The sequence below is a fragment of the Amycolatopsis pittospori genome, assembly GCF_013870525.1.
Classification (GTDB): Bacteria; Actinomycetota; Actinomycetes; order Mycobacteriales; family Pseudonocardiaceae; genus Amycolatopsis; species Amycolatopsis pittospori.
Genome location: NZ_JACBXD010000020.1, coordinates 1 through 57,383 on the forward strand (window position 1 = coordinate 1; position 57,383 = coordinate 57,383).

Sequence of the window (57,383 nt, forward strand, 5' to 3'; positions counted from 1 at the left end):
CCAGCACTGGGACGGCCGGACGTGGACGAATATCGAGCGCCCGAAACCGCCCGCGGGCATGGAGGGCTTCACCAGCGACATCGCCGCGTTCTCACCGAAATCGGTGTGGCTGGTCTCCTACGACTTCGACTTCGCCACCGGCAAGGCCGTCCACCATCTCGAACACTGGACCGGGAAGGCCTGGGAGAACGTCGAAATCCCGATGATCGGCGCCCGCCCGCTGCAACCCACCCGGGTCACCGGCACCGGTGACGACGATCTGTGGGTCGGGGCGACCTCCGTGGCGGACGGCGGGAAGGAGACGCCGTACCTGCTGCACTGGAACGGCAAGGGCTGGCGGCAGGTCGAGGTTCCGGTGCCGTCGGACTACCGCACCGGCTGGATCCTCAACCACGTCGTGCCCGACGGCCGCGGCTCCGTCTACGTCGTCGGCCGGGTCAACGAATGGAACTCGACCGGGATCCCGGCCTTCGTCGACCGCTGGGACGGGCAGAAGTGGACTTCGCTGCCCGCCGTCCCGTTCGACGAGATCAACGCCGCCGCGCTCGACGGTTCCGGGAAGCTCTGGACCGCGGGTTGGATGCCCGGTGACGGGCACGTCCTGATGTCGGCCTGGAACGGGACCGAGTGGCGGAAGGACGTCCTTCCGCCGGAGGTGGCGAAGACGGCCGAGGGCAGTTCGATCCTCGGGTTCGCCGCCGTGCCCGGGACCGCGGGCATGCTGACGTCGGGGCTCGGCAGTTCGAGCGGGCTCGGGAGCACTTGGGGCGTTCTCGCCTCGCTCGGCTGGCACTGACCATGTACGTGAAGGCCCCTTCATTGCGCCTAACGCAATGAAGGGGCCTTCACGTACTTCGAGGGCTAACGCTCGGGGTTCGTGCCGCCGTAGCTGTCGGGGTCGGCGAGATAGCGCTCGAACTGGTTGCCCAGCTCCTCCGCGGTCGGCATATGCTCGACCGACTCCGCGAGCAGGCTCTCCTTGCCGGACGCCTCCATGAACGTGTCGTACTGCCGCTCCAGCGCGCGCACGACGTCGGCGACCTTCTCCGACTCGGCGACCTGGCGGTCGATCTCGGCGTCGGCCTCGCGCGAGGCCTCCCGCAGATCCCCGTCCGGCAGGTTCAGCCCGGTCGCCCTGGCGACCGCCTCCAGCAGGTGCAGCGCCGAACTCGGGTACGTCGACTCCGCCAGGTAGTGCGGCACGTGCGCGGCGAATCCGGCGGCGTCGTGCCCCCACTCGCCGAACCGGAACTCCAGGAGTCCGGCGATGCTGCCCGGCACCTGCATCCGGTTGGGCAGGGGCCGGTGCTCGCCGACCAGGTCGTCCCGCGTCGCGTGCGCGGTCACACCGAGCGGGCGGGTATGCGGGGCACCCATCGGGATGCCGTGGAAACCGGTGGTGAGCCGGACGTCCCAGCGTTCGACGAGCCCGCGCACGGCCGCGCAGAACCGCTCCCAGTCGTGGTCCGGCTCCGGGCCGGTGAGCAGCAGGAACGGCACGCCGTCGGCGTCGTGCAACAGGTGGACGACCAGCTCGGGCGCGTCGTAGGCCTCCCAGCGGTCGATGGCGTAGGTCATCGTCGGGCGGCGCGAGCGGTAGTCGATGAGACGGTCGACGTCGAACCGCGCGATCACCCGGTGCTCCGAGGTGTTCAGCAGGTGCTCGGCGACGAGTTTGCCCGCGGAGCCCGCGTCCATGAACCCGTCGAAGTAGTGCAGCAGCACGGCCCCGCCGAGGTCGGGGACGTCCGAGTCCACCTCGTACAGGTCCTCCGGGTCCAGTGCCACCAGATCCTCCAGCTTTCGTGCGTACAACCGGCCATGGGTGGCAACGCCCCGATAGGGGGTATCCATTCCGCCGACGGTGGCATCGATCCTATCGGTCCGTGACAGTCGTCGTGGGCGGTCCGCACCCGGGTGGTGCAGGCTTGTGGGGTGACTGAGGAGACAGCGTCCGTGGAACGGCTCAGCCTGCGCCCGCCCGCCAACCGGGTCAGCCGCCGGGCCATCGGCTACTGGACGGTCTGGGCCGCGGTCGGCTGGGCGGTGCTCATCGGCGTCCAGACGGTGTTCGTGCTCACGAGCGACGACCCGCCCACTTGGCTCACCGTGACGCTGACGATCTCGTGTGTACTCGCGCCGCTGCATCTGCTGGTGATGCCGCAATGGCGCTACCGGATCCACCGCTGGGAGGTCACCGGCGAGGCCGTGTACATCCAGGAAGGCTGGCTCAAGCAGGAGTGGCGGATCGCGCCGATCTCGCGGATCCAGACCGTCGACATCGAGCGCGACCCGGTCGAGCAGCTGTTCCGGCTGGCGACGATCACCGTGACGACGGCGTCGGCCGCGGGACCGGTGAAGATCGCCGGCCTCGACCGCACCGAAGCGCTGGCGCTGGCCGCGGAACTCACGAAGACCACCCAGTCGACCACCGGCGACGCGACATGACCACCGACGTGGCGCTGGAAGCCGAACTGGAGCAATGGCATCGCCTCGACCGCCGGATGCTGCTGATCCGGCCGGTGCTCGACGTCGTCAAATCGCTCCCGGTGCTGATCGGGACGGTGATCCTCGGCCGCGGCAACGGCTGGGAGTGGTTCGGGCTGGGCATCACCGCGCTGACCGTGTTCGTCGGCGTGTCGCACGTCCTCACCTCGCGCTACCGCGTCACCGGCGGCCAGGTCGAATGGACCACGGGTCTGTTGCTGCGCAAGCATCGCGCGATCCCGCTGGACCGCGTCCGCACGGTCGACGTCACCTCCGAGCCGAAGCACCGCCTGTTCTCCCTCAGCGCCGTGCGCATCGGCACCGGACGGCATTCGCACGGCCAGGGCGCGGGCGGCGACCAACTCGTGCTCGACGCCGTCAGCCGGACCGAGGCGCACCGGCTGCGCACGGTCCTCCTGCACCGCAAGGAAGTCGACGTCGCCGAGACCGCGCCGCCGCCGGAACAGGTGGTGGCGGAGGTGGACCGGAAATGGCTGCGGTACGCGCCGTTCACACTGTCCGGGCTCGCCGTGGTGGGCGCGGTGTTCGCCGCCGTCTGGCATTTCGCGCACCAGCTGCACATCGACCCGGTGAGCGTCGGCCCGCTGCGGGATCTCATGGACGACCTCGCGAACACCGCGGTGTGGCTGATCGTCGTCGTCGCGGCGGTCGCGCTGCTGGTGGTCGTCTCGCTGCTTTCCGTCGGCGGATACGTGCTCTCGTTCTGGAACTTCCGGCTCACCCGCGAAACGGAAGGCACCCTGCACGTCCGGCGCGGGCTGATCACCACGCGTTCGGTTTCCATCGAAGAGGACCGGCTTCGCGGCGTCGAGGTGAAGGAACCGCTGCCGCTGCGGATCGCGGGCGGGGCACGGCTCACCGCGATCGCGGGTGGGCTGCGCGAAGGCAAGGGCGGTGACAAGGGCGGCGGTCTCCTGCTGCCGCCCGCGCCCGTCGGCCGGGTCCACGAAGTCGCGGCCGAGGTGCTGCGGGAGAACTTCGACCCGGCCACCGTGCCGCTGAACCGGCATCCGCGGCGAGCGCTGACCCGGCGGCTCACCCGCGCCGTCGGCGGCGTGCTGGTCCTCGCGGCCGCGCTGTTCGGTCTGGCGTGGATCGATTTCCTGCCCTGGTGGATGTGGCAGGTCGCGCTCGGCCTGGTGCCGCTCGCGGCGCTCGTCGGCTGGGACCGCTACCGCAACCTCGGTCACGCGATCGTCGGGCGGTACCTGGTCAGCCGTTCCGGTTCGCTGGCGCGGGCGACGGTGGCGATCCGGCGCGAGGGGCTCACCGGGATCGTCGTCAGCCGCTCGTTCTTCCAGCGCCGCGGCGGGCTGATCACCGTGACCGCCCCGATCGCCGCGGGCAAGGGCGCCTACGCGGTGATCGACGTCGGCGAATCGGACGGGCTGGCGATGGCGGAGCAGGCCGCACCCGGTCTGCTCACACCGTTCCTCCGGCGGACGGCTCAGCGGTAGCCGGTGACGTCCGCCGGCTTGCCCGGATCCTGGACCTCGACGAGATACCGCCAGCAATCGGGACGGCTGCCGTCGAGGTCGGTGAAACCGTAATCCTTCGCCAATTCGCCGCTGGACACCGATTTCCCGTTCCAGCGGGCCACTTCGGGGTCGGCGGCCAGTGCGGCGACCGCACGGCCGACGAACGCCGGGCTTTCAGAAATGGCGAAATGCGGCTGCACCTTCGTCGCGTCCCGCCAATTCTCTTCGGTGACCTGATAGGCGTCGAGCATCGCTTCCGAACGCAGCCATCCCGGCGTGACCGCCACCGCGGTACCGCCATGCGGTTCCAATTCGTGTGCGAGCGCGAAGGCCATCCGGTTCACCGCCGTCTTGGCGAGATCGTAGAAGAACGAAACCCGGTAGTTCTCCGAGTTGTACGCGGTGGTCCCGTCGTTGACCTCGATCACCAGCGCGCCCGGTTTCCCGATCATGAGCGGGAGCGCGAAATGACTGGTGATGGCATGGGTGTCGATCGCCAGGCGCAGCGTCCGCAATCCGGTGTCCAAAGTGGATTCCCAGACCGTCTTGCTCCATTCGATGGGCGCGCCGTAGATGTCGTTGACCAGGATGTCGAGCGCGCCCTGTTCGGCGTCGATCCGGGCCACCAGCTCGCGAACCTCGTCCGCCACCAAGTGATCCACGCCGACCGCGATCCCGTTCCCACCCGCCTCGTCGACGAGTGCCGCGGTCTCCTCGATCGTCTCCGGCCGATTCATTTCCGATCTTTTCGAAGCCGTGCTGCGACCGGTCACGTAAACGGTCGCCCCGGCGGCCCCCAGCCTCACCGCTATTCCACGCCCGGCACCGCGAGTCGCTCCGGAGACCAAGGCGATCTTGCCTGCCAATGGCTTCTCCATGATCCGAACCTAGCAAGAAGTCCGCTTGTTCATGGACCAAAGACCCTGGTCGCTAATTCACACAATGTGCTACTTTCTTGACTCTTCGTGATTGCCCCGGCGAGAGGTCGAGATGACGCCTGCCGCACGATCCCTGGACAGCACCGCTCCCCCGAAACGCACGCCCGGCGCCAGCAGCTCACGCAAAGTACTGCAGCTGCTGCTTTCGTTCTCCGAACGCCGTTCGGACGCGAGCGTCGCCGAACTCGCCGCGATGATCGGCACCCCGGTCGCCACGACGTACCGCTATGTGGCACTGCTGAAGGAACTCCAGCTTCTCGAAGAGGGCAAGACCGGCCGCTACCACGTGACGAGCCAGGTGATGCCGCTCGCGCGGGCCGCGCAGCTGGCCAACGACCTGGCCCGGCTGGCGCGCCCCACGATGGAGGAGGCCGCACGCGACCTCGGCGAGACCGTCCTGCTGTTCCAGCATTTCGGTGACGCCGCGGTCTGCGCGGACCGGGTCGAATGCGAACGCGCGATGCGGTTCACCTTCCAGCCTGGCCATTCCGTCCCGCTCGGCGCGGGCGCGTCCGGCAAGATGCTGCTCGCCATGCTGCCGGAGGGCGAACGCGAAAGGCGGCTTTCGACGATCGTCCAGCATCGCGGGCCGAGCGTGCGGGAAGAGGTCAAACGCGCCGGTATCAACCGGTATTCGGTCAGCTGGGGCGAACTGGACGACGGCGTCTGGTCGTGTTCGGTGCCGATCCCGAGCCCCGGGCACCGGCCCGCGGTCCTGAGCCTGGCCGCCCCGGCGACCCGGATCGGCGACGACGCGAAACGGGCCGCCATCGTGGCGCTGCAGTCGTACGCGGGCAGGATCCACCGGGCCGTTTCGTCGTTTTCCCTCTGACGCGGCGGTAAATCGCGCGCTTTCGCTTCGCTGGCCGGGTAGAACTCGATCCGTGATCCGACCCGCCACCTCAGCAGACCTGCCCCGGCTCCAGGACATCGAGCGCGCGGCGGGCGAACCGTTCCGCGCGCTCGGCATGGCCGCGATCGCCGACGACGACCCGCCTTCGATCGCGGACCTCGCGGCCTACCGGAACGCGGGCCGCGCCTGGGTCTTCGACGACGGCGACGGACCGGTGGCGTACCTGCTCGCCGACGTCGTCGACGGCCACGGCCACGTCGAGCAGGTGTCCGTCCACCCGGACCGCGCCCGGCAGGGCCTCGGCCGCCGGCTGATCGAGCACGCCGCCGAGTGGGCGACGCGCGAAGGCCTCGCGGGGCTGACGCTGACGACGTACGCCGAGGTGCCGTGGAACGCGCCGTACTACGCCCGGCTCGGCTTCGCGACCCTCGGCGAGGAGGAGCTCACCGACGGCCTTCGAACCATCCGAGCCCACGAAATCGCCCGTGGCCTGGACGCTTGGCCGAGGGTGACTATGCGGCGATAACCCTGACGGGGGGTTCGGTTGGCGGCACCTCTCGAACGTGTGTTCTACTGTCGACGCCGGCCCCGGAGGGGGAAGCTCCGCGGGCCGGCACTCGACTTCAGGAGGCACGAATGGCGGTCAAGATCACCCATCTCACCAATGGCCAGCAGGTGCGCTTCGCCAACGCGGACGGCGCCCGGCGCTACGCCGAGATCATCGGTGGCGGCGTCGACAAGTGGCAGTTCACCGTGGTCAGCGGATATGAGTTCCCGGAATTGTCGGGGCGGGTGGTTAATGTGCCGGTATGGCCTCTGACCTCCAGGTGACACCTCGCGGTGCGAAGTTCCCGCACCGCGGCGACCAAGGACCGTCCGCGTGGATCGCCCTCGCGGACCCCGAGGGCGACGCACTCTGCCTCACCTGAGGCGGGCCTACTCGGGCCCGCCGCACTGGGGGTGTCATGAAGGGACCTGGTCCCGTCGGCTGATCCCTTCATGACCGAGTGCGTGGCCTTCGTGCGCGTCACACTCCGCTCCTGCTCACGTCGGACGCGGAGGTGATGACCTGAAGGGGCCTTTCATCGCGGAACTCGCGATGAAAGGCCCCTTCATCGCATTCGGCACCGGGGGCGTGAGGGGCAAGTGACTTTCCTTTGCGGGGAAGGTCGACATGGCGTGTCCGCACGCCTTGGCGCCCGGCCGGCCGCGCAAGGGGTTGCGAAAGCCACTTTCGCAACGTTGAGGGTTGCGAAAGTGGCTTTCGCAACACGACGCACGTCACGAACAGATCGCCGGCTTCCTCGGCGCGACCGGGACCGATACCCGCGGCCTAAGCCAGCTTGTCCAAAGCCCTGGGCAAAGCGGAAGTGAGCAGATCCAGTTCGGCCTCCCCGGCGATCAGCGGCGGCGACACCGCGATCCCCTTGGCCAGGTTCCGCACCAGGACCCCTTCGTCCCGCGCGATCCGCTGCAACCGGTTCGGCGCTCCGGGATCGGCGGCCAGGAAGTCCGCCTTCAGCTCGACGGCGGCCAGGAACCCCAGCCCAGCACGGACTTCCGCGACCAGCGGATGCGAAGTCAGGCCGGAAAGCGCGTCCGCCAACGGTTTCTCCAGTTCGCGGCCGCGCGGGATGAGCCCGTCGCGTTCGTAGATGTCCAGCGTCGCGTTCCCGGCGGCGCACGCGACCGGATGCCCCGCATAGGTCGCGCCGTGCCGTAGCACCGGCGCGCCCGGCTCGCCGGCGAAGAACGGCTCGGCCACGTGGGGCGCGACGATCAGCGCGCCCAGCGGGATCGTCCCGCCGGTGATGCCCTTCGCCGTCGTGATCATGTCCGGTTTCACGGCCCAGCGGTCGATGCCGAACCAGGTCCCGAGCCGTCCGAACGCGGCGATCACGCAGTCCGCGACGAACAGCACGCCGTGTTTGCGGCAGATTTCGGCGACCGTCTCGAGGTAGCCGTCCGGCGGCGGCAGGACACCGCCCGCGCCGATCACCGGCTCGCAGAAGAACGCCGCGACCCGCTCCGGGCCGACGCGCTGGATCTCGGCTTCAAGCGCCTCGGCACTGTCGTACGGGATGTGGGAGACGTCGCCCGGCAGCGGCCCGAAACCCGCCGCGTTCGCCTCGATCCCGCCGACGGCCGTACCGAACCCGTGCGTGCCGTGATACCCCTGCACCCGCCCGATGACGTGCACCTTCTCCGGACGGCCGGTGTGCGCGAAATGCGATCGGGCGATCTTGACCGCGGTGTCGATGACGTCGCCGCCACCCGAACCGAAGAACACCTTCGAGCCCGGTTCCGGAGCCAGCGCGGAGACCCGCTCGGCGAGTTTCAACGCGGGCTCGTTGGCGTTGTAGCCGAACAGGTTGTACGAATCGAGTGTCCGCAGCTGGTCCGCGACGGCCTGCGCGATCTCCTCACGCCCGTGCCCGAAGTTGGCGTACCAGAGCGACGCGGTCGCGTCGAAATACCGCTTCCCCTCGTCGTCCCAGACGTAGGAACCCTCGCCGCGGGTGATGACCAGCCGATCGCCGTCGACCGCTCCCATGTCCGCGAAGGGGTGCCACAGCGGATTGCGCGCGGACGCCGACGACACCATGATCTTCCTCCTCTGCTCGTGTCCCCATCCTCACCCGGATCCGGCCGGGACGCGAACACTCCATCGTGCACAGTTCGTGCCGCCGACCTGTCCAGTCCGTCACGGCAACCTCCGGTGAATTTCCAACACCATCCCATCGGCCCTTGACCCGCCCCGTCCCCTCCTGTTGGTTGATGAGTGAGTTTGTTCAGAGTTGAGCATTCTGGGAGGAACTTATGCGTCGTCTCGCTGGCGCGCTCGCCGCCGCCTGCACGCTCACCACCTTGTTCGCCGTCCCGGCGGCCGCGGCCGAAAATCCACCGGGACCTGCGGAAACACTGGCCGCGACGCCACCGATGGGCTGGAACAGCTGGAACAAGTTCGCCTGTGACATCAACGAACAGCTGATCCGGGAGACCGCCGACGCCATGGTGTCGTCCGGGATGAAGGCGGCCGGCTATCAGTACATCAACCTCGACGACTGCTGGGCGGAGAAGAACCGCACCCCGGAGGGGAAGTACGAACCGCACCGGACGCGGTTCCCCAGCGGTATCAAGGCTTTGGCCGACTACGTGCACGGTAAGGGCCTGAAACTCGGCATCTACACCAGCGCGGGTACGGAAACCTGCGCGCGAACCATGCCCGGTTCGCTCGACCACGAAGAGGTCGACGCGCGAACGTTCGCCGATTGGGGCGTCGATTACCTCAAATACGACAACTGCCACAACCAGGGCCGACCGGCGCTGGAGCGGTACACGAAAATGGGCGACGCGCTGAAGAAGACCGGCCGCCCGATCGTCTACGCCCTCTGCGAATGGGGCGAGAACAAGCCCTGGGAATGGGGTAAGGACGCCGGCGCGCAGTTGTGGCGCACCACCGGCGACATCAGCGACACCTGGTCGAGTATGACCCGCCTGCTCGATCTGCAGGTCGGCCTTGAGGGTTATGCCGGACCCGGCGGCTGGAACGACCCGGACATGCTCGAAGTCGGCAACGGCGGGATGACCGACACCGAATACCGGTCGCATTTCGCGCTCTGGTCGCTGCTCAACGCCCCGCTGCTGGCGGGCAACGACCTTCGCTCGATGTCGGACGCGACCAAGAAGATCCTGCTGAACAAGGACCTTCTCGCGGTGAACCAGGACTGGGGCGGCGAGCAGGGTCGCAAGATCCGCGACGACGGTGACACCGAGGTCTGGGCCAAACCGATGTCCGACGGCTCGAACGTCGTCGTGCTCTTCAACCGCGGCGGCGCGCCCGCGACCTTGTCCGCGACCGCCACGGAGATCGGCGCTCCCGCCTCGCCCGGCTACCGGGTGCGGGATCTGTGGACCGGCGGCGAAACCGAATCCGCCGGCGTGCTGCGCGCCGGGTTGCCGAGCCATGGTTCGGCGACGTTCCGGGTCTGGCCGTCGAAGCAGCCGAAGGCCGTGCCGCATACGACGCTTTCCTTGCAGACGCCCGAATACGCGGCCGTGGACAAGCCGTTCACCACGACACTGCGGGTGTTCAACGACGGCCGGACCCCGGTGACCGCGGGCAATGTGAAACTCACCGTGGGGCCGGGCTGGAAACCGGACGGCCGGACCGAGACGTGGATTCCTTCCGTCGCACCGGGGAAGTCGTGGGAGCAGAGCTGGACCGTGCGGCCCGTTTCTCCCGCCGGGGGCCGTGTCGACGTTTCCGGAACCATCGACTACCGGACGTCCTTCGGTAAGCGATCGTTGTCCACCGGCGGCAGCGCTCCCCTGGTGAAACCCCCGTCGGTGGGTACGACAGCGCTGTCCAAGGCCACGTTCATGACGGCGGAAAACGGCTACGGCCCAGTGGAACGCGGCACCAGCAACGGCGAATCGGGTGCCGGGGACGGCCACGAGATGAGCATCGGCGGAGTGACCTACGACGACGGTTTGGGCGTCCACGCGCCGTCGAAGGTCCGGCTCTACCTCGGCGGCGGATGCACGTCGTTCGGTTCGTCCGTCGGCGTGGACGACGAGAAGGCCGGCGGCAGCGTGGCTTTCGAGGTCCTCGGTGACGGCAAGCGGCTCGCCGGGACCGATGTGCTCAAGCGCGGCCAGGCCGCACAGCGGCTTTCCGTGCCACTGGACGGCGTCCAGGTGCTCGATCTCGTCGTCACCGACGGCGGTGACGGGGTCGACTCCGACCACGCGGACTGGGCCGCCGCCGCGCTGAACTGCTGACGCGCTTTCGGTCGTGAGTGGCGATTCGGGTTAGAACACGAATCGCCACTCACGACCACCCTGACCCGGCACCTCCCGCCGCTGCCCATGCTCACCTGAAGTCCGTGAAGGCCCCTTCGTGTACAGGGGAAGGTGTTGCGAAAGCCACTTTCGCAACCTTCAAAGTTGCGAAAGTGGCTTTCGCAACCCTGTGTCCCTGCGGACCGCACAGGGCCCAGGTGGTCGTGAGTGGCGATTCGGGTTAGAACACGAATCGCCACTCACGACCCGCGGCGATCGTAAGCGGCCAGAAGCTGCTTCTCCGCATCCCGCAGGTATTTCTCCAGTGCCGTCTCCGCGGGCCCGAACCGCCCGCGTTCCAGGTCGCGCAGGATCCGCTCGTGCCGCTCCAGGAACGGCTCGAAGAACGCGCGCGTGTTCTCCGCGAGCACGAAGAAGAGCCGCGTCTCCGCCAGCACTTGCCGCATCGTCGTGCTGACCCGTTCGCTGCCCGCGAGGTCGCCGATCGCTTGGTGGAAAGCGATACTCGCGGTCCCGACGGCCTGCCAGTCACCTTCGCCTGCCGCGGCGCGGCCTTCCAGCACAGCCTGCTCGACGGCGGAAAGATCCACAGTGGACATCTCGGAAGCACGCCGTAGCGCGCCGCATTCGGTGACGCGCCGCATGACGTAGAGGTCCGCGATGTCCTGCGCGGTCAGTTCCCGCACGAATACACCGCGGTTGAGTTCGTGCACCGCCAGCCGTTCGTGCGCGAGCAGCTGAAACGACTCACGAAGGGTGTTGCGCGAGACGCCGAGCGCCGCGCTGATCGACGGTTCGGAGAGTCGCGTCCCCGGCGGGAAGACGCCTTCGGTGATGCGCTGACGCAAGATCTCGGCGACACGCTCCGCCGTCCCGCTCCGTTCGAGCAGGTAACGGTCGCCCGAAAGCGCCTCCTCCGCGGCAGGAGTGGACATGGCGTTACCTGACGCCGAGTTCGAAATCGAGACTGTACCGGTTGCCCGGCATGGCACCGGCCGCCTTCGCGCCGTCGATCGGGAGCGCGACCCCGTTGATGAACCGGGATTCGTCACTCGCCAGGAAGACGACGGCCTTCGCGACCTCCCATGCCTCGCCGACCCGCCCGGCCGGGGTGCTCGCGACCAGTTGGTGTTGCTTGGCTTCGAAGTCCTCCGGTGACGCGAGTGTTCCACGCAGCATGTCGGTGTCGATCGCGCCGGGGTTGACCGTGTTCGCCCGGATGCCCTGGTGCGCGTGCGCGACCGCGAGCGACTTCATCATGCCGACCAGCGCGTGTTTGGTGGCGTTGTACACCGGGTCGCCGGGGCGGCCCATCACACCGCCGTTGGACGACGTCGTGATGATGCTGCCCGCCTTCCGCGCGATCATCTGCGGCAGAACCGCCCGCGTGGCCAGGAAAGCGGCGCGTACGTTCAGGGCGAAGATGTTGTCGAACTCGGCCAGCGTGGTGTCGGCCAGCGGTTTCCCGAGGTGGATGCCGACGTTGTTGAACAGGACGTCGATCCGGCCGGTCCCGGCCAGCACGCCGCGCACGAACTCGTCGACCTGGTCTTCGTCCGTGGCGTCCACAAGGGAGTGTTCGACGCCCTCGACGGTCTCGGTCTGCTCGCGGATGTCGCTGGAGAACACGGTCGCGCCCTCCGCGACGAACTCCTTCACCGTGGCGAGACCGATTCCCCTCGCGCCGCCGAAGACCACCGCGACCTTGCCGGCCAGCCGACCCATGCTCATCTCTTCCCTCTCGACGAAACCGCTGTGTAGTCCTCCGGGAGCCGCACCAGGGCTCCGGGTTCTCCGTGGTAGGTGACCTCGACGCCATACAGTTCGCGCGCGGCCTCCACCGAGACGTAGCCGTCGACGACGTCGGCGAGGACGGCCTCGGGCTCCCGCTCGAACGGGTCGCCGTATCCGCCACCGCCGGGCAGGATCACGTCCACGACGTCGTCCGGCCGCAGACTCACCCGGCTCTTCGACGGCAGGTCGGTTCCCTCGGAGAGCCCGAACCGGCCCGCGGCCCCATCATGCCCCGAGTCCACACCGGACGCCGGTCGAAGCACCCGATCGACGTTCCCGTTGACACTCCACGAAATCTCGCCGCGGGCGGCCATCGCCGTACGCTGGCCGAGACCTCCGCGCCGTCGCCCGGCGCCACCCGAATCCACCCTCAGCACGCGCTCGCGCTGCACCAGCGGCGCCATGGTCTCGATGACCTCGGTCGGCGTCGACCGCAGACCGCTGGGGAAACCGGTGGTGCTGAGACCGTCCTTGGTGGCCCGTGCGCCGATTCCCCCGGTCTGGAAGACGTTGAGCATGAACTCCTCGCCCGCCGCGTCGGCGCCGCGCCAGATCGTCATCCACAACGCGTCCGCGCTCTGCGCCAAAGCAGTGCCGGGTAACGCTTCGTGCAGTGCGGTGATCAGCAAGGAGGGCAGGAAATGCCCGATCAGATGCCGCGACGCGACCGGCGCCGGCGGCCTGCAGTTGAGCACCGAGCCTTCGGGGGCGGTGACGTGCACCGGCCGGAACGAACCCGCGTTGTGCGGCACCTCCGGGGCGATGGCCGCCTTGACCGCGAACGAGGCATAGGCCCGCGTGTAATTGAGGACGACGTTGATCCCGCGACGGCTCTGCGGCGACGAACCGGCGAAGTCGAGGTGGATCTCGTCGCCGTCGATGGTCACGGCGACCTTGAGGACGACCTCTTCGTCATCGAATCCGTCGGTGACCAATTCGCTGGTATAGGTGCCGTCCGGCAGTTTCGCCAGGGCGTCCCGCAGCGCGCGTTCGGACCGGTTCATGATCTCGGCGGCGACGTCGTCGAGCGAAGGGAGTGCGAACTCCTCCAGCAGGCGGACCAGGCTCGCGGCACCGACCTCGTTGCCGGTGACCTGTGCGTACAGGTCACCGATCGTCTCCTCGGGAGTGCGCACGTTCGCGCGGATCAGCAGTTCGAGATCCGCGTTGACCTCGCCCGCGCGGAGGAACTTCATGATCGGCAGGCGCAGCCCCTCTTCGAAGACCTCGTTCGCCTCGGCCGAGACCAGCCGTCCGCCGATGTCCGGTGCGTGGCAACAGGAAGCGAACCACGCGACCAGCCGTCCCCGCAGGAACACCGGCGTGGCCACGGTGATGTCGTTGATCTGCCCGGCGGTCTGCCACGGATCGTTGGTGAGCAGGACGTCACCCGGTTCGAGGGTTTCCGGCGGGTACGCGGCGACGAAGTGGTGCATCCCGGTCGCCATCGCGTTGATGTGGCCGGGAGTCCCGCCGACGGACTGTCCGATCATCTCGCCGCGTGAGTCGAACACCGCGCAGGCGAGGTCGAGCGATTCCCTCACCACGGAGGAGAACGCCGTGTCGACGAGCGCGTTCTGTTGTTCGGCCAAAATCGAGTGCAGCCGGTTTCCCAGTACCCCGACCAGGATCGGGTCGACGCTCATACGGTCACCACCAGACTGGCGTCCTCACCGACGACACACTGAGCGCCCGGCGGAACGACCACGGTGGACTCGCGTTCCTCGACGATGGCCGGTCCCGCGACGCGGTCGCCGGACTTGAGCCGATACCGGTCGTACACCGCCGTGTCGACAAAGCCACCTTCGGCAGGGAAGTACGCCGGGCGACCGCCCTTGCGTGCGTCGCCTTCCGTCACGTCGGCGGCGAGTTTCAAGGTGACCTCGGGGGCCGGGCCACTGGAGACCACCCGCCAGTTGAGCACCTCGATCGCGACGTCCGGTCCGGTCCGGCGGTACAGCGTCCGATAGGTCTCGGTGAAGGCGTCGATCAGCGACCCCGGCCAGTTCCCCGGCTCGACCGGGACCCGGATCTCGTAGCCCTGCCCGGAATAGCGCATCTCGGCGATCCGCCGATGACCGACCGATGAACCGTCCACACCAGACTCTTCGAGCAGTTCCGCGCCCTCGGACTCCATCTCGGCGAACAGCGCGTCGACCTGCTCCCAGGACAGATCGAGCACCGCCGCTCGCGCGGAACGCACGAAATCGAAAGCCAGTGGCGCGGTGAGAAAACCGGCGGCGCTCAGCACGCCGGCCGCGGGCGGCGCGACCACTTCGGGTGCCCCGAGCGCCCGCGCGACGCCGACACCGTGCACCGGTCCGGCGCCGCCGAAGGTGTACATCGGCAGCTTCGCCGGATCCTTGCCGCGTTCGACGGCGTGCACGCGAGCGGCGTTCGCCATGTCCTCGTTGACGCTGGTGTGAATGCCCCAAGCGGCCTCTTCGACGCTGACGCCGAGGGGTTCGGCGATCTTCGACCGGATCGCCTCGCGCGCGCCCTCGGCGTCCAAGGTCATTCCGCCGCCGAGGAAATAGTCCGGATCGAGATAGCCGAGCACGAGGTCGGCGTCGGTCACGGTGGGCTCGGTTCCGCCACGGCCGTAGCAGACCGGACCGGGTTCGGACCCGGCCGAATCGGGGCCGACGGTGAGCAGGCCGAGCGCGTCGATACGGGCGATCGAGCCGCCGCCGACGCCGATCTCGATCATGTCGGTGACCGGGACCTTGACCGGCAGCCCGGATCCGGGGAGCAGGCGGTACTTCCGGTCCACTTCGAACTCATGGGTCACCAGCGGCGCGCCGCCGGAGATCATGCACAGTTTCGCGGTGGTGCCGCCCATGTCGAAGGCCAGCAGGTCTTCCACACCGGCCGCGGATCCGATGGCGGACGCGGCCAGTGCCCCGCCCGCCGGGCCGGATTCGAGGATACGGATCGGATAACGCGCGGCGGTGTCGACGGTCGCGATTCCGCCGTTGGACAGCATGATGTGCGGCGACGGCCGCACTCCGGCGTCGTGCAGACGTCGTTCCAGATCACGCAGATAGCGTTCGGTGAGGTCTTGGACGTAGACGTTCGCTACCGTGGTCGACGTGCGTTCGAACTCACGGATCTCCGGGACGACCTCGCTGGACAGCGCGACCCGCAACCGTGGCGCGACGGCCTTGAGCACCTCGGCGGCGCGCCGTTCGTGCGCCGGATTCGTGAAGGCGTGCAGGAAACAGATCGCCACCGCGTCGATCCCGCGGGCGTCGAGTTCGCGGCCGAGGCGTGCGACGTGGTCCTCGTCCAGTCCGGTGTGGACGGTCCCGTCGGCGAGAATCCGCTCGGGGACGTCGAAGCGCAAGTGACGCGGCACCAGCGGCGTCGGCAGCTCGATGAGCAGGTCGTACAGTTCGTACCGGTGCTCGCGGCGCATCTCCAGCACGTCGCGGAATCCGGCGGTGGCCAGTAGCGCGGTCCGCGAGCCCTTGCGTTCGATCAGCGCGTTCGTGACCAGTGTGGTGCCGTGGACGAACTGCTCGACGTCGGCCGCGTCCAGCCCTGCATCCGCGAGTGTCCTTTTCAGCCCCTCTTCGACCGCGCGAGCGGGCTCGTCGTGCGTCGTCAGCACCTTGCCCACGGCGACGACCCCGGTCCCGTCGAGTACGCAGAGATCGGTGAACGTCCCGCCGATGTCCACGCCGACGCGCAGCCCGGTCACGAAGAGCCCTTGCGGTACCACCGTGGCGAGGTGTTGAGCGGCGGCGCCATCTTCGCCCGGACGACCAGCACGTTCGGCTCGTCGGACTCGACGAACTCCCCGAGCAGCCGCCGGAACGCCCGTCCGAAGCCGGAGACGCGGTCCGCGTGCACGCCGAAGGACCGGGCCAGGCCGACGAAATCGGGGCTGTCCCAGTCGACACCGCGGCGCGGCAACCCGGCGCGGTCCTGGTCGTAACGCAGCATTCCGTAGCCGCCGTCGTCGACGATGATCACGGTGACCGGCAACTGTTCCTGCGCCAGTGTGGCGAGATCCCCGCAGCCGAACAGGAAACCCCCGTCGCCGCTGACACAGATCGCCCGTCCACTACCCGCCGCGCCGGCGCCGAGTGCCGCCGGGAAGCCGTAGCCGAGGGTGCCCCAGCCCATCGGGTAGGCGAGTTTGCGTGGCGCGCGGACGCGGTGGAATCCGCCGATCCAATATCCGGCCACGCACATGTCGGCGACCAGGACGGCGTCCGCCGGCAGCACCTCGTCCAAAGTGGACAGCAGGTCGGCGGCCTGCGGTTCCTCTTCCTTGATCCGCTGCCGGACGCGTGCGGAGACCTTGGCGAGTCTGCCGACGAGCGCCGCGATACCGGGCCGTTCCTCGACCTTCAGTGCCTCGGTGAGCGCACGGGCGTCGCCGACCAGCGTGATGTCCGGTTTGTAGTTCTTCGCCGCGTCGTCCGGGTCGACGTTGATCGCGATGAGCTTCTTCGGCCGCGGCATCAGCCAGTTCTGCGTCATCAGCCCGTCGAAATCGGTGCCGATGGCGAGGACGACGTCGGCCTCGTCCCACAGCGCGCCGACCTCGGGCGCGTGCACCGGGTTCGGGGCGAGACACGGATGGTCGACCGAGAGGAGCCCGCGGGCGCCGAACGTGGTGAGCACCGGCGCGGCCAGCCGTTCGGCGAGTTTGCCGATCGCCTCACCGGCCTCGGCACGCAGCGCGCCGCCACCCGCCCAGATCAGCGGCCGCTGGGCGGTGGCCAGCAGCGCCTCGGCCTCGGAGAGATCCGGGATCTCGGACGGCCGGGCGTGCGACGAGGGCGGACGGCGGCCGGGTGACCGCTCGGACAGGAAGTCGGCGGGGATGCCCACGTAGACCGGCCCGCTCTGGGGCTGGAGGGCGAGTTTGGCGGCGCGGTGGATCGTGCTCGCGACCTGGTCGGCGCTGACGACGGTGAAACCGGCCTTGGTGACCGGCGCGAACATCGCCTGCTGGTCGGAGTTCTCGTGCAGTACGCCGCGGACCACGCCGGGACGCCGCAGCGTCGACGGGATGTCGGTCGCGATGACCAGCATCGGCGCCGCAGACGCCATCGCCTCGCCGACCGCGGCGAGCGTGTTCGCCGCGCCGGGTCCGGTGGTCACCAGCGCGATGCCCAGCTTGCCGGTCGCGCGCGCGTACCCGTCGGCCGCGTACCCGGCCGTCTGCTCGTGCCGGACCCCGATGAGCCGGATGTCCGTATCGGCCAGCGCCTCCCATAAGGGCAGGTTGTGCACCCCGGGGAGACCGAAGACGACTTCGGTCCCCAGAGCGGTCAGCGCGTCGGCCAGATGCTGGGCTCCGGTGGGTGAAGGCACCCCGCCGATAGTGCCAGATCGTTCAACGATCCAGCAACCATCGGACGTGTCAGGTGTAGAGGCCCTGGGCGTAGGCGGGACCGTAATAGGTCTCGAGGTCGGCGAGTGAATCGTCCGGACGTTCGAAGGTCTTGGCGATCACCGCGCGCGACGGCATCGCGTCCGGCGTCCAGGTCTCGGGCGCCCAGAGCCTCGACCGCATGAAGGCCTTCTGGCAGTGGTGGAAGACCTCGTCGATGTCCACCACCAGCGCGAGCTTCGGCCTGCTCCCCTTGACGATCATGTCGTCGAAGAACGGCGCCTCCCGCACCAGCCGCGCCCGTCCGTTGATCCGCAGCGTGTCGCCGCGGCCGGGGATGAGGTAGATCAGCCCGACGTGCGGATTCGACAGCACGTTCCGGAATCCGTCGGCGCGGCGGTTGCCCGGACGTTCCGGGATCGCGATCCGCGTGTCGTCCAGGACCAGCGTGAACCCGGCCGGGTCGCCCTTCGGCGAGACGTCGCAGGTGCCGTCCGCGGCCGACGTCGCGATCAGTACGAACGGCGACTCCGCGAGCCACTGGCGGTCCATCTCGTGCAGCTTCGGCCTCGCCTTGTTCGCCGTCCGCTCCAACGGCGGCGGCAGGATCTCGCGCAGCTCCGCCTCGCTGGTGACCTCGACGATTCCGTCAGACAATGTTGTGCTCCCTCGTCACGGCCCGGTCGCCGGCGAACCGGCGGACGTCGAGCTCGGTGATGTCGATGGCCGGGGCCCGGCCCAGGTACAGGTCCCGCACGATCTCCCCCACGGCCGGGCCCATCTGGAACCCGTGTCCCGAAAACCCGGTCGCGTAGAAGAAGCGCGACAGGTGGACGCTTTCCCCCACGATCTGGTTGCGGTCGGGGGTGACCTCGTACAGCCCGGCCCAGCCGCTGCGGATCCCCGCGCCGAGCACCGCGGGCACCCGCCGCGCGGCGATCTCGGCCAGCTTCGGCAGCCAGTCGCCCGGCTGGTAGCGGGTGTCGAAGCCGGGGTCGCCGTCACCGTCGCAGAAGGACATCGCCAGGCCGAGGCCCTCGCGATGGAAGTAGAACGCCGACGGCATCTCGATGGTCAGCGGCACCGATTCGGGCAGGTCCGGGACCGGGCCGGTGAACACGACCTGGCGCCGGAACGGTCGCACCGGCAGATCGACGCCGGCGAGCTCGCCCACCCGCCCGGACCAGGCGCCCGCCGCGCAGACCACGGACGTCGTCCGCACGAACCCGTCGGTGGTCCGGACGCCGGTGATCTCGTCGCCGTCCCGCTCGATCCCGACGACCTCGACGCCGGTCCGCAGCACCGCGCCGTGGCGGCGGGCGGCCCGCGCGTAGCCCTGGACGGCGGAGTCCGGCGTGGCCTTCGCGTCGTCCGGCGACCACAGCGCCGCGACCACGCCCTCGCTGTCGATCAGCGGGGAGAACCGCCTCGCTTCGGCCGGTTCGACGAGCCGGCTGCGGACGCCGTAGGAGTTCTGCAGCGAGACGCAGCGCTCGAATTCCGGCAGGTCGGCGGGGTCGGTGATCAGATACAGGTAGCCGTCGCGGCGGAAGTCGATCTCGGTGCCGTACGTCTCGGCGAACGAGGCGTACTCGGCCAGCCCGCGCAGCCCGATCTCGATGTTGACCCGGGTGGTGAACGACGACCGGATGCCGCCGGCCGCCTTCGCCGTCGAACCCGCGCCGAGACCGTCCCGTTCGAGCAGGAGCACCGAGGCCCCCGCGGCGGCGAGCCGGTACGCGCAGCTGACCCCGATGATGCCGCCTCCGATGACGACGACGTCGGTCTGTTCAGGAAGTGGCTCCATCCGTGTCCCCGATCCGTTCGTCCTCGGGCGGCGGACCCGGCGGCGTACCGTCGCCGAACGGGCGCCCGCCCAGTTGCTCCCGGTGATGCGGAGCCGTCCAACCGGACAGGTCCGGTCCGAGTGGGACGATCCGCGTGGGGTTCACCTGCTCGTGAACCTGGTGGTAGTGGCGTTTGATGTGGTCGAAATCCACCGTGTCACCGAATCCCGGCGTTTGGAAGAGGTCACGGGTGTAGGCCCACAGCACCGGCATTTCGGTCAGTTTGTGCCGGTTGCACTTGAAATGCCCGTGATACACCGCGTCGAAGCGGACGAGCGTGGTGAACAACCGGATGTCCGCTTCGGTGATCGTGTCGCCGACGAGATAGCGCTGTCTTTCCAGACGCTCGGAAAGCACGTCCAGCATGGTGAAGAGCCGGGTATAGGCGTCGTCGTACGCGGCCTGTTTGCTCGCGAAACCGGCTTGGTAGACGGCGGCGTTGACGTCCGCGAAGACACCGGTGTTGACGTCGTCGATCTCGTCACGCAGCCGCTCGGGATAGAGGTCGGGCGCGCCGGGCCGGTGGAGACTGGTCCATTCGGTGGAAAAGTCGAGGGTGATCTGTGGATAGTCGTTGCTCACCAGCCGCTTGCTCGGAATGTCCACAATGGCCGGAACACTGATCCCGCCCATGTAGTGCGGGTCGGCGGCGTGATAGGCCTCGGCCAGGTACTTGATGCCGAGCACCGGGTCCCGATCATCGGGATCGAGGGTGAACCGCCAGCTCTTGTCGTCCTGGATCGGGTCGGCCACGGCCACGCTCAGCGCGGACTCCAGGCCGAGCAGCCGCCGGACGACCAGCCCCCGGCTCGCCCACGGGCAGGCGCGGCTCACCACCAGCCGGTATCTCCCCGCCTCGACAGGCCACCCTTCGCGGCCGTCGGCGGTGATACGAGCGTCGAAATGGTTGGCGGACCGACGGAACTCACCCGTCTTCGGATCGGTCGGGATCGTCATGTCAGCCACCCTAAAGCGTGAGAAGGTGGTTTCGGTGTGCGTAGACTCTCGCACCCGGCGTGCTCGCACGCCGCCGCGCGGAAGGTGGTCCCACGATGCCGTTCATGCCCGTGACCGACTCGATGTTCCTTCTCGTGGAGACGCGCGAACATCCGATGCACGTCGGCGGATTGCAGTTGTTCAAGAAACCCGAGGACGCCGGGCCGGACTACCTGCGTGACCTTCGCCGGAAACTGCTCGATTCCGACAACATGCGCGACGTGTTCCACCGCCGTCCCGCCCGGCCGGTCAACACGGCGGGTCACATCGCCTGGGCGACCGACAACGATCTCGAGCTCGATTACCACTTCCGGCATTCGGCGCTGCCCCAGCCCGGCCGGATCCGCGAACTGCTGGAACTGACCGGACGCTGGCACAGCACCCTGCTCGACAGGCATCGGCCGCTGTGGGAGATCCACCTGGTGGAGGGCCTGCAGGACGGCCGGTTCGCGATCTACAGCAAGATCCACCACGCGCTGATGGACGGCGTCTCGGCGCTGCGTCACCTGCAGGGGACGCTGTCCGACGACCCCACCGACCTCGACTGCCCGCCCCCGTGGGGACAGCGCCCCAAACCCGACGGCGGCCGCAACGGCAAGGCGGTGCCCTCGGTCTTCCAGACCGTGGGGAAGACGGTCAACCAGCTCGCCGGCATCGCGCCGGCCGCGATGAAGGTGGCGCGGGAAGCGTTCCAGGAGCACACGCTGACGCTGCCGGCGCAGGCGCCGAAGACGATGCTGAACGTCCCGATCGGCGGGGCCCGGCGGTTCGCCGCGCAGTCCTGGTCGCTGGACCGCGTGCGCAAGGTGGCGACCGCGGCCGGGGTGTCGCGCAACGACGTCGTCCTCGCGATGTGCTCGGGCGCGCTGCGGGACTACCTGATCGAACAGAGCGCGCTGCCCGACGCGCCACTGACCGCGATGGTGCCGGTTTCCTTGCGGCGCAAGGACAGTGGCGACGCGGCGGGCAACAACATCGGTGCGCTGCTGTGCAACCTCGCGACCCATCTGACTGATCCGGCCGCGCGGCTCGCGACCATCAACGCGTCCATGCGCAACGGGAAGAAACTGTTCTCGGAGCTGACGCCGCTGCAGACGCTGCTGCTGTCGGGGATCAACGTCGCGCAGCTCGGCGTGTCCCCGATCCCGGGCATCGTGAACAACACGAAACCGCCGTTCAACCTGGTGATCTCGAATGTCCCGGGGCCGCGCAAGCAGATGTACTGGAACGGCGCGTCGCTCGACGGCATCTACCCGGCGTCGGTGCTGCTCGACGGGCAGGCACTGAACATCACGCTGACCAGCAACGGGGACAACCTGGACTTCGGCATCACCGGTTGCCGCCGGAGCGTCCCGCACCTGCAGCGCATCCTCGTCCACCTGGACACCGCGCTCGCCGAACTCGAACACGCGGCTTCGGTCGGTCGCGGCTGACCCCTCCCGCGTTCAGTCCTCTACCTGCGGTGGTTCGACGCTGAACTACCGCATGCAGAGGACTGAACGCGCCGGTCAGCTACCGTCGGAGACGTAGATGGCGCCCGGGGTGATCGTGTAGTGCTGGCCGTCGGGACCGGCGACGGCGTCACGCGTGCGGCCGAGGTCGGTCCAGAGCTTCCCGCCGTTGCCGTTCAGGTCGAGCTTGTAGGTGCCGCCCTTGAGCGACGCCATGTACAGCGAGCCCTTGTAGGTCGAAATCCCGCTCGGCGTCGCCGACGACGTCGGCCACTGCTTGACCGGGTTGGTCATCCCCGCGGTGCCGCAAGAGCCCTCGCAGGTGGGCCAGCCGTAGTTCTTGCCCGGTTCGATCCTGTTCAGCTCGTCGACCTTGCTCGCGCCGATGTCGGAGATGTACAGCTGACCGTTCGCCCAGGTCAGACCCTGGACATTGCGATGGCCGTAGGAGTAGACGCGGCTGTTGAACGGGTTACCCGGCGCGGGCGCGCCGTCGGTGGTCACGCGGAGGACCTTGCCGCCGAGGGAGTTCTTGTCCTGCGCGTTGGCACCGTTCTGGCCGTCGCCGGTACCCGCGTACAGGTAGCCGTCCGGCCCGAACCTGATCCGCCCGCCGTGGTGGTACTGCGCGCCGCGCGGGATTCCGGTGACGATCGGCGTCGGCGTCTGCCCCAGTTTCAGCTTGGCGATGCGGTTGTCGGAACCGGTCGTGTAGTAGATGAAGACCGTCTGGTCGGTGGCGTATTTCGGCGAGACGGCGATGCCGAGCAGCCCCGCCTCGGCGGTGACGCTCACCCCGGGGATGGTCTGGACCGTGGTGACCTTGCCCGCCTTGTCGATCTTGCTGATCGTCTTGGCGTCCTTCTGTGTGAAGAGGCCGGTGCCGTCGGGCAGGAAGTCGATCGACCAGGCCTGGTTGAGGCCGCTCGCGATCTGTTTGATCGCCTGGACGGACGGTCCTTCGGTGGCCGCGGCCGGAACGGCGGCGATCGAAACGGCCGTCGCGGCGGCGAATGTGGCGGCGAGAGTACGACGTAAGGGCATGGGACGCCTCCTTCGGCTACACCCCTGGAGCTCGGATGGCGGCGGTGGACGGGCGGCCGGGGAACACCCGTCGAGTTGGATACAAACACACCACCGGACGAAACGGACACCACTGGACGGGGTAAGGAAAGCGCTTACCTTTAACCGTTGTATGCGCCGAGCGTGACGATCCGGACGGCCCGATCGCCCATAGGTAGGAATCCTTACAAAATCTCCCGGGAAGTTCGCCCTTACGTCTGGTCAGAATCGGCGGGCCGCTTCTAGTGTGCAGGGGCTCGGCCCGGTTCGTTCCGTTGTGGACGTTAGGAGCAGAAATGATCGAAACCATCGAGGTATGGACCACACCCGACTTCGTCGAGTACGAAACCCCCATGGAGGTCACCGCTTACGCGGCCCGCATGGAGGACTGATTTCCATCCCGGTGGTGGGGACCCTTTCCCCACCACCGCGCCGCCGTCCCGATCAGCGAGCCGTTGGAGGCAGCACGGTGCCCCTCATGTCGTCGTCGGACTTCATCGCGGCCCTGCGCGGACTTTCGCACCGGTACTGGGGAACACATCCGTTCCACCACCGGATGCACGGCGGCGAGCTGTCCGAGTACGAAATGAAGATCTGGGCCGCGAACCGCTGGTACTACCAGTGCATGCTCCCGCAGAAGGACGCGGCGATCATCAGCAACTGCCCGCTGCCGGAAATACGCCGGGAATGGCTGGATCGCATCGTCTATCACGACGGCGCGAAAGCCGGGGAAGGCGGAATCGAGCGATGGCTCCGATTGTGCACCGCCGTCGGCCTCGACCGCGAAGAGGTTCTCGATCAGCGGCACGTCGCCCCCGGAGTTCGCTTCGCCGTCGACGCCTACGTGAATTTCGCCCGCACGAAACCGTGGCTCGAAGCGATCGCCTCCGGGCTGACCGAGATGTTCGCCGGCCACCTCATGCAACGGCGTGTCGCCGACATGCTCGCGAACTACTCGTGGATCGCACCCGAGGACCTCGCCTATTTCACCAATCGCATCGACAAGGTTTCGGGCGAGGGCACGGAAACCCTCGACATCGTCGTACGGCACGCCGTCACGCGTGAACAACAGGAGAAGGCGATCGCCGCGCTTTCGTTCAAGACGGACGTGCTGTGGTCCATGCTCGACGCCATCGAACGCGCCGCGGCCAAGGGGTAGCGATGGCCACCATCACCACCGGATCCGTGCCACGGCTACGGCGCGGCGTCCGGCTGAGCTACGACCAGACCCGGGAAACGCATGTCCTGCTGTTCCCCGAAGGCGTGCTCGTCCCGAATCCGACGGCCGCCGCCGTGCTCAAGCTCTGCGATGGTGCCGCGGATGTCGCGGCGATCGCTTCGGCCTTGCGTCACCGTTATGCCGGAGTACGCGAGGAAGAGATCTTGGACGTCCTGTCCCGGCTGGGAGATCGGCGGATCGTCGAATGGACCTGAACACCTCCACCGCGGCCCCGCCGCTCGGGATGCTGGCCGAGCTGACGCATCGCTGCCCGCTGCACTGCCCGTACTGCTCGAACCCGGTCGAGCTGGTCACCCGGGACGGTGAACTGTCCACAGAGGAATGGTTTTCCGTGCTGTCGCAAGCACGAGAGCTGGGCGTCCTCCAAGTGCACATGTCCGGCGGCGAACCACTCGCCCGGCCGGATCTGCCACTCCTGGTCGAACACGCGACGAAACTGGGGTGCTACGTCAACCTGGTGACGTCCGGACTCGGGCTGACCGAGTCCAGATTGGACGATCTGATCGAACGCGGTATCGCGCACATCCAGCTGTCCGTCCAAGGCGCGACGGCACAGCGCGCGGACCGGCTGGCCGGTGCGCGGGCACACGACCGGAAACTCGTCGTCGCGGACCTGATCAGGAAGGCCGGCCTGCCGCTTTCGGTGAACGTCGTCCTGCATCGGCAAAACCACGACCAGCTGGCCGGGATCATCGACCTGGCCGAGAAAATGGGCGCGGACCGGCTCGAACTGGCCAATACGCAGTACTACGGCTGGGCCTTGCGGAATCGCGACGCCCTGATGCCGACCCGGGAGCAACTGACCGACGCCGAGCCGATCGTCCGCGCCGCCACCGAACGGCTGCGTGGTCGCATGGAGATCATCTACGTCGTCGCCGACTATTACGAGCCGTACCCGAAGCCGTGCATGTACGGCTGGGGCGCGCGGCAATTGACCGTGGCGCCCGACGGGAACGTGCTGCCGTGTCCGGCGTCGACAGCGATCGAGACACTGGAATTCGACAACGTCCGGGACAAACCGCTGGCCCGGATCTGGTACGAATCCTCGTCCTTCAACGCCTATCGCGGCGAGGACTGGATGTCGGACACCTGCCGCACCTGCGATCGGCGCTCGGTCGACTTCGGCGGCTGCCGCTGCCAGGCGTTCCAGCTCACCGGCGACGCCGCGGCGACGGACCCGGTGTGCTCACGTTCGCCGCAACGCGACGTCGTCGACCTCATCCTCGCCACGCCGCCCCGGACGGACGAACTCGTGATGCGGGCGCCGCGATGAGGGTGATCCTGCTCGGCACCGCCGCGGGAGGTGGCTTCCCGCAATGGAACTGTGCCTGCGCGCTGTGCACTTCGGACGCTCCTCCGCGCACTCAGGACTGCGTCGCGGTAAGCGTCGACGGCGAGAGCTGGTACCTGCTCAACGTCTCCCCTGACATCCGCGCGCAGATCCTGGCCACGCCGGCACTCCGGGCCGGCCCCGGACCGAGGGAGATCCCGCTGCGCGGGGTGCTGCTCACCGACGCCGAGCTCGACCACTCACTCGGCCTGCTCCTGCTGCGCGAGGCCGGCGGGCTCCCGGTGTGGGCTCCGGACGCGGTGCTGCACGCGCTTTCGGAGCAGTTCCCGGCGCGGTCGATCATCGACGGCTACGGCGGCTGGGACTGGCTCCCGGTGTCGGAGATCGAGATCGACGGGCTTCGGGTGAGCACGCTCCCGGTGAGCGACAAGCGGCCGAAGTACGCGCGTTCGTCCACTGAGGACGGTCCCTGGGTGGTGGCCTACCGGATCGAGGACGTCCAGACCGGCGGTGTCCTCGTGTATGCGCCGTGCCTCAAGAGCTGGCCGGCCGGATTCGACTCGTTGACCGAAGGCGCGGATCTGGTCCTCCTGGACGGAACCTTCCACGCGCCGGACGAGATGTCGGGTGCGACGGCGGCCGAGGTCGGGGATGGGGCGCAACTGGCGATGGGACACCTACCGATCACCGGCAGTCTCGCGAAGATCCGGCCTGGCCCGCGTTGGGCCTACACGCATCTGAACAACACGAACCCGGTCGTCGATCCGGCGTCGCCCGAGCACGCCGCCGTACTGGACGGCGGCGCCTGGCTTCCTTTGGACGGAACCGAATTCAAGCTCTAGGCGACGCCTTCGGGGCTGGCGCCGGCAACGGGGACGGCGTCGGCGGTGAGGCTGTCGATCTCGGCGAGGTCGGCCGCGGTCAGGTCGATGTCGGCCGCCGCGAGGCTCGCTTCGATGTTGGCCGCCTTGCGTGCCCCCACGATCGCGACGTCGACGCCCGGCTGCGCGAGCGTCCACGCGATCGCGAGCTGGCTGACGGAGATCCCCTTGTCTCCAGCGAAATCCTTGAGCCTGTCGACGATCGCGAGATTGCGGTGGAAGTTCTCGCCGGTGAACGCCGAAGACCGCGAACGCCAGTCGGTCTTCTCGAACCTCGTCTCGGGTGTGAAGGAACCGGTCAGCAGCCCGCTGCCCAGCGGGCTGTACACGAGCACACCGATGTCGTTCTCCCGCGCGTACGGCAGCGGATCGGTCTCGATGTGCCGCCGGAACAAGTGGTACGGCGGCTGCAGTGTTTCGACCGGGCGGGTCTTGTCGAAGTCGGCGAGCTGGGCGGCACTGTAGTTGGAGACACCGACATGCCTGATCTTCCCGGCGTCGACGAACTCCTGCAGGATCCCCGCGGTCTCCTCGGCCGGCGCGTCGGAATCGGGCCAGTGGATCTGGTAGAGGTCGATGTGGTCGACGTCGAGGAAGCGAAGACTGTCTTCGATCCCGCGCGTCAACCACTCGCGCCGGGAATCGCGAGGCCGGCCGGAACGCGGGTTGATGCCGCCTTTCGTGGAGATGACCAGGTCGTCGCGGTCGCGCTTGAGTTCCTCGCGCAGCGCCTTCCCGAGCATCGCCTCGGACTTGCCGAACCCGTAGGCCTGTGCGGTGTCGAAGAAATCGACCCCGAGCTCACGCGCGTGGTGGATGGCGGCGATCGCCGCGTCCTCGTCGAACGAACCCCAGTCCCCGCCGAGCTGCCAGGTGCCGAAGGCGATCCTCGACACCTCGAGACCGCTCCTGCCCAATGTCGTCGTACGCATACCTCCAGCACAGCACAGACATCGGACCATTGCACCGGATCTCCCGGCCAACGAAACCCCCAAATAACTGTTTGACGGTTGCCGTCCCGGCAGTCGATACTCGGCCGCATGCCCGAATCTCCCGACCTCGACGGACTTCGCGTCCTCGCCCATCCGGTGCGGCTGCGCATTCTGTCTCTTTTGACCGGTGTCGCGATGAGTGCGGCCGAGGCCGCACGCGAACTCGGTGAGACACACGCGAATGTCAGCTATCACCTGCGGCGGCTGCACGAAGCCGGGCTGCTGGACGTCGCCGAAGAGGTCCGGATCCGCGGCGGGATGGCGAAACGGTACCGGCACGATCCGGAGTCCGGGATGCGGTTCAGCTCGAAGAATCCGGGCGAAGAGCAGCTTCTCGTCGCGACGATGGCGGAAGAACTCAAGCGCCGCAGCGAATTCCGCGCCGTCGGCAAACGCGGGTCGACGACCGACGCGGAGATGTGGGTCGACCGCGAGACCTGGGAAAAGGCGCTCGGGCACGCGCGGGAACTGAGCAGAATCCTGCACGAGGCCGCGCGACCACCCCGCACCCGCGGCACGATCCCGGTCAACGCGACCGTCTCGTTGTTCGAGATGACGAAGCCGTGACGACACTGCGCGCACCCCTGCGCCATCACAGTTTCCGCTGGCTCGCGGCCGGCCGGACGTTCGGGGAGTTCGGCAACGCGGTGGCGCCGCTCGCCCTGGCGTTCGCGGTGATCGACCTGACCGGCTCGGCGGTGGACATCGGCATCGTCGTCGGCGCCCGGTCGGTGGCGAGTGTGCTGCTCTTGCTGTTCGGCGGCGTCCTCGCGGACCGCCTGCCGCGTTCGGTGATCCTGCAGGGCACCGAGCTCGCGGCGACGTTGACCCAGGCGACCATCGCGGCGAGCGTCCTCTGTGGATTCGCGTCGATCCCGTTGCTGGTCGGGCTGAGTGTCGTGAACGGCGCGGTGTCCGCGATCTCCCTGCCCGCGGCGGCGTCGATCACCCCGCTGACGGTGCCCGCCACCCTGCTGACACAGGCCAACGCACTCGTCCGGCTACTGTCGAACACCGGCCGGATCGCCGGTGCCGGACTCGGCGGCATCCTCGTGTCCGCCGTCGGCCCCGGCTGGGCACTCGGCGGGAACGCGTTGCTGTTCCTGGGATCCGCCCTGTCCTACCGGCGTATCCGCCTGGACCGCCGGGAACGCGCCACCGCGAGCCGTCCCCTGGCGGAACTGGCCGAAGGCTGGCGCGAGTTCCGTTCGCGGACGTGGGTGTGGGTCGTCGTCGTCCAGTTCATGGTGGTGAACGCCGTTATCGCCGGAGGGATCGCGGTACTGGGCCCCCTCGTAGCCGACGGCACCTTCGGGCGCTCCGGCTGGGGATTCGCCCTCGCGGCGCAGACGATCGGCTCACTGGTCGGCGGCATCCTCGTCGCACGATGGCAACCGCGGCGGGCACTGTTCGTCGGAGTCGCGGTGATCGTGCTCGAAGCGCCTCCGCTGCTCCTCCTCGGCCACGCGCCCTGGCTACCGCTGCTGCTCGCGGCGATGTTCGTCTCCGGCCTGGCGATCGAGCAGTTCGTCGTGGCATGGGACGTGTCGCTGCAGGAGAACGTGCCGGAGGACAAACTCGCGCGCGTCTACTCCTACGACATGCTCGGTTCCTTCATCGCCCTACCGCTCGGGCAGATGGCGGCGGGACCGCTCGCCCAGCACTTCGGCACCAGCGCCACCTTGACCGCGTGCGCCGTGCTGGTCGTGGCGACCACCTTGCTCGCGCTGTGCAGCCGTGAGGTGCGGGGCCTGGTCCGCAAGACCCACGCCGCCGCACCAACCGCCTGACCCGAAAGTGATAGCAAAGGTCCCTTGCTATCTTTCCGCAGGTCACGGCCAGGGACGGACCTCTTCGAGGAGCTTGGCGACGGCGAGGACCAGGTCGTCGGAGTGCCTGGGGCCGACGATCTGCAGGCCGACCGGGAGCCCGCTGGACGTGCGCCCCGCCGGGATGCTGATGGCCGGCTGCTGGGTCATGTTGAACGGGTAGGTGAACGGCGTCCAGTCCGGCCAGCCGCTCAGCCCGCTGCCCGGCGGCACTTCGTGCCCGGCTTCGAAGGCCGGGATCGGGATGGTCGGCGTGATCAGCACGTCGTAGCGCGTGTGGAACTCGCCCATCAGGATGCCCAGCGCGGCGCGTTCGGCGTTCGCGCCGAGGTAGTCGCTCGCGGAGAAGGTCTTTCCGAACTCCCACACCTTCCGCAGCCCGGGGTCGACCAGCTCGTCCGAACCGGCGGGGAAGGTGTCCAGCCACTTGGCCGCGCCCGTCGACCAGAGCACGTCGAAGGCGGCCTTGGGGTCGGCGAATCCGGGGTCCGTCTCTTCGATGTGCAGGCCCGCGTCGCCGAGCGACTGGACCGCGGACTTGACGATCGCCGCGACCTCCGGGTCGACGTCGACGTAGCCGAGCGTCGGCGAGTAGGCGGCGATGAGGCCGCGTACGTCGCGACGGACGGCTTCGCGGTAGGTCGCGACAGGCGGAGCGAGCGCGGCGGGGTCGCGGTAGTCGGGCATCGCGAGAACGTCGAGGAGCAGCGCGGTGTCGTCCACCGAACGCGCCATCGGGCCGGCGTGCGACAGCGGCCCGAACGGGCTCGCCGGGAACAGGGGGATCCGGCCGTGCGTCGGCTTGAGCCCGACGATTCCACAGAACGAAGCCGGAATCCGGATCGAACCGCCACCGTCGGTGCCGACGGACAGTTCACCCATCCCGGCCGCGACGGCCGCCGCGCTACCGCCGCTGGAACCGCCCGCCGTCGTCGACAGATCGTGCGGATTGCGGGTGATCCCGGTCAGCGTGTTGTCGGTGACGCCCTTCCAGGCGAGCTCCGGCGTCGTGGTCTTTCCCAACAGCACCAGGCCGTTTTCCCGCAGCCGAGCGGTGACCGGGCTGTCGACCTCCCACGGCTGCGAGGGGTCGATACAGCGCGAACCGCGCAACGTCGGCCAGCCCTGGGTGAGGAACATGTCCTTGATCGAAGCCGGGACACCGTCGAGCCAGCCGATCGGATTGCCGTCCCGCCAACGGATTTCCGACGCCTTCGCCTGCTCCATCGCGCGATCGGCGTCGACCAGGCAGTAGGCGTTGACATCGCCGTCGCGTTCCTCGATGGCACGCAACGCGTTCTGGGTGGCCTCGACCGGTGACAACTCCCCGGTGGCATACGCGGCGACCAGCTCGCTGGCGGTCAACTTGGTGTCGTTCATCCGGCCCCTAACCTTGGCGAAGCGTCTCCGACGGCACGTACCCGAGCTGCTTGTCCACGACGTTGCGCAGCGGCTCCCCCGCGCGCCAGCGACGGAAGTTGTCCGCGAACACCTCTACCAGAGTATTACGCCAGCCGATGAAGTCGCCCGACATATGCGGAGAGATCAGCACGTTCTCCATCGTCCACAAAGGACTATCCGTCGGCAGGGGCTCGGTGTCGAAGACGTCGAGCGCCGCACCGCCGACCGGCCCGTCCCGCAGCGCCGCGACGAGGTCGGAGGTCACCACGAGTTCGCCGCGGCCGACGTTGACGAACCGCGAGCCTGGCTTCATCGCGGCGAAGGTCTCGGCGTCGAACATGCCCTTTGTCTGCTCGGTCAGCGGCGCGACCGCGACGACGTAGTCCGCTTCGGGAAGATGCCGAGCCAGGTCCGAGGAGGCGTACACGTCCCCGAAGTCGGGATCGTCCTCGCGGGAACGGCGCCCGACACCGGCCACCGACATCCCGGCGGCCCGCAGCATCCGCGCGATCGACCGGCCGATCGGCCCGGTGCCGACCACGAGCACCCGGCGACCGGCGATCCGTTCACTCTCCCGATGCTTCCACTGCTTCTGCCGCTGCAGGTCCCACGAACGGACGAAATCCTTGGCGAACGTGAGGACGACACCGAGCACGTACTCGGCGATCGCGCCGTCGAACACCCCACGCGAGTTGGTGAGCACGACGTCGCTGTTCTGGAGTCCGGGGAAGAGCACGGGGTCGACACCCGCGCTGGCGATGTGCAGCCAACGCAGCCGATCAGCCGCGTGCCAGGCACCCGGAACGGCGGTGGAGAGGAAGTCGTAGACGAAGAGCGCGTCGGCACCGGATAACGCATCGGCCAACCCCGCCTCGTCGGTGTAACGAACCACCGCTCCGGCTTCGATAGCGCGCATATCCGGTGGGCGTGCGTCTCCGCAGAGCACCGCCAGCACAGGGGTCTCCGAGGCGATCACGTTGACACCGTAAAAGTGGCTCGTATGATTGTCAACAATCCGAGGAACGACCCCCGGAGCACCGGACTGTGGCAGCAGAAGTTTTCCGGAGGCTGAGACTTGGATTTCGACTTACTGGAGTTCGAAGGGCCGTTGGCGCAGCGCGGCATCGGCGTCATCGCTCCGTTCGACCTCGCCCTGGAACGCGAGCTCTGGCGATGGGTGCCGATGGAGGTCTCCCTCCATCTGGCACGGACGCCGTACGAACCCGTACCCGTCAGCATGGAGATGGCCCAGCTCGTCAGCGACAGCAGACACCTCGCCACCGCCACGAGGGACGTACTCCACGTGGAGCCCGAAGTCGTCGCCTACCTGTGCACCTCCGGCAGTTTCGTCAACGGGGTGGACTACGAACGCTCCTTGACCAAGGCGATCTGCGACGCGGGCGCGCCGGACGCCGTCACCACCTCCGGCGCCCTGGCCGAGGTCCTGCACCAGCTCGACCTCCACCGGGTCTCGGTGCTGACGCCCTACGACGCCGACCTGACCGGGAAGCTGCACGAATTCCTGACCGAACTCGGCGTCCACACCGTGTCGAGCGACCACCTCGGGCTGGGCGGCGGCATCTGGAAGGTCAGCTACCGGACCATCGCCGAACGCATCCTCGCCGCCGACCACGCCGACGCGGAGGCCATCTTCGTCAGCTGCACCAACCTCCCCACCTACGATCTGATCGAGCCGCTCGAAACGGCGCTCGGCAAACCCGTCCTCACCGCGAACCAGCTCACGATGTGGGCCTGCCTGCGGCGGATGAACCTCCCGATCGTCGGCCCCGGCAAGTGGCTCCGCGAGGTCGCTTGACCCCCTCCCCTACGATTGTCGACAATCTGCCTCCGGAGGTCCCGTGTCCATCTCGCTCACCCCGCCCGAGCCGCCGTCCGAGACGACCACGATCGGGTTCATCTACCCCGACCACGCCGCCGAGGACGACTACCCGCTCGCGGAGCAGCTCCTCGGCGGGGACCTGGCCGGGATCAAGCTGCCGGTCGAGCACATCTACGGCACCGACCTGCACGCCGTGCCCGAACTCCTGGACCTGGGCAGTGAAGCCCGGCTCGCCGACGGCGCCGCGCTGCTGGCCAAGCACGAACCGGACGCGGTGGTGTGGGCGTGCACCAGCGGCAGCTTCGTCTACGGCTGGGAAGGCGCCCGCCACCAGGCCGACCGGCTGGCCGCCGTCGCCGGCGTCCCCGCTTCGAGCACCTCCTTCGCCTTCGTCAACGCCGCGCAGGCGCTCGGCGTCCGGCGGGTCGCGGTCGCCGCCAGCTACCCGGACGACGTCGCCCGCCTGTTCGTCGAGTTCCTCGGCGCGGGCGGGATCGAAGTGGTCTCGATGGGCAGCGCGGACATCGACACCGCCGCCGAGGTCGGCGAACTCAGCCCGGAGGCCGTCATCGCGCTCGCGGTGAGCCGCGACCACGCCGATGCCGACGCGCTGCTCGTCCCGGACACCGCCATGCGGACGCTCGGCGAGATCAACACGCTCGAGACCCGTCTGGGCAAACCGGTGCTGACCGCCAACCAGGTCACCGTCTGGGAGGGCCTGCGACTCACCGGGAAATCCCCGCTCGTCCGCACCCTGGGCGCGCTGTTCGGGCAGAGAGGCAACTGAACCATGTCCTTGCCGGATATCGAGCCGGTCAGCCGGGAGTCGACCGCCGGGATCATCGCGCGCCAGTTGCGCGACGCGATCATGACCGGCGCTCTTCCTCCCGGCACCCAGCTCGGTGAAACCGACCTGGCGTCCCGGTTCCAAGTCTCGCGGGGGCCTCTGCGAGAGGCGATGCAGCACCTCGTCTCCGAAGGGCTCCTTCGCAGCGAACGCCACCGCGGCCTGTTCGTGATCGACCTCGAACCCGGCGACGTCTACGACATCTATTCGGCGCGCTCGGCCATCGAGCGTGCCGCGATGCTGCGAGCGCTGCGCGGTGACCGGGAGAAGGTCGCCGCCGTCCTCGAAGAGGCCGTTGGCGCCATGGCCGTCGCCGCCGACGACGACGATCCGACCGCGCTCTCCTGGGCGGACCTCCGGTTCCACGAAGCGCTGATCGCCGCCTCCGGCAGCAAACGCCTCGTGCGCATGGCACGGACCCTGCTCATCGAGACCCGCATGTGCCTCACCGCGCTGCAGGGGACCTACCAGCGGGTCGAAGAGCGGGTCACCGAACACACCAGGATCATCGAGGCCCTGCGGGAGGGTGACGAGGAAACCGCGCTTTCGCTGCTGGAAGCCCATATGGAGGACGCCGTCCAGCGACTGGCCCCGGGGACCAGCCTGCGAGAGGGCGAAGCTCCCGCCGTGCCTTAGGGAGTCAGCCACGGATCCGCGCTCCCAGCACCGGCTGCCCGCCGGTTCCGCCGCGGAATTCCCTGTCCCACGGCCAATTCCCGTGCTCGTCCTCGTAGACCAGTTGCAGGGCACGGAAATCTTCGCCGTACATGAGGACCGCGGTGAGCAGATGCGCCGACGGCGCACCGAGCGGGACGACCTCGAGCGCGGGCCACCCCACCGCCGCCGGCAGCACCTCACCCGGTCGCGGCTCTCCCGACCGGACCACCTGTTGAGCGAAGAAATTCAGCAACTGCCCGGATCTTCGCTCCCGGAGACCGGTGACGACCAGTTCCGGCATACCCGCATCGGTGAGCCCGACCGTGTAGGCGAAGGCGGGATGGGCGCCTTCGGCCTCGACGGTCTGCACCATCCAGCCGTGTTGCCGGATCAGCGGGCGGACCTCCTCGACGAGGTAGTCGTCGCAGGTCTTCCCAGGGTTGTCGCAATGCCAGCACATCGGTGCTCCTCCAGTCGTCGACTCCGATGATCGACACTGTGCACCGAGGCACCGACAAGAAAGTCCGCCGTCCGCTCAAGGACCGGATCTTCTCCTTTGAGGGCAAGAAAAATTCGTTTTCACGAGCACGTTCCGCGAGGGCTCGCGAGTGGCGATTCGGACTGTATCGACGAGTAGTCGATGAAAGCCTCCTTGCCTACTCTGAAGGTAGCGAAGGGGCCTTCATGTACTTCGGCAAGGCCTTCACCTTGCCTACCTATCGCCACTCGATGACCCACGCACCACGATGCGTTCCCATGGGCAAGCGGCGTTGCGAAGGGAGCTTTCGCAACACGCACGGCTGATAAGGCCAGGCGGGCGTGAGTGTTTCAGGTCGTTCTGACGACCTGAAACACTCACGGCCTTCGCCGAAGTCATGAATGGACCATTCATGACATCACGGACTTGACACACCTCTGGGCCGATGGTTCATGATAGAGCGGCGACCACCGCGGACCCGAGTTCGGCGGTGGTGGACTTACCGCCGAGATCCGGGGTCAGCACCGCCCCTTCCGCGAGAACCCTTTCCACCGCAGCGTGAACACTTTGTGCCGCAACGGTTTCTCCCAGATGGTCGAGCATCATCGCACCCGCCAGGATCTGCGCCACCGGATTCGCGATGCCCTGCCCGGCGATGTCGGGAGCACTGCCGTGCACCGCCTCGAACATCGAAGGGAATTCACCAGGAGGATTGATATTGCCCGAAGGCGCCATTCCGAGCCCGCCCGTCACGGCCGCCGCCAGGTCGCTCAGGATGTCACCGAAGAGATTCGACCCGACCACGACGTCGAGCCGGTCCGGCGCCTGGACCATCCGCGCGGCGAGCGCGTCGACGTGGCACTGTTCGGCCTGCACGTCCGGATAGTCCGCGGCGATTTCGAAGAAGATCTCGTCCCAGAACGGCATCGAGTGGATGAGCCCATTGGACTTCGTCGCCGAGCAGACCCGTCCCGTCCGTGTCTCCGCCAGGTCGAAGGCATAACGGATGATCCGCTCGACCCCGACTCGTGTGAACACGGATTCCTGTAAGACGAACTCGTTCTTATGGCCACGATTGTGACGGCCGCCGATCTCCGAGTACTCGCCCTCGGAGTTCTCGCGGACGATCACCATCTCCAGTTCTTCGGCGCTCCGGCCGGCCAGCGCCGAGGTGGTCCCCGGCAGCAGCCGGACCGGCCGAAGGTTGACGTACTGAGAGAACGCGCGCCGCACCGGGATGAGGAGGCCCCACAGCGAGACATGGTCCGGCACACCGGGAAAGCCGACGGCACCGAGGAAGATCCCGTCGAAACGGGACAGCTGCTCGATCCCGTCGTCCGGCATCATCGAGCCGGTCTTGGTGTACCGCTCACAGCTCCAGTCGAACTCCGTCCAGGACAAGGAGAAGCCATGCGACGCCGCCGCCCGGTCGAGGACCTTGCGGGCCTCGACCGTGACGTCGACACCGATCCCGTCACCGGGGATGGAGGCGATCCGATACGAACTCACAGAGCCACCGCGATGTACTTGGTCTCGAGGAACTCGTCGATGCCGACGGTGCCGCCTTCACGACCGAGGCCGGACTGCTTGATCCCGCCGAACGGTGCCGCCGGGTTCGAGACCAGTCCCTGGTTGAGGCCGATCATGCCGGCTTCCAGCCGTTCCGAAACCCGTAGCGCCCGCTTGAGATCGGAGGTGTACACATAGGACACGAGCCCGAATTCGGTGTCGTTCGCCGCCGCGATGGCCTCGTCCTCGGTGTCGAACGCGGTGATCGGGGCGACCGGCCCGAAGATCTCTTCCGACGCGAGCCTGGCTTCCTTCGGGACGTCGGTGAGCACCGTGGCCTGATAGAAGTTGCCCGGACCGTCCACGGTCGACCCTCCGGTGAGGACGCGCGCTCCTCGCTCGGTGGCGTCGGCGACCAGGCCGCTGACCTTCTCCACCGCGGCTTCGTCGATGAGTGGGCCGACGACGACCCCCTCCTCGGTGCCTCGCCCCATCGGCAGGGCCTCCATGCGCTGGGTCAGGCGACGGGAGAACTCGTCGACGATGCCTCGCTGGACGTAGAAGCGGTTGGCGGCCGTACATGCCTCGCCGATGTTGCGCATCTTCGCGGTCATCGCGCCTTCGACGGCGGCGTCGAGGTCGGCGTCTTCGAAGACCAGGAAGGGAGCGTTGCCGCCGAGCTCCATCGAGGTACGGAGCACCTTGTCCGCGCACTGCTCCAGCAGCTTCCGTCCGACACCGGTGGAGCCCGTGAAGGAGAGCTTGCGGGCACGGCCGTCACGGATGAGGGGTTCCATCACACCGCCGGAGTCCGACGTCGTGAGCACGTTCAGCACACCTTCCGGCAGTCCCGCTTCGGCGAGGATCGCCGCGAGGGCCAGCATCGAAAGGGGAGTCTGGGCAGCGGGTTTGATGACCATCGTGCAGCCGGCCGCGACCGCGGGACCGATCTTGCGGGTGCCCATCGCCATGGGGAAGTTCCACGGCGTGATGAGCAGGCACGGCCCGACGGGCTGCTTCGTCACCAGGAACCGGCCGGTGCCGTTGGGCGCGACGGCGAAGCCGCCGTCGATCCGGACGGCTTCCTCCGCGAACCAGCGGAAGAACTCGGCCGCATAGGTGATCTCGCCTTTCGACTCGGCGAGAGGCTTGCCCATTTCGAGGGTCATCAGCAACGCCAGTTCGTCGGCGCGCTTGATGAGCAGCTCGTAGGCGCGGCGCAGGATCTCGCCGCGTTCGCGTGGGGCGACGGTCGCCCAGTCGGCCTGTGCGGCCACAGCGGCGTCCAGCGCGCTGACGCCGTCCGCCGGTGACGCGTCGGCCACCTCGCACAGGGCTTCACCCGTCGAGGGGTCGAGAACGGGGAAGGTCTTCCCGTTCGCGGCGGGCACCCACTTGCCGCCGATGAACAGTTCCTTGTCGACCGCCGCGACTACGCCGGCCTCACTGATCGAGCTCATCCCAACGCTCCTCCATGTTGTCCCGAACGCCATGCTATGGATATTGTCAACAATCGACAACAGCTCAGCCGACCTAGGAGCGCAGCCCATGGCCCAGCTATCACCGCTGCTCAAGCAGGCAACGCCGGTCGTGGTCGACCACGGTGAAGGGGTTTACCTCTACGACACCGATGGCAAACGTCACCTGGATTTCACCGCCGGGATCGGCGTGACCAGCACCGGGCACTGTCACCCGCACGTGGTGAGCGCCGCGCGGGAGCAGATCGGCAAGCTCATCCACGGGCAGTACACGACGGTCATGCACAAGCCGATGCTGGAGCTGACCGAGAAGCTGGGCGGCGTCCTGCCGGAAGGTCTGGATTCCCTCTTCTACTCGAACTCGGGCAGCGAGGCCGTCGAGGCGGCGCTCCGGCTGTCCCGTCAGGCGACCAAGCGGCCCAACGTGATCGTCTTCCAGGGCGGGTTCCACGGCCGGACCGTCGCGGCGGCGACCATGACGACTTCGGGCACCCGGTTCAGTGCCGGGATCTCGCCGCTCATGTCCGGCGTGCACGTCGCGCCGTTCCCATACGCCTTCCACTACGGCTGGGACCAGGAGACCGCGACGAAGTTCGCCCTGCGGGAGCTCGACTACCTGTTCGCGACGGTCTGCGCGCCGAACGAGACGGCCGCGTTCTTCATCGAACCGGTGCTCGGTGAGGGCGGGTACGTCCCGGCGAACCCGGAGTTCCTCGCCGGACTTCGGGAACGCGCGGACAAGCACGGGATCCTGCTGGTGATGGACGAGATCCAGACCGGCTTCGGCCGGACGGGCAAGTTCTGGGGGCACGACCACTTCGGGGTGCGCCCGGACATCGTGCTCATCGCGAAGGGCCTCGCCAGCGGGTTCCCGATCTCGGGCATCGCCGCGTCGGAGGAACTGATGGCGAAGGCGCTCCCCGGTTCCCAGGGCGGGACCTACGGCGGCAACGCGGTGGCCTGTGCGGCGGCCGTCGCCACGCTGGAGGTGATCCAGCAGGAGGGCCTGGTCGAGAACGCCGCCGAACGCGGACGCCAGTTGCTCGAAGGCGTGCGGGTGATCGCGGACAAGTCGCCGTCGATCGGCGACGTCCGCGGGCTGGGGCTGCTGGTCGGCTCCGAGTTCACCACCCCGGACGGCGAGCCGGACACGGCGAAGGCCCAGGCGGCGCAGAAGGCCGCGTCCGCCAACGGGTTGCTGCTGCTGACCTGCGGGGCGTACATGAACGTGGTCCGGATGGTTCCGCCGCTGATCGTCAACACCGAACAGGTCGACGAAGCGCTCCGGATCTGGGGTGACATCGTGGCGGAGGTCGAGTGATGGCCCGCTACATCACGATCACCCTCGACAAACGCGGGGTGTCCTGCCGGGCCAGGCTGCTCGACGCCGAAGCCCCGCGGACCTGCCGCGCGGTGTGGGACGCGTTGCCGCAGAGCGGTTCCGCCTATCACGCGAAGTACGCCCGCAACGAGGTCTACACCCTCGTGCCGCCCTTCGCCGAACCGAAGCCGGGCCGCGAAAACCCCACGGTGACCCCGATTCCGGGTGATGTCGTGTACTTCGGCTTCGAGGCGTGGGAGATCGGCAACCCGGCGTACGGCTACGACGACGACAGTGAGGCGCACAGCGATCAGGGCGCGACCGATCTCGCGATCTTCTACGGCCGCAACAACCTGCTGATCAACGGCGACGCGGGCTGGGTGCCCGGCAACGTGTTCGCGACGATCGAAGAGGGACTGGCCGAAATGGCGGAAGCCGCGCAGGACCTCTGGCTGCGAGGGGTCGAGGGCGAGACGCTTTCGTTCGCACGCGCGTGAAAAGCCCGTGGGCTGTGAGGGTTCCCCACCCTCACAGCCCACGAGCCCGGCACCCCTCCGTGGCTTACTGCCGCTCGGCGGCCAGACGGTATTCGACGCCGCCGACCTCTTCGCCGCGCTGATCGACCTGGGTCACGTTGACGGTGTACTGCCCGCCGGCCGCCTCGGCACCGGCGGTGAAGCTCAGCTGGGCGGGCACCTGCTCGCCCGCCTTGAACGTCAGCCCGCTGATCCGGGCCCGCTGCGGATCCACGATGGCCAGTTCGGTCTCACCGACCCGTTCGATGCCCTCACCCTTCGCGCCGCCTGCCCGCCAGCGTGCGGCGAGGTCGGCACCGAGGTCGATGGTGATCCGGCCCGGGCCGGTGAACGGCTTGCCCGGCTGGGTGAAGACGATGTCGCCGATCGTCGTGGGGTCGGGGCCGTGCCAGCCGAACACGATCGGCCGGATCACCGGGACCTTGATCTTGAACGGGACCGCGTTCACGTTGTGCCAGGCGATGTTGTTGTTGTTCCGCGTGTTGGCGGAGGTGCTGACGCCTTCCGTCGGCAGGTCGGTCGGCGAGAGCCACCGGGCCAGCAGGCAGAAGTGCGAGCCGATCGGGACCTTCCACGGGATGACGACCCGTTTGGTGCCGTAGGGGACGCTCACGTTGGTGGCCGAACCGATGTAGTTCCATTGGCTCGTCCACTGCGCCACAGTGCCCTGCTTCGTGTAGTAGACCTGCAGCGTTCCCTTCTCGAGTCCGTCCCCGTACGGGCCCGGGTTGTTCAGGGTGACGTGGATGTAGGCGTTGCCGCCCTGGACGATCGGATCGTCGGTGGCGCACAGGATCGTCGCCGAGAAGCACACGCGGATGTCGGGACTGGAGTAGAGCGAGCCGGACGAAGGCTCGAACCCGACGTCGGACGTGTTGTCCCGGATGAAGACGTCGCTGCGTCCCTCCGGCGCGGCCTGAACCGCCGGTGCGACACCCGCGAACAAGGTCGCGACGGCCAGCGCCGCCGCCGCGATCAAGGTTCTCCGGCGCCGCGGATTTCTGGTGATCATGTACCCCTCCTTGGGCGGAACAATCGACCTACCGACCGTCGATCACTCCGGTTGTGGCGCGGTTGTCGGGATCGTGTGCCCCTGATCGGCCGATTTCGGAGGGTCTTCGCCCGGATACGCTCACCGAGGTCACGAGCCGGAGGGAGCAGGGTGCCCGGGCCAGGGGAACTACGGGTGCTGGGCCCGGTCGAAGCGATCGGCCCCACCGGGCGGGCGGAGTTCCACGGCGCCCGCCAGCGAGCCGTGCTCGGCGTTCTCGCCCTGCACGCGGGCACGGTCGTGCCGATCCCCCGGCTGGTCGACGTGCTCTGGGGTGAGGATCCGCCTCGTACGGCGGTGAAAACCCTGCACAGCCACGTCGCGAGGATCCGGCAGGCGCTCGAGGATTGCGGCTTCCCTCCGGTGTTGCTGACCCGCAAACCCGGCTACGTCCTCACGGTCGCACCGTCCTCTGTCGACGCGCTCCGCTTCGAAGAGGAGCTACGTGCCGCTCAGCGGGACACTCCGGGGCAAGCGGTGACGGCCTTGCGTGAGGCGTTGCGGCTCTGGCGCGGCGAAGCGTTCGCGGACGCCGAACTGGACGGTTGGGGGCGCCGAGAGGTCGAACGTCTCCAGGAACTGCGACTGTCGGCTTGGGAAGAACTCTGGGACGCCGAGCTACGGCTCGGTGATCACGACCAGGTCGTCCGGGAACTGCCTCGGCTGCGAGCCGAGCATCCCTACCGTGAACGGCTCGCCGCATTGCACATGCTCGCGCTGCATCGCTGCGGAAGGCACGCCGAAGCACTCGAAACCTTCCAGTCCGTGCGGCGGGGTCTGGCCGACGAGTTCGGTGTCGACCCCGGTCCGGAACTGGTCGCGTTGCATACGTCGATCCTGCGTCGCGCGCCCGAACTGGACGCGCCGACGACGGGCACGGCACCCGCGCAACTTCCCGCCCGCGTCGGGCATTTCACCGGACGGCAGCAGGAACTCGCGTCCCTGGACCGGCTTCTCGACGAACCGGAGCGGCCGGTCGTCGTGATCTCCGGCGCGGCGGGCATGGGGAAATCCGCGCTGGCCGTGCAGTGGGCACATCGCATCGCCGACCACTTTCCCGACGGCCAGCTGTTCCTCGACCTCGCCGGGCACGACCCGCATGAGGCACTGTCGCCGGGTGACGCGCTCGCCCACCTGCTGCGCGGTCTGGGGTTGCCCGACGATCGGCTGCCCGACGCGACGGCCGAACGTGCCGCGCTCTTCCGGTCGCTCCTGCACGGCAAACGGTGTGTGGTCGTCGCGGACAACGCCGGCGGCGTCGACCAGATCCTGCCGCTCGTCCCCGGCACGGCGAAGACGATGCTGATCGTGACCAGCAGGCAGACCCTGGCCGCGCTCGGCAGCAGGCACGCCGTCCACGTGCTCGCGCTCGACGCGCTGGCCGATCCGGAGTCGATGACCCTGCTCACCCGCGTACTGGGCACCGAACGGGTCGCCCGCGAACCCGCGCAGGCCGCGCGACTGGCCAGGCTGTGCGACGGGATGCCGCTGGCACTGCGGATCGCCGCCGCGCGCCTGACCGGGGAGCCGGGACGGCCGATCGCGGAGCTCACCCGCGAGCTGACCGGCGCCGGACGGTTGGAAACCCTTGCCGTACAAGGTGATTCACGAACCGTCCGGACCGTGCTCGCGAGCGCCTACCTCCCGTTGGACCCCGCGTCCGCACAGCTGTTCCGACTGTCCGGGCTGACCCCGGGAGCGTCGTTCAGCTCGGCTCTCGGCGCCGCGTTGTGCGGGGTGCCGCCGGAAGCGGGCCGCGCCGCCGTCGCCGCGCTGTCCGCCGCGCATCTGATCACCCCGGCCGGCGCGGATCGCCATCGCTTCCACGACCTGATCCGTGAATTCGCCGTCGCGTGTGCTCGTGCGGACGAAACGACGGCGAGCCGCGCAGAGGCGGCGGACCGGCTCGTCGACTGGTACCTGTACGTGGCCGCCGAGGCGAACCGGATCATCGACCCGAACCGCGATCTGGTCACCCCGGCGTTGCGCCACCCCGCGCCCGAACGGCCGTTCCCGGCGGAAAGGCGTGCGGCACTGGCGTTCCTGAGCGCCGAACGCGCGAATCTGCTGCCCGTGGTGCGGTTCGCTCGCGAGCACGGGCGCAACACCGCCGCCTGGCAGCTCACCTATCTGCTCACCAGTTTCTACGACACCATGGGCGGCTGGAACGAGCGGATCGGGTTGTGCCGCGAGGGCGCAGCGGCCGCCGCCGAACTCGCCGACCCCTTGGCGGAGGCGGAAATGCTGCGTGCGCTGGGCGCCGCGTACTTCATGACCCGCAGGCTTACGGACGCCCTCGAAACCAATGCCCGCGCGCTGAAGGCCGCTCGCGCGGCGGGTGATCTCGAAGGCGAGGGCCATATCTACAACAACACCGCGAACGCCTACGCCGCCCTGCGCCGGTTCGACGAGGCGATCACCGCGTACCGGCTGGCGGTGGAACGGTGTACCTCGGCGGGCAACCGGCTCGGCCGGGCGCTGTCGCAGCGGAACCTCGGTCATGCCTACGTCCGCCGCGGTCAGGCGATGGACGGACTCGGCCCGCTGACCGCGGCACTGGCGACGTTCCGCGAGCTCGGCAACGCCCGGCTGGAGGCCGCCACCTTGGACACCCTCGGCGAGGCCTACGAGGAACTCGGCGATCACGACGTCGCGCTGGAGCATCTAGGCAAGGCGCTGGCCGCGTCACGGGCGATCGGCGATCGGTGGCAGGAATGGGAATCCCTGCTGCACGCCGGCCAGGTCCATCTTTCCCGGCGCGATTTCCCGGCCGCGCGCACCGATTTCGACCAGGCGTTGCTGATCAGCCGGGACGTGGGGAACCGGCACAGCGAAGCCGCCGCGCTCGATCGGCTCGGCCGCGCCTGCCTGGGACTCGGCGACCTGGCCGCGGCGCGGGAGAACCTCGAACGCGGTCTCGCGGTCCGGGCCGGGGTCCCGGATCCCTACGAGGAGGCTCACCTGCGCCGCGACCTCGGCGACCTCGAGGCGCGCTGTGGTGACACGGCCGCCGCGGCCGCCCACTGGGCCAGAGCCGTGGAGCTCTACCGGCGGGCGAACGCGACGGCCGACGCCGATCTGGTCACCGGCCGGGGCTGATCACCACATTCGAGGTCGCGTGGACGAGTCGCCCCTGCGACGGCTGGAAGAACTCGATCCGCGCCTTCCCCGCCTCACCGGAGAGCGGCGTGAATTCGGCGTATCCCCGCGTCTCACCGCGCGGGATGGTGACGACCCCGTCCTTCACGGGCACGTGGCCGGAGCCTTCGGTGCGGTAGCGGATGGTGAGCGGTCCCGTCCAAGGCCGGGAGAGGACGACCGGCACCTTGCAGGACGTGCCCTGCGCGTAGCCGAGCGGCATCGACCAGCAGATCTCGCCCTCCTGAGTGGTGATCGCCGGTGAGGTCTTGACCGCGTCGTCGTCGGCCACCCAGGCGACGCCGACACTGTGACCGATCCGGACGCCCTTCTCGCCGTACAGCTGGAGGGAGAACATCTCGTCGTTCTCGACGAGGGAATCGGCGCGGACCTTGACCGGGACGGTCTGCGTGTCCGACCTGCCTGCCCAGGTCAGCGTGCCGGTGGCCGGCGCGTAATCGGGGCCTTCCTTGGCCACGAACGCCGGATCGACGGGCGAACCGTTCCCGTCGATCGTCCGGTACTCGACCGAGCCCTGGGGCGCGCAACCGCCGTCGGCCAGGGAGACGGTGAAGAGAAACGTGGTGTAACCGGCGCTCGTTCCCTCGGCCTGGCTGACGCCGCTGACGTTCACGACGGGCGCCGTGCAGCCCGCTTCCCTGCCTTCGGCCGCCGGTACCGCGAGCCCTGCTGCCACCGCGAGCGCCGCCACCAGCGTCGCGATCCGTCTCATCCTTGATCCCATCGAGCGTCCACCCCTTCCGGCGGGCCGTCGGAGGACCCGCTGCGACATGGGTAACCGAGTGAGGTTGTCGCGAGGTTGTGACCAGCGAACATGAAAATGATTCATGGCCACGGCCGCCCACTACGTACTACGCTTCGGTAACCAGGCAAAGACGCGTGAGGAAGGGCTTGTCGATGGGCGATGTTGCGGCACGGTTCGCCGAGATCGTCGGGGACACGAATCTGCTGTCAGGCGAGGCGATCCCCGAGGACTACGCACACGACGAGGCGTTGACGGCCGCCCCGCAGCCACCCGCCTACCTGGCGAAACCGGGGACCGCCGAGGAGGTCGCGGAGCTGCTGAAAGCGGCGGGCGAGCACGGCGTTCCGGTCACCGCGCGAGGATCGGGCACCGGGCTGTCGGGCGCCGCACGGCCTCGCGAAGACGGTTTGGTGATCTCGTTCGAGCGCATGAACGCGGTCCTGGAGATCGACACCGAGAACCACGTCGCCGTCGTCCAGCCCGGCGTCACACTGTCCGAATTGGACGAAAAGACCGCCGTCGCCGGGCTCGGCTACACGGTTTATCCGGGTGAGTTGAGCGCGAGTGTCGGCGGCAACGTCGGGACGAACGCGGGCGGGATGCGCGCGGTCAAGTACGGCGTCACCCGGCACAACGTGGTGGGTCTGCAGGCGGTGCTGCCGACCGGCGAGATCATCCGGACGGGTGGCAAGACCTCGAAGGTCTCGACCGGCTATGACCTGACCCAGCTGATCATCGGCTCCGAGGGCACGCTCGCGATCGCGACCGAGGTCATCGTGAAGCTGTATCCGCGCCTGCCCCACGGCGCGACGGTGCTCGCCCCGTTCGAGACCTTCGACGAGGTGATGACCGTCGTCCCGAAGATCATCTCCAGTGGCCTCGCGCCGCATATCGTCGAGTACATCGACAACCTGACCCTCGCCGCGATCAGCTACAACGAGAAGCTCAGCCTCGGCGTCCCGGACCAGATCCGTGACTCCGCGCAGGCTTATCTGGTGGTGGCGCTGGAGAACCGCGACAACGATCGGCTGCATGCCGACATCGAGGAGCTCGGCGGCCTGCTGGGCGATCTCGGCGCGATGGACGTCTACGTGCTCGAAGGCGGCTCCGCGCGCAAGCTCATCGAGGCTCGCGAGAAGGCGTTCTGGACGGCCAAGGCCGTCGGTGCGGACGACGTCATCGACGTGGTGGTCCCGCGGGCCGCGATGCCGGAATTCCTGCGCCGGACCAGGGAAATGGCGCTTTCGCGCGAAGCGGGCGCGCTCGGCTGCGGGCACGCCGGCGACGGCAACGTCCACCTCGGCATCTTCTGCAAGGACCCGGAGAAGCGCAAGAAACTGCTGACCGACATCTTCGCGCTCGGTATGGAACTCGGCGGCGCGATCTCCGGCGAGCACGGCCTCGGGCAGACCAAAACCGAGTATTTCCTCGACCTGGAGGACCCGGCGAAGATCGCGCTGATGCGCCGGATCAAGGAAAGCTTCGACCCGGCCGGGATCCTCAACCCCGGCGTTCTTTTCCGCTGAGAGGGCTTGAAAAGTGAGTGAGATGAACGGCGCCCAGTCCCTGATCCGCACGCTCGTCGACAGTGGCGTGGACGTGTGCTTTTCAAATCCGGGCACCTCGGAGATGCACTTCGTGGCCGCGCTCGACACCGTGCCCGAGATGCGCGGCGTGCTCGGCCTGTTCGAAGGCGTGGTCACCGGCGCCGCGGACGGGTACGCGCGGATCGCCGACAAACCGGCCGCCACGCTGCTGCACCTCGGCCCCGGCCTCGGGAACGGGCTGGCGAACCTGCACAACGCGCGCCGCGCGCACACCCCGATCGTCAACGTGATCGGCGATCACGCGACCTACCACAAGCAGTACGACGCCCCGCTCGAATCGGACATCGAGGCCGTCGCCGGTTCGCTCGAAGGCTGGGTCCGCCGCTCCGAGCACACGAAGGACGTCGGTGCCGACGCCGCCGCGGCGGTCGCGGCCGCCCAGGACTCCCCCGGGCGGATCGCGACGCTGATCCTCCCGGCCGACGCGTCCTGGGGTGAGGGCGGCGAGGCCTGCGCTCCCATCCCGCCGCGGATCCCGCAGGCCGTCGACGCGACCACGGTGAAGGACATCGCCGACGTCCTGACCAGCGGCGAACCGGTCGCACTCCTCGTCGGCGGTAGCGCCTGCCGTGAAGCCGGGCTGCGCGCGACCAGCCGGATCGCCGCCGCGACCGGGGTGAAGGCGTTCGTCGAGACGTTCCCCGCGCGGCTCGAGCGCGGAGAAGGCCTGCCGACGATCGAGCGGCTGGGCTACCTCGCCGAGCAGGTCGCCTACCAGCTCGACGGGATCAAGCACGTGATCATCGCCGGGACGAAGGCGCCCGTGTCGTTCTTCGCGTACCCGGGCAAGGCGAGCAACCTCGTGCCCGAGGGCGCGCAGGTCCACGTGCTGGCCGACATCGGGCAGGACGTTCCCCGCGCGCTGAACGAGGTCGCGGACCTCGTCGCGGCGGAGACGGAACCGGTCCTGCAGGAAGCGGCCCGGCCCGCACTGCCGTCCGGACCGCTGACACCGCAGAACTGGGTCGAGGTGATCGGCGCGCTGCTGCCCGAACGCGCGATCATCGCGGACGAGGCGAACACCTCCGGCCTGCTGCTGCCGGCGGCGACCGCGGGGGCGCCGCGGCACGACGTGCTGACGCTGACCGGCGGCGCGATCGGTTATGGCATGCCCGTCGCGACCGGCGCGGCCGTCGCCGCCCCGGACCGGCCGGTGATCAACCTGCAGTCCGACGGCAGTGCGCTGTACACGATTTCGGCACTGTGGACGCAGGCCAGGGAGAACCTGAACGTCACCACGGTTCTGCTGAACAACCGGGCGTACGCGATCCTGCGGCTGGAGTTGCAGCGCGTCGGGGCGGACGCCAGCGGTCCCAAAGCGAACGAACTGCTCGACCTTTCGCGGCCGGACATGGACTTCGTCAAGATCGCCGAAGGGATGGGCGTTCCCGCATCACGGGCGACGACCGCGGAGGAACTGGCCGAGCAGTTCCAGCGCGCGTTGGCCGAGCCTGGTCCGCACCTCATCGACGCGATCGTGCCGACGCTGTTCTGACGCGCTCGGGATGAGCGGCTTGAGATGAAAGGCCCCTTCATCGCGAATTTCGCGATGAAGGGGCCTTCCTCTCACTGGGCTAGTGGACCGAGGCGGCCATGGGTTCGGGCTGCCGTTGCTTCGGGACGATCGCGGTCAGGACGAGCCCCAACAAGGCGGCACCGGAGGCGACGATGAAGCTCATCCGGAACCCGTCCGCGGACGGGACCGAGACCCCGCCGACGGTGATCGCCAGCGACGCGAGCATGGTCGCCATGACCGCGCTGGACGTCGACGTGCCGACCGACCGCATCAGCGAGTTCAGGCCGTTCGCGGACGCGGTTTCGCTGATCGGCACCGAACCCATGATCAGCGCGGGCATCGCCGCGTAGGCGATACCGACACCGCCGCCGATGATGATCGACGCGATGATCAGCTCGACGGCGTTGTCCATCAGCACGGTGGCGAACGCGTACCCGGCCGCGATGGTGACGGCACCGGTCATGAGCGTCGTCCGCGGGCCGTAACGCGTGATCAGGCGCGCCGACACCGGTGACAGCATGAACATGACCAGCCCGTTCGGCGCCAGGCAGAGTCCGGCCTGCACCATCGTCAGGCCGAGGCCGTAGCCGGTCGACGCGGGCGCCTGCAGCAACTGCGGGAACGACAAGGCCATCGAGTACAGCGCGAAGCCGATCATGATCGACGCGAGGTTGGTGAACAGCACCGGACGCCGTGCGGAGACCCGCAGGTCCACCAGCGGATCACGACGCCGCAGCTGGTAGCCGCCCCAGATCAGCAGGATCGCCACCGCCGCTCCGGCGAATCCGAGCGTGCGGCCGCTGCCCCAGCCCCATTCGCTGCCCTTGACGATCGGCAACAGCAGGCAGACCAGTCCGGCCGTCAGCCCCACGGCGCCGAGGTAGTCGAAGGGCGCCGGTGTCTTCACCGGCGACTCCGGCACGACGAACAGGATCAGCAGGCCGCAGACCAGTCCGAGCCCCGCCGACGCCCAGAAGAGGACGTGCCAGTCGGCGTTCTGCGCGACCAGCGCCGACACCGGCAGCCCGATCGCGCCGCCGACGCCGAGCGTCGAGCTCATCACCGAGATCGCGGCACCGACGCGTTCCGGCGGGAGTTCGTCGCGCATGATGCTGATGCCCAGCGGGATCGCGCCCATCGCGCAGCCCTGCAACCCGCGGCCGACGACCATCAGCGCGAGCGAACTCGTCAGCGCGGACACCACCGAACCGGCGACCAGGAAGCCCAGGCTGATCAGCAGCAACCGGCGTTTGCCGTACAGGTCGCCGAGCCTGCCGCTCACCGGCATCACCACGGCGCCGGCGACCAGGGTCACCGTGACCACCCACGACGCGTCGGCAGGGGAAGCGTCGAGTAGCCGCGGGAACGCCGGGATCAGCGGGACGACGAGCGTCTGCATGAACGAGGCCACCAGGCCACAGGTGGCGAGCACGACGACGAAAAGCCGGGGCGAAGGTGCCCGGTCGACCGGATTCACCATGCGGATCCCATGATCCGACCTTACACAGCACCATCCTCTCAAGTGAATGGTTGACCGACGGGATCACAGCCAGGTGCGAACCCCACCATGTCCCGAGCAAGTACCGCGGCGATTCTGGCTGTAGCTATAGGAACCGTCCTTGCACAGTGCCGTCGCCCCGTCGGCCGCTCCAGGACCGGTCGCCGGCCGGTGCACGCAGTCGCCATCGGCGTTGCGGTAATAGTCGCCGCCGCAGTCCACGGGATTCGGCGCTTTCGCCGCACTCGTCGCTTTCGGGCGCGGTGTCGGCTTCGGCGTCGGGACGTTGACCGACGTCGGAACCTCGACCGGTGCCGTAGTCGGCGGAACCAAGGCCTGCGGTGTGGCCGTGGTCGTCGGCGCTGTCGTGGGCGGGGCCCAGCCGCTGGTGGACGTCGGCGTTGTCAGCACCGTGCCGCTCGGCTGCGTGACCCGCCCGGTCGGCACGGTTTCGACGCCGCACCCCGCGGCGACCAGCAGGCCGATCGCCAGCGAGATCCCGAGCTTCATTGCTCTCTTCGGCAAAGCAGCCTCCCTCGGCACGTGGTGGTGCCGCGTAGTCGGGAGAGAGTTCGCCGGTGTTACCGCCGGGAGAGGATCAGTCGACCATCGTGCCGCAACTGATGTTCAGGGCCGTCGCCGTCATGCTGCGCGCGTGATCGGACGCGGCAAAGGCGGCGACGCGGGCAACGTCCTCCAGTGACGCCGTCCGCTTGAGCATCGTCATCTCGACCATGTCGCGGATGGCGTCGTCGAGTCCGGCCCCCGCGGGGATCGTCTCCGGGATCCCGCCGGTGCGCAGGGTCACGACACGGATCCCCTGCGGGCCGAGTTCGCACGCCAGCCCTCGCCGCAACGCCTCCATCGCGCTGAACGCGACCTGCAATCCGCCGAGGTGATACCCCGGCAACGGATCGCCGTCGCCGCCGAACATCAGGATCACCCCGGAGCCTTGCGTGATCATGTGCCGGGCGGCCGCCCGCGCGGTCAGGAAGTTCGTCCGTACCGCGGTCCGGACCGGACTTTCGAGGTCCTCCAACGACATCTCGACCAGCGGGGTGCCCTGGACGTCGTTGTGCGTGATCACGTTCATCGAGATGTCGACGCTGCCCGCCGACGCGGCCACAGCGGCGGCATGTTCGTCGATGGCCGCTTCGTCGAGTGCGTCGAACTCCGCCGTCTCGGCTTTTCCACCGGCCGCCCGGATCTCCTCGGCCAAGGCATCGAGCTTCTTCAGCGTCCGGCCGGTGAGGTGCACCGTCGCACCTTCCCTGGCGAACCCATGGGAAACCGCGCTCCCGATTCCGCCCGCCGCCCCGTAGACGATCGCGTTCCTGCCTTCGAGCAACATCGGATCCTCCTACTTCCCGTCGATGGTGATGAGTCCGTCCGGCGTCCCTTCGAGGTGGACGTCGACCCACATGGGGATCCAGGTGTCGATCTCGTGGAACCGGCGCAGTTCCGCCAGGCCGCTGAGCCAGCCCATCCACGAACCGTACGGCGGCTTCTCGTCGGAGAATCCACTTTGGACGAACGTGAGTTTCGTGCCACCACCGGAGTCTTCGAGTTCCCAGGTGGCGACGATGCCGTCCTCGTAGGCGAGCGCCATCTTGCCGTCGGGGACCAGGTCGACGATCTTCGCCGGCCTCGGATCCATCTCCAGCGAGCCCATCGCCCAGCGACCACCGACGTGGGGCTCGGCCTCGATCCGCGCACCGAACCAGCGCGTGAACTCGGCGGGATCGGCGATCGACGCGTAGACCTCCCCGCGCGGCGCGTCGATCCGCACTTCCTCGCGCATCCGCGGGGAGGTGAGATCGCAGCGCGCGGTGATCGGGCGGCCCTCGACGTGGTCGACGAGGTTCGAGACCGCAAGCGCCCAGAACGTGTGCATCATGCCGAGCGGCGAATCGGGGTCCGCGAGCAGCGCCTGGAAGTCGGGCAGACCGGTCTGACTGAAGTCGATCAGCGTCCCTTCCCCGTCCTCCGACAGCTTGAATTCGACGACGGTTTCCGTGCCGTCGACCTCCCAGGCGAACTTCAGGACGTTGCCTTCGGCCATCAGCAACTTCTGGGCCGGCGCGTCACCCGCCGGCGTGTAACGGCCCCAGAACTCGTACCGGCGCGGCAGATCGGCCACGGCGTGTTCGGAGAGCCAGATCCGCATGGACCCGGCATCGGTCAGCGCGTGCCAGACCTCGTGGATCGGCGCGCGCACGCGGATCCGGAACCCTTGCGACTCAGCCATGGGGTTCTCCCTTCGGATAGCAGGCCACGGCGAGTTTGAAGGCATCGCCTTCCGCTCCGCCGTAGCGTGTGAACAGGTCCTGCAATGTCGTCTTCACTTCGTCGAGGAACTCCTGGCGCCGCTCCGGTTTCACCCGGATCTCGCCGGAGACGCCGATCGACGGGAGTTCCGGTGCGGCACGGTCCAGCGCGGCGATGTCCGCCTGGACCTCCTCCATGAGGTCCACCAGGTACCCGAGGCTCAGTTCGTCCCGAGCCGCCCGCGGGCCGATCCGGCCGACCAATCCGGGCGACAACCAGTACGAACGCGCGCTCGCCTGATACACACCTTCACTGATTCCGCGCACCTTGCGCTCCGACACCTGACTCACGAGACCGGCTTCCACCAGGCGTTTCACGTGGTAGTAGACCCGCTGCGGGGTCTGGTCGAGCGCCGCCGCCACCTCGGTGCACGAGCTCGGCTCGGCGAGCCGCCGCAGGACGTCCACCCGCTGCGGTTTCAGCAACGCCTCCGCCTGGTCCAGCCGCTCCAGGTACTCCACGTCCTTCACCACGCCACCTCGATCACAAAAACAAGTTTGAACGTAAAAATCAATTTTGTCAATCGGCTCGACGAGGCCATGTGAGGACCCGATCCTGTGAGCATCGGCGATGGAGGCCCGCCTGCCGCCGCGCCGGCTCCCGTACGGGGCGCTCGAACCGTCGTCCCGCTGAACCTCCGACTGCCATGAACGGCTCGTTACTTGCAAAATTTGCAAGTAACGAGCCGTTCATGGCCCGGGCTCATCCGTGGCTACGGACGCGCCACCCCTTTGCCGTACAAGAAAGGGGCCGCCCCGGACCCGGTCCGGAGCGACCCCTTTCAGCGAGGGTTGAAACCCTTTACAAAGCGCTTATTCGTAGATCTCGCCCTTCGCGGCCTTCTCGACCAGCGAGGCGGGCGGGGTGAAGTGATCGCCGTAGCGCTCCGCGAGCTCACGAGCGCGGTCGACGAAGCCCTGCAGGCCACCCTGGTACTGGTTGATGTACTGGATGACACCGCCGGTCCACGCCGGGAAGCCGATGCCGAAGATCGAACCGATGTTGGCGTCGGCGATGGTGGTCAGCACACCTTCGTCGAAGCACTTCACGGTCTCGAGCGCCTCGGCGAACAGCATGCGCTCCTTGAGGTCCTCGAAGGGAACCTCGGCGCTGCCCGACTTGAACGCGTCGCGCAGGCCCGGCCACAATCCGGTCCGCTTGCCGGCCTCGTCGTAGTCGTAGAAGCCCGAGCCGGTGGAGCGGCCCTTGCGATCGAACTCTTCCACCATGCGATCGATGACGCCCTCGGACGCGTGCGCGTTCCAGGTGCCACCGGCCGCCTCGATCGCCTCACGCGTCTCCTTGCGGATCTTGCGCGGCAGCGTCAGGGTCAGCTCGTCCATCAGCTGCAGCGGCGGGGCCGGGTATCCGGCCTGCGAACCGGCCTGCTCGATCGACGCGGGCTCGACACCCTCGCCCAGCGCGGCGACGGCCTCGTTGATGAAGGTGCCGATGACGCGCGAGGTGAAGAAGCCGCGGCTGTCGTTGACGACGATCGGGGTCTTCTTGATCTGCAGCGTGTAGTCGAAGACCTTCGCCAGCGTGGCGGACGAAGTCTTCTCACCGCAGATGATCTCGACCAGCGGCATCTTGTCCACCGGCGAGAAGAAGTGGATCCCGATGAAGTCCTCGGTCCGCTGGACGCCCTCGGCGAGCGAGGTGATCGGCAGGGTCGAGGTGTTGGAACCGAGTACGGCGTCGGGGTTGACGATGCCCTCGATCTCCTGGAACACCTTGTGCTTCAGCTCGACGCTCTCGAAGACGGCCTCGATCACGAAGTCGACGCCGGCGAAGTCCTCCGCCTTGTCGGTCGGCGTGATCTTGGCGAGCAGCGCGTCGGACTTCTCCTGAGTGGTCTTGCCGCGGGAGAGGGCCTTCTCTTCGAGCTTGACCGCGTAGCCCTTGCCCTTTTCGGCGCCTTCGAGGGTGACGTCCTTGAGCACGACGTCGATACCGGCCTTGGCCGAGACGTACGCGATCGCGGCGCCCATCATGCCCGCGCCGACGACGCCGACCTTCTTGGCGGTGTACTTCTCGAAGCCGTCCGGCCGCGAGCCGCCGGAGTTGATGCTCTGCAGGTCGAAGAAGAACGCCTTCGTCATGTTCTTCGAGACCTGGCCGGTGGCGAGGCTGATGAAGTAGCGGGTCTCGACGGTGATCGCGGTGTCGAAGTCGACCTGCGAGCCCTCGATGGCCGCGGACAGGATCGCCCGCGGGGCCGGCATGTTCGCGCCCTTGATCTGCTTGCGCAGGTTCGCCGGGAACGCGGGCAGGTTCGCCGCGAAGCTCGGGTTCGACGGGGTGCCGCCCGGGATCTTGTAGCCCTTGACGTCCCACGGCTGCACGCCGCCCTCGGGGTTGGCCTTGATCCACGCCTTCGCGGCCGGGACCAGTTCCTCGACGGTGCCGACGAGTTCGTGCACGAGGCCGAGTTCCTTGGCCTTGGCCGGGCGGTGCCGCTGGCCCTGCAGCAGCACGTTCAGCAGCGCGCTCTGGATGCCCAGCAGGCGCACGGTGCGGACGACGCCACCGCCGCCGGGGAGCAGGCCGAGGGTGACCTCGGGGAGGCCGATCTGGCTGCCCTTGACGTCGGCCGCGATGCGGTGGTGCGTCGCGAGCGCGAGTTCGAGGCCGCCGCCGAGCGCGGCACCGTTGATGGCGGCCACGACCGGCTTGCCCAGCTGCTCGAGCCGGCGCATCTGGCCCTTCATCAGGGCGCTGCTCTCGGTGATCTCGGCCGCGTTCTCCGGCTTGGCCTGGATCAGGTCGTTGAGGTCGCCGCCGGCGAAGAAGGTCTTCTTGGCCGAGGTGAGGACGACACCGGTGATGTTGTCCTTCTCCGCCTCCAGGCGATCGACGACCACACCGAGCGACTCGCGGAAGTCGGCGTTCATCGTGTTGGCGGACTGCTTCGGGTCGTCCAGGGTGAGCACGACGATGCCGTCGGCGTCCTGCTCCCAGCGGATGGTCTTCGCTTCAGTCATTGTCTCTTCCTCAGACCCGCTCGATGATGGTCGCGACGCCCATGCCGCCGCCGATGCACAGGGTGACCAGGGCGCGGCGCGCCTGACGACGCTCCAGCTCGTCGACGACGGTGCCGACCAGCATCGCGCCGGTGGCGCCCAGCGGGTGCCCCATCGCGATGGCGCCGCCGTTGACGTTGACCTTCTCCTCGTCGAGGTGCAGGTCCTTGATCCACTTGAGGACGACCGAGGCGAAGGCCTCGTTCAGCTCCCACAGGTCGATGTCGTCCGGCGTGAGACCGGCGATCTTCAGGACCTTCTCGGTGGCCGGGGTCGGGCCGGTGAGCATGATCGTGGGCTCGGAGCCGACGGTCGCGGTCGCCACGATGCGGGCGCGCGGGGTCAGGCCGAAGTCCTTGCCGATCTGCTCGTTGCCGACCAGGACCACCGCGGCGCCGTCGACGATGCCGGACGAGTTGCCGCCGGTGTGGACGTGGTTGATGCGCTCGACCGAGTGGTACTTCTGCAGCGCGACGGCGTCGAAGCCGCCCAGTTCACCGATTCCGGCGAAGGCGGGCTTCAGCTTGCCGAGGCCCTCGACGGTGCTGCCGGGACGACGGTGCTCGTCGTGGTCGAGGATCGTGACGCCGTTGATGTCCTTCACCGGGACGACGGACTTCGCGAAGTAGCCGCCGGACCAGGCCGCTTCGGCCTTCTCCTGCGAGCGGACGGCCCACGCGTCGACGTCCTCGCGGGAGAAGCCCTCGATGGTCGCGATCAGGTCGGCGCCGGTGCCCTGCGGGACGATGTAGTTGTCGTAGGCGGTGGCGGGGTCCATGAACAACGCACCGCCGTCGGAGCCCATCGGCACCCGGGACATCGACTCGACGCCACCGGCGATGATCAGCTGGTCCCAGCCGGAGCGCACCTTCTGCGCGGCGGTGTTGGTGGCTTCGAGGCCGGAGGCGCAGAAGCGGTTCAGCTGTACACCCGCGACGGACTGCGGCAGGCCCGCGTTCAGCGCGGCGGTGCGCGCGATCACGGCGCCCTGCTCACCGACCGGGGACACCACGCCGAGGACGATGTCGTCGATCACGGCGGGGTCGAGGTTCGGGTGACGGACCTTCAGTTCCTCGATGAGGCCGACCACGAGATCGACCGGCTTGGTGCCGTGGAGGGCACCGCCCTTGTTCTTGCCGCGAGGCGTACGGATCGCCTCGTAGATGTAGGCCTCGCTACTCACAGAAAAAACTCCTCCGCGTACGGCGCTGTATCTGGGACGAACACAGCCGGATCGTACCGGCCAGTAGCCATGCTAATGCCGATTAACATAAACCGCGATAACCCCATGGTGTCAATGGGTTGCGATGCACGCAACCGGCGCTATCGTGTGTTCACCTATGGATCACCCGACCGAGCGTTCAGCCCGACCGCGCGACCGCAAGGCCCAACTGGCCGGCCTCGCCGCGGAGCTCTTTCGCGCCCGCGGGTTCCACGGCGTCGGCATCAACGACATCGCCGCCGCGGCCGGGATCACCGGGCCCGCGTTGTACCGGCATTTCGCGGACAAGCAGGCGGTGCTGTCCTACGTCGTCCTGTCCGGCATCGACGACATGGAGACGGCCACCACCGAGACGCTCGCCGCCGTCGACATCCCGGTTCCCGCCCAGGTCAAAGCGCTGCTCGGGACGCTCGCCGCGCAAGCCGTCGAGCGTCGTGAGGTCGCCGCGCTGTGGCGCTGGGAGGGCAGGCATCTGCCGCGGGAGGGCCGCCGGGAGATCCGACGCCGGTCGGGGGCGGTGCTCGCGGCGTGGTCCAAGGCGCTGCTCGCGCTGCGCCCCGAACTGATCCCCGACGACGCCGAACTGCTCTGCTGGGCGGGGCTGAGCGTCTTCGGCAGCGTGTCCGTGCATCACACGTCGGTGGCGAAGAAACGCTTCGCGCAGATCCTGGTGCAGCTGGCGGAGTCCGTGCTGCATGTCACACTCCCCGTGCCCGGCGAACCGTCCCCCGAGACGCCGTCGATCGCGCTCGGCGAGCCGTCCCGGCGCGAGCAGATCCTCGCGGCCGCGACCGACCTGTTCGGGCAACGCGGCTTCCGCGCGGTGAGCATGGAGGAGATCGGCGCGGCGGCCGGGATCGCCGGGCCCAGTGTGTACCGGCACTTCCCCAGCAAGGCCGCGCTGATGGTGGCGATCGGCCACCGCGCGGCCGACCGGCTGGCGCTCGCCGCGGAACGCGCGCTTCGGACCGACGACGAGCGGGACGCGCTGCGCAGACTGGCGGCGTCCTATGTGCACACCCTTTTGCGCACGCCCGAGCTGCTGGTGTCCTTCTCCGGCAGCCCGATGGAGCTGCCGGAACGCGACAAGGCGGATCTGCTCCGGGTCCAGCGGGACTACGTCGCGCGCTGGATCGCGCTGACTTCGGAAGTCCGTCCGGAACTGAGCCTGCGCGAAGTGAAGATCACCGTCCACGCGGCGCTGACCATCGCGAACGACCTCGCACGCACCCGGCGGGTCAACGGCCGCCCGAACATCGAGGCCGAACTGACCACGCTGACGCACGCGGTCCTGGGCGTCTGAAAGTCAGCTTTGAGCAAACTCGCGTGTCCCGCAAAGGCGCGAGGGGCACGATGTGCGCGTGCCCACGAAACGCGGCCTGCATCTGGTGACCCGGGAAGAAGACCACAAGGTCACCACGCTGGAGCTCTTCTTCGACCTGGTCTTCGTCTACGCCATCACCCAGACCACTCAGCTGATGGCCGACCACCTCACCCCGCTCGGCATCGGCCAGGGGGTGGCCACGATCGCCGTCCTGTGGTGGTGCTGGTGCGCCTATGCCTGGCTGGCCAACACCGTCCACGTCGACAAGGGCATCGCGCAGCTGGCGATGTTCGCCGCGATGGGGACGATGTTCCTCGTCTCGCTGACCATCCCCGAGGCGTTCACCGATCTCCCGGGCGGGCTGTACGCGCCGCTGATGTTCGTCGGCTGCTACTTCCTCGTGCGACTGCTGCACCTGGTCGCGTACTTCGGCGCCGCCCGGAACGACCCGGATCTACGCAAGGTCGTGCTGAGGATGTTCGTCGGCCTGCTGCCGAGCGTCGCGCTCCTGACCATCGCGGCGTTCT

Annotated in this window: 51 protein-coding genes and 1 pseudogene (1 of these 52 running past the window's edge); 25 read left to right on the plus strand and 27 right to left on the minus strand. The window is 68.3% G+C overall.

Annotated features, from left to right (window positions below; translation table 11 throughout):
* A pseudogene (locus tag H5J31_RS13785) lies at nt 1-796 on the plus strand (hypothetical protein); the annotation flags it as partial.
* 65 nt (nt 797-861) lie between these two features.
* Here H5J31_RS13785 and H5J31_RS13790 read toward each other — a convergent pair.
* On the minus strand, nt 862-1,788 hold the full coding sequence (locus tag H5J31_RS13790) for a proteasome assembly chaperone family protein (RefSeq protein ID WP_181773031.1): 927 nt from the start codon (nt 1,786-1,788) through the stop codon (nt 862-864).
* A 147-nt stretch (nt 1,789-1,935) separates the two neighbouring features.
* Between H5J31_RS13790 and H5J31_RS13795 the strand changes: the two genes are divergently transcribed.
* A complete protein-coding gene (locus H5J31_RS13795; protein ID WP_181772941.1) occupies nt 1,936-2,448 on the plus strand; it encodes a PH domain-containing protein in 513 nt (170 codons plus the stop codon).
* Nucleotides 2,445-3,965 carry a PH domain-containing protein gene (locus tag H5J31_RS13800; protein WP_181772942.1) on the plus strand — a complete coding sequence of 507 codons (1,521 nt, stop codon included), beginning with the start codon at nt 2,445-2,447 and terminating at the stop codon, nt 3,963-3,965. The genes H5J31_RS13795 and H5J31_RS13800 overlap by 4 nt, the downstream gene beginning before the upstream one ends.
* Here the strand turns inward: H5J31_RS13800 and H5J31_RS13805 are convergent.
* Nucleotides 3,956-4,864 (minus strand): SDR family oxidoreductase, encoded by a 909-nt coding sequence (locus tag H5J31_RS13805; protein WP_181772943.1) that lies wholly within the window; start codon nt 4,862-4,864, stop codon nt 3,956-3,958. The genes H5J31_RS13800 and H5J31_RS13805 overlap by 10 nt on opposite strands.
* Before the next feature lie 112 nt (nt 4,865-4,976).
* Between H5J31_RS13805 and H5J31_RS13810 the strand changes: the two genes are divergently transcribed.
* From H5J31_RS13810 to H5J31_RS13820, 3 genes are all read left to right on the plus strand, one after another.
* Nucleotides 4,977-5,756 carry an IclR family transcriptional regulator gene (locus H5J31_RS13810; protein ID WP_181773032.1) on the plus strand — a complete coding sequence of 260 codons (780 nt, stop codon included), beginning with the start codon at nt 4,977-4,979 and terminating at the stop codon, nt 5,754-5,756.
* Between the two features lie 52 nt (nt 5,757-5,808).
* The gene (locus H5J31_RS13815) at nt 5,809-6,303 is read left to right on the plus strand and encodes a GNAT family N-acetyltransferase (protein ID WP_181772944.1); all 495 of its coding nucleotides are present in this window, start codon (nt 5,809-5,811) and stop codon (nt 6,301-6,303) included.
* A gap of 110 nt (nt 6,304-6,413) precedes the next feature.
* A complete protein-coding gene (locus H5J31_RS13820) occupies nt 6,414-6,608 on the plus strand; it encodes a hypothetical protein (RefSeq protein ID WP_181772945.1) in 195 nt (64 codons plus the stop codon).
* 502 nt (nt 6,609-7,110) lie between these two features.
* Here H5J31_RS13820 and H5J31_RS13825 read toward each other — a convergent pair.
* Entirely contained in the window at nt 7,111-8,382 is a 1,272-nt protein-coding gene (locus tag H5J31_RS13825; protein WP_181772946.1) for an aminotransferase family protein, read from the minus strand.
* Nucleotides 8,383-8,597: 215 nt separating this feature from the next.
* On the opposite strand from H5J31_RS13825, the gene H5J31_RS13830 reads away from it, so the two are divergent.
* A complete protein-coding gene (locus tag H5J31_RS13830; protein ID WP_181772947.1) occupies nt 8,598-10,562 on the plus strand; it encodes an NPCBM/NEW2 domain-containing protein in 1,965 nt (654 codons plus the stop codon).
* Nucleotides 10,563-10,822: 260 nt separating this feature from the next.
* Here H5J31_RS13830 and H5J31_RS13835 read toward each other — a convergent pair whose 3' ends face one another.
* Genes H5J31_RS13835 through H5J31_RS13870 form a run of 8 tightly spaced genes read right to left on the minus strand, consistent with a single transcriptional unit; the run spans nt 10,823 to nt 20,531 of the window.
* A complete protein-coding gene (locus tag H5J31_RS13835; RefSeq protein ID WP_181772948.1) occupies nt 10,823-11,518 on the minus strand; it encodes a GntR family transcriptional regulator in 696 nt (231 codons plus the stop codon).
* A 4-nt stretch (nt 11,519-11,522) separates the two neighbouring features.
* Nucleotides 11,523-12,308 (minus strand): SDR family NAD(P)-dependent oxidoreductase, encoded by a 786-nt coding sequence (locus tag H5J31_RS13840; RefSeq protein ID WP_181772949.1) that lies wholly within the window; start codon nt 12,306-12,308, stop codon nt 11,523-11,525.
* Between the two features lie 2 nt (nt 12,309-12,310).
* On the minus strand, nt 12,311-14,023 hold the full coding sequence (locus H5J31_RS13845; RefSeq protein ID WP_181772950.1) for a hydantoinase B/oxoprolinase family protein: 1,713 nt from the start codon (nt 14,021-14,023) through the stop codon (nt 12,311-12,313).
* On the minus strand, nt 14,020-16,080 hold the full coding sequence (locus H5J31_RS13850) for a hydantoinase/oxoprolinase family protein (protein WP_181772951.1): 2,061 nt from the start codon (nt 16,078-16,080) through the stop codon (nt 14,020-14,022). The genes H5J31_RS13845 and H5J31_RS13850 overlap by 4 nt, the downstream gene beginning before the upstream one ends.
* The gene (locus tag H5J31_RS13855; RefSeq protein WP_181772952.1) at nt 16,077-17,708 is read right to left on the minus strand and encodes a thiamine pyrophosphate-binding protein; all 1,632 of its coding nucleotides are present in this window, start codon (nt 17,706-17,708) and stop codon (nt 16,077-16,079) included. Before H5J31_RS13855 ends, H5J31_RS13850 begins: the two co-directional genes overlap by 4 nt.
* A 49-nt stretch (nt 17,709-17,757) precedes the next feature.
* Nucleotides 17,758-18,384 carry a pyridoxamine 5'-phosphate oxidase family protein gene (locus H5J31_RS13860; RefSeq protein WP_181772953.1) on the minus strand — a complete coding sequence of 209 codons (627 nt, stop codon included), beginning with the start codon at nt 18,382-18,384 and terminating at the stop codon, nt 17,758-17,760.
* The gene (locus H5J31_RS13865; protein ID WP_181772954.1) at nt 18,377-19,534 is read right to left on the minus strand and encodes an NAD(P)/FAD-dependent oxidoreductase; all 1,158 of its coding nucleotides are present in this window, start codon (nt 19,532-19,534) and stop codon (nt 18,377-18,379) included. Before H5J31_RS13865 ends, H5J31_RS13860 begins: the two co-directional genes overlap by 8 nt.
* Nucleotides 19,518-20,531: a glutathione S-transferase family protein gene (locus tag H5J31_RS13870; RefSeq protein WP_181772955.1), complete on the minus strand. Its 1,014-nt coding sequence runs from the start codon at nt 20,529-20,531 to the stop codon at nt 19,518-19,520. The genes H5J31_RS13865 and H5J31_RS13870 overlap by 17 nt, the downstream gene beginning before the upstream one ends.
* Before the next feature lie 95 nt (nt 20,532-20,626).
* Here H5J31_RS13870 and H5J31_RS13875 point away from each other — a divergent pair, with 95 nt between their 5' ends.
* Nucleotides 20,627-22,003 carry a WS/DGAT/MGAT family O-acyltransferase gene (locus H5J31_RS13875; protein ID WP_181772956.1) on the plus strand — a complete coding sequence of 459 codons (1,377 nt, stop codon included), beginning with the start codon at nt 20,627-20,629 and terminating at the stop codon, nt 22,001-22,003.
* A 75-nt stretch (nt 22,004-22,078) separates the two neighbouring features.
* On the opposite strand, the gene H5J31_RS13880 is transcribed toward H5J31_RS13875, so the two are convergent.
* The gene (locus H5J31_RS13880) at nt 22,079-23,065 is read right to left on the minus strand and encodes a PQQ-dependent sugar dehydrogenase (RefSeq protein ID WP_181772957.1); all 987 of its coding nucleotides are present in this window, start codon (nt 23,063-23,065) and stop codon (nt 22,079-22,081) included.
* 314 nt (nt 23,066-23,379) lie between these two features.
* Between H5J31_RS13880 and pqqA the strand changes: the two genes are divergently transcribed.
* From pqqA to pqqB, 5 genes are all read left to right on the plus strand, one after another.
* Entirely contained in the window at nt 23,380-23,475 is a 96-nt protein-coding gene (pqqA, locus tag H5J31_RS13885) for a pyrroloquinoline quinone precursor peptide PqqA (protein WP_007033797.1), read from the plus strand.
* 86 nt (nt 23,476-23,561) lie between these two features.
* Nucleotides 23,562-24,242, plus strand: a complete 681-nt coding sequence (gene pqqC / locus H5J31_RS13890) for a pyrroloquinoline-quinone synthase PqqC (RefSeq protein ID WP_181772958.1) — start codon at nt 23,562-23,564, stop codon at nt 24,240-24,242.
* A gap of 2 nt (nt 24,243-24,244) precedes the next feature.
* The gene (gene pqqD, locus H5J31_RS13895; RefSeq protein ID WP_181772959.1) at nt 24,245-24,517 is read left to right on the plus strand and encodes a pyrroloquinoline quinone biosynthesis peptide chaperone PqqD; all 273 of its coding nucleotides are present in this window, start codon (nt 24,245-24,247) and stop codon (nt 24,515-24,517) included.
* Complete coding sequence (gene pqqE / locus H5J31_RS13900) at nt 24,508-25,596, plus strand: pyrroloquinoline quinone biosynthesis protein PqqE (protein ID WP_181772960.1); 1,089 nt, start codon at nt 24,508-24,510, stop codon at nt 25,594-25,596. Before pqqD ends, pqqE begins: the two co-directional genes overlap by 10 nt.
* On the plus strand, nt 25,593-26,456 hold the full coding sequence (pqqB, locus tag H5J31_RS13905; RefSeq protein WP_181772961.1) for a pyrroloquinoline quinone biosynthesis protein PqqB: 864 nt from the start codon (nt 25,593-25,595) through the stop codon (nt 26,454-26,456). The genes pqqE and pqqB overlap by 4 nt, the downstream gene beginning before the upstream one ends.
* Here pqqB and H5J31_RS13910 read toward each other — a convergent pair.
* Entirely contained in the window at nt 26,453-27,427 is a 975-nt protein-coding gene (locus tag H5J31_RS13910) for an aldo/keto reductase (protein ID WP_181772962.1), read from the minus strand. The two genes, pqqB and H5J31_RS13910, sit on opposite strands and share 4 nt — an antisense overlap.
* A 108-nt stretch (nt 27,428-27,535) precedes the next feature.
* On the opposite strand from H5J31_RS13910, the gene H5J31_RS13915 reads away from it, so the two are divergent.
* Complete coding sequence (locus H5J31_RS13915; RefSeq protein WP_181772963.1) at nt 27,536-28,054, plus strand: ArsR/SmtB family transcription factor; 519 nt, start codon at nt 27,536-27,538, stop codon at nt 28,052-28,054.
* A complete protein-coding gene (locus tag H5J31_RS13920; RefSeq protein WP_181772964.1) occupies nt 28,051-29,277 on the plus strand; it encodes an MFS transporter in 1,227 nt (408 codons plus the stop codon). Before H5J31_RS13915 ends, H5J31_RS13920 begins: the two co-directional genes overlap by 4 nt.
* Before the next feature lie 42 nt (nt 29,278-29,319).
* On the opposite strand, the gene H5J31_RS13925 is transcribed toward H5J31_RS13920, so the two are convergent.
* The gene (locus tag H5J31_RS13925; protein ID WP_181772965.1) at nt 29,320-30,696 is read right to left on the minus strand and encodes an amidase; all 1,377 of its coding nucleotides are present in this window, start codon (nt 30,694-30,696) and stop codon (nt 29,320-29,322) included.
* A 7-nt stretch (nt 30,697-30,703) separates the two neighbouring features.
* Entirely contained in the window at nt 30,704-31,693 is a 990-nt protein-coding gene (locus H5J31_RS13930) for a D-2-hydroxyacid dehydrogenase (RefSeq protein WP_181772966.1), read from the minus strand.
* Nucleotides 31,694-31,792: 99 nt separating this feature from the next.
* Here H5J31_RS13930 and H5J31_RS13935 point away from each other — a divergent pair, with 99 nt between their 5' ends.
* The 3 genes from H5J31_RS13935 to H5J31_RS13945 are packed head-to-tail and all read left to right on the plus strand — an operon-like array spanning nt 31,793 to nt 34,040.
* On the plus strand, nt 31,793-32,533 hold the full coding sequence (locus H5J31_RS13935; protein WP_181772967.1) for a maleate cis-trans isomerase family protein: 741 nt from the start codon (nt 31,793-31,795) through the stop codon (nt 32,531-32,533).
* Nucleotides 32,534-32,576: 43 nt separating this feature from the next.
* On the plus strand, nt 32,577-33,344 hold the full coding sequence (locus H5J31_RS13940; RefSeq protein ID WP_328701479.1) for a maleate cis-trans isomerase family protein: 768 nt from the start codon (nt 32,577-32,579) through the stop codon (nt 33,342-33,344).
* A gap of 3 nt (nt 33,345-33,347) precedes the next feature.
* Entirely contained in the window at nt 33,348-34,040 is a 693-nt protein-coding gene (locus tag H5J31_RS13945) for a GntR family transcriptional regulator (protein WP_181772968.1), read from the plus strand.
* A gap of 4 nt (nt 34,041-34,044) precedes the next feature.
* Here H5J31_RS13945 and H5J31_RS13950 read toward each other — a convergent pair whose 3' ends face one another.
* The 3 genes from H5J31_RS13950 to H5J31_RS13960 all read right to left on the minus strand — a co-directional run bounded on the left by H5J31_RS13950 (nt 34,045) and on the right by H5J31_RS13960 (nt 37,508).
* The gene (locus H5J31_RS13950) at nt 34,045-34,521 is read right to left on the minus strand and encodes a DUF4262 domain-containing protein (protein WP_181772969.1); all 477 of its coding nucleotides are present in this window, start codon (nt 34,519-34,521) and stop codon (nt 34,045-34,047) included.
* 468 nt (nt 34,522-34,989) lie between these two features.
* A complete protein-coding gene (locus tag H5J31_RS13955; protein ID WP_181772970.1) occupies nt 34,990-36,048 on the minus strand; it encodes a tartrate dehydrogenase in 1,059 nt (352 codons plus the stop codon).
* Nucleotides 36,045-37,508, minus strand: coding sequence for an NAD-dependent succinate-semialdehyde dehydrogenase (locus H5J31_RS13960; RefSeq protein ID WP_181772971.1), 1,464 nt, complete (start codon nt 37,506-37,508; stop codon nt 36,045-36,047). The genes H5J31_RS13955 and H5J31_RS13960 overlap by 4 nt, the downstream gene beginning before the upstream one ends.
* Before the next feature lie 88 nt (nt 37,509-37,596).
* Here H5J31_RS13960 and H5J31_RS13965 point away from each other — a divergent pair, with 88 nt between their 5' ends.
* Both H5J31_RS13965 and H5J31_RS13970 read left to right on the plus strand, forming a co-directional pair.
* On the plus strand, nt 37,597-38,847 hold the full coding sequence (locus H5J31_RS13965; protein ID WP_181772972.1) for an aspartate aminotransferase family protein: 1,251 nt from the start codon (nt 37,597-37,599) through the stop codon (nt 38,845-38,847).
* On the plus strand, nt 38,847-39,344 hold the full coding sequence (locus tag H5J31_RS13970) for a DUF3830 family protein (protein ID WP_076159963.1): 498 nt from the start codon (nt 38,847-38,849) through the stop codon (nt 39,342-39,344). Before H5J31_RS13965 ends, H5J31_RS13970 begins: the two co-directional genes overlap by 1 nt.
* A 64-nt stretch (nt 39,345-39,408) precedes the next feature.
* On the opposite strand, the gene H5J31_RS13975 is transcribed toward H5J31_RS13970, so the two are convergent.
* Nucleotides 39,409-40,395: a hypothetical protein gene (locus H5J31_RS13975; protein WP_181772973.1), complete on the minus strand. Its 987-nt coding sequence runs from the start codon at nt 40,393-40,395 to the stop codon at nt 39,409-39,411.
* Between the two features lie 150 nt (nt 40,396-40,545).
* Between H5J31_RS13975 and H5J31_RS13980 the strand changes: the two genes are divergently transcribed.
* Nucleotides 40,546-43,533, plus strand: coding sequence for a BTAD domain-containing putative transcriptional regulator (locus H5J31_RS13980; protein WP_456237048.1), 2,988 nt, complete (start codon nt 40,546-40,548; stop codon nt 43,531-43,533).
* Here the strand turns inward: H5J31_RS13980 and H5J31_RS13985 are convergent.
* Complete coding sequence (locus H5J31_RS13985; RefSeq protein WP_181772974.1) at nt 43,517-44,305, minus strand: Calx-beta domain-containing protein; 789 nt, start codon at nt 44,303-44,305, stop codon at nt 43,517-43,519. The genes H5J31_RS13980 and H5J31_RS13985 overlap by 17 nt on opposite strands.
* Before the next feature lie 185 nt (nt 44,306-44,490).
* On the opposite strand from H5J31_RS13985, the gene H5J31_RS13990 reads away from it, so the two are divergent.
* Entirely contained in the window at nt 44,491-45,864 is a 1,374-nt protein-coding gene (locus H5J31_RS13990) for an FAD-binding oxidoreductase (RefSeq protein ID WP_181772975.1), read from the plus strand.
* 22 nt (nt 45,865-45,886) lie between these two features.
* Entirely contained in the window at nt 45,887-47,440 is a 1,554-nt protein-coding gene (locus tag H5J31_RS13995) for an acetolactate synthase large subunit (RefSeq protein WP_181772976.1), read from the plus strand.
* A gap of 79 nt (nt 47,441-47,519) precedes the next feature.
* Here H5J31_RS13995 and H5J31_RS14000 read toward each other — a convergent pair whose 3' ends face one another.
* The 7 genes from H5J31_RS14000 to H5J31_RS14030 form a co-directional block, all read right to left on the minus strand.
* A complete protein-coding gene (locus H5J31_RS14000) occupies nt 47,520-48,941 on the minus strand; it encodes an MFS transporter (RefSeq protein ID WP_181772977.1) in 1,422 nt (473 codons plus the stop codon).
* A 63-nt stretch (nt 48,942-49,004) separates the two neighbouring features.
* Nucleotides 49,005-49,484: a DUF3761 domain-containing protein gene (locus tag H5J31_RS14005; protein WP_236005054.1), complete on the minus strand. Its 480-nt coding sequence runs from the start codon at nt 49,482-49,484 to the stop codon at nt 49,005-49,007.
* Nucleotides 49,485-49,557: 73 nt separating this feature from the next.
* Nucleotides 49,558-50,310, minus strand: coding sequence for an SDR family NAD(P)-dependent oxidoreductase (locus H5J31_RS14010; protein ID WP_181772978.1), 753 nt, complete (start codon nt 50,308-50,310; stop codon nt 49,558-49,560).
* 9 nt (nt 50,311-50,319) lie between these two features.
* Nucleotides 50,320-51,207, minus strand: a complete 888-nt coding sequence (locus H5J31_RS14015) for an SRPBCC family protein (protein ID WP_181772979.1) — start codon at nt 51,205-51,207, stop codon at nt 50,320-50,322.
* Nucleotides 51,200-51,757, minus strand: coding sequence for an ArsR/SmtB family transcription factor (locus tag H5J31_RS14020; protein WP_181772980.1), 558 nt, complete (start codon nt 51,755-51,757; stop codon nt 51,200-51,202). Before H5J31_RS14020 ends, H5J31_RS14015 begins: the two co-directional genes overlap by 8 nt.
* A 342-nt stretch (nt 51,758-52,099) precedes the next feature.
* Nucleotides 52,100-54,271, minus strand: a complete 2,172-nt coding sequence (locus H5J31_RS14025; RefSeq protein ID WP_181772981.1) for a 3-hydroxyacyl-CoA dehydrogenase NAD-binding domain-containing protein — start codon at nt 54,269-54,271, stop codon at nt 52,100-52,102.
* A 10-nt stretch (nt 54,272-54,281) separates the two neighbouring features.
* Nucleotides 54,282-55,493, minus strand: a complete 1,212-nt coding sequence (locus H5J31_RS14030; protein ID WP_181772982.1) for an acetyl-CoA C-acetyltransferase — start codon at nt 55,491-55,493, stop codon at nt 54,282-54,284.
* A gap of 157 nt (nt 55,494-55,650) precedes the next feature.
* On the opposite strand from H5J31_RS14030, the gene H5J31_RS14035 reads away from it, so the two are divergent.
* Nucleotides 55,651-56,835: a TetR/AcrR family transcriptional regulator gene (locus H5J31_RS14035; protein ID WP_181772983.1), complete on the plus strand. Its 1,185-nt coding sequence runs from the start codon at nt 55,651-55,653 to the stop codon at nt 56,833-56,835.
* A gap of 52 nt (nt 56,836-56,887) precedes the next feature.
* Nucleotides 56,888-57,383, plus strand: the 5' portion of a protein-coding gene (locus H5J31_RS14040; protein ID WP_181772984.1) for a low temperature requirement protein A. 722 nt of this gene lie beyond the right edge of the window; 496 of the gene's 1,218 nt are visible here — the first part of the coding sequence; the start codon lies at nt 56,888-56,890; its stop codon lies beyond the right edge, outside the window.

Bases quoted from the DNA above. Each gene is read 5' to 3' on its own strand.
- H5J31_RS13800 (WP_181772942.1), top strand. From the start codon at position 2,445: ATGACCACCGACGTGGCGCTGGAAGCCGAACTGGAGCAATGGCATCGC.
- H5J31_RS13805 (WP_181772943.1), bottom strand. From the start codon at position 4,864: ATGGAGAAGCCATTGGCAGGCAAGATCGCCTTGGTCTCCGGAGCGACT.
- H5J31_RS13810 (WP_181773032.1), top strand. From the start codon at position 4,977: ATGACGCCTGCCGCACGATCCCTGGACAGCACCGCTCCCCCGAAACGC.
- H5J31_RS13820 (WP_181772945.1), top strand. From the start codon at position 6,414: ATGGCGGTCAAGATCACCCATCTCACCAATGGCCAGCAGGTGCGCTTC.
- H5J31_RS13825 (WP_181772946.1), bottom strand. From the start codon at position 8,382: ATGGTGTCGTCGGCGTCCGCGCGCAATCCGCTGTGGCACCCCTTCGCG.
- H5J31_RS13830 (WP_181772947.1), top strand. From the start codon at position 8,598: ATGCGTCGTCTCGCTGGCGCGCTCGCCGCCGCCTGCACGCTCACCACC.
- H5J31_RS13835 (WP_181772948.1), bottom strand. From the start codon at position 11,518: ATGTCCACTCCTGCCGCGGAGGAGGCGCTTTCGGGCGACCGTTACCTG.
- H5J31_RS13840 (WP_181772949.1), bottom strand. From the start codon at position 12,308: ATGGGTCGGCTGGCCGGCAAGGTCGCGGTGGTCTTCGGCGGCGCGAGG.
- H5J31_RS13845 (WP_181772950.1), bottom strand. From the start codon at position 14,023: ATGAGCGTCGACCCGATCCTGGTCGGGGTACTGGGAAACCGGCTGCAC.
- H5J31_RS13865 (WP_181772954.1), bottom strand. From the start codon at position 19,534: ATGGAGCCACTTCCTGAACAGACCGACGTCGTCGTCATCGGAGGCGGC.
- H5J31_RS13870 (WP_181772955.1), bottom strand. From the start codon at position 20,531: ATGACGATCCCGACCGATCCGAAGACGGGTGAGTTCCGTCGGTCCGCC.
- H5J31_RS13875 (WP_181772956.1), top strand. From the start codon at position 20,627: ATGCCGTTCATGCCCGTGACCGACTCGATGTTCCTTCTCGTGGAGACG.
- H5J31_RS13880 (WP_181772957.1), bottom strand. From the start codon at position 23,065: ATGCCCTTACGTCGTACTCTCGCCGCCACATTCGCCGCCGCGACGGCC.
- pqqA (WP_007033797.1), top strand. From the start codon at position 23,380: ATGATCGAAACCATCGAGGTATGGACCACACCCGACTTCGTCGAGTAC.
- pqqC (WP_181772958.1), top strand. From the start codon at position 23,562: ATGTCGTCGTCGGACTTCATCGCGGCCCTGCGCGGACTTTCGCACCGG.
- pqqD (WP_181772959.1), top strand. From the start codon at position 24,245: ATGGCCACCATCACCACCGGATCCGTGCCACGGCTACGGCGCGGCGTC.
- pqqE (WP_181772960.1), top strand. From the start codon at position 24,508: ATGGACCTGAACACCTCCACCGCGGCCCCGCCGCTCGGGATGCTGGCC.
- pqqB (WP_181772961.1), top strand. From the start codon at position 25,593: ATGAGGGTGATCCTGCTCGGCACCGCCGCGGGAGGTGGCTTCCCGCAA.
- H5J31_RS13910 (WP_181772962.1), bottom strand. From the start codon at position 27,427: ATGCGTACGACGACATTGGGCAGGAGCGGTCTCGAGGTGTCGAGGATC.
- H5J31_RS13915 (WP_181772963.1), top strand. From the start codon at position 27,536: ATGCCCGAATCTCCCGACCTCGACGGACTTCGCGTCCTCGCCCATCCG.
- H5J31_RS13925 (WP_181772965.1), bottom strand. From the start codon at position 30,696: ATGAACGACACCAAGTTGACCGCCAGCGAGCTGGTCGCCGCGTATGCC.
- H5J31_RS13945 (WP_181772968.1), top strand. From the start codon at position 33,348: ATGTCCTTGCCGGATATCGAGCCGGTCAGCCGGGAGTCGACCGCCGGG.
- H5J31_RS13950 (WP_181772969.1), bottom strand. From the start codon at position 34,521: ATGTGCTGGCATTGCGACAACCCTGGGAAGACCTGCGACGACTACCTC.
- H5J31_RS13960 (WP_181772971.1), bottom strand. From the start codon at position 37,508: ATGAGCTCGATCAGTGAGGCCGGCGTAGTCGCGGCGGTCGACAAGGAA.
- H5J31_RS13965 (WP_181772972.1), top strand. From the start codon at position 37,597: ATGGCCCAGCTATCACCGCTGCTCAAGCAGGCAACGCCGGTCGTGGTC.
- H5J31_RS13970 (WP_076159963.1), top strand. From the start codon at position 38,847: ATGGCCCGCTACATCACGATCACCCTCGACAAACGCGGGGTGTCCTGC.
- H5J31_RS13975 (WP_181772973.1), bottom strand. From the start codon at position 40,395: ATGATCACCAGAAATCCGCGGCGCCGGAGAACCTTGATCGCGGCGGCG.
- H5J31_RS13985 (WP_181772974.1), bottom strand. From the start codon at position 44,305: ATGAGACGGATCGCGACGCTGGTGGCGGCGCTCGCGGTGGCAGCAGGG.
- H5J31_RS13990 (WP_181772975.1), top strand. From the start codon at position 44,491: ATGGGCGATGTTGCGGCACGGTTCGCCGAGATCGTCGGGGACACGAAT.
- H5J31_RS13995 (WP_181772976.1), top strand. From the start codon at position 45,887: ATGAACGGCGCCCAGTCCCTGATCCGCACGCTCGTCGACAGTGGCGTG.
- H5J31_RS14000 (WP_181772977.1), bottom strand. From the start codon at position 48,941: ATGGTGAATCCGGTCGACCGGGCACCTTCGCCCCGGCTTTTCGTCGTC.
- H5J31_RS14010 (WP_181772978.1), bottom strand. From the start codon at position 50,310: ATGTTGCTCGAAGGCAGGAACGCGATCGTCTACGGGGCGGCGGGCGGA.
- H5J31_RS14015 (WP_181772979.1), bottom strand. From the start codon at position 51,207: ATGGCTGAGTCGCAAGGGTTCCGGATCCGCGTGCGCGCGCCGATCCAC.
- H5J31_RS14025 (WP_181772981.1), bottom strand. From the start codon at position 54,271: ATGACTGAAGCGAAGACCATCCGCTGGGAGCAGGACGCCGACGGCATC.
- H5J31_RS14035 (WP_181772983.1), top strand. From the start codon at position 55,651: ATGGATCACCCGACCGAGCGTTCAGCCCGACCGCGCGACCGCAAGGCC.